At 66.9% G+C, this 56,352-nt stretch carries 50 protein-coding genes and 1 other RNA gene (1 of these 51 only partly in view); 17 read left to right on the top strand and 34 right to left on the bottom strand.

The annotated features are described in order from the left end of the window. Together rnpB and QPR87_RS15055 are read right to left on the bottom strand one after the other, a co-directional pair. Window positions 1-54: RNase P RNA component class A (rnpB, locus tag QPR87_RS15060), an RNA gene on the bottom strand; it reaches 314 nt to the left of the window's first position. Window positions 55-143: 89 nt separating this feature from the next. Then, window positions 144-509 carry a winged helix-turn-helix transcriptional regulator gene (locus QPR87_RS15055; RefSeq protein WP_011750519.1) on the bottom strand — a complete coding sequence of 122 codons (366 nt, stop codon included), beginning with the start codon at window positions 507-509 and terminating at the stop codon, window positions 144-146. Window positions 510-594: 85 nt separating this feature from the next. Here QPR87_RS15055 and QPR87_RS15050 point away from each other — a divergent pair, with 85 nt between their 5' ends. Then, on the top strand, window positions 595-1,437 hold the full coding sequence (locus QPR87_RS15050) for an SDR family oxidoreductase (protein ID WP_285050083.1): 843 nt from the start codon (window positions 595-597) through the stop codon (window positions 1,435-1,437). On the opposite strand, the gene QPR87_RS15045 is transcribed toward QPR87_RS15050, so the two are convergent. From QPR87_RS15045 to QPR87_RS15020, 6 genes are all read right to left on the bottom strand, one after another. Then, on the bottom strand, window positions 1,434-3,833 hold the full coding sequence (locus QPR87_RS15045; protein ID WP_285050081.1) for an ATP-dependent helicase: 2,400 nt from the start codon (window positions 3,831-3,833) through the stop codon (window positions 1,434-1,436). The genes QPR87_RS15050 and QPR87_RS15045 overlap by 4 nt on opposite strands. A 55-nt stretch (window positions 3,834-3,888) precedes the next feature. Further along, window positions 3,889-4,191, bottom strand: a complete 303-nt coding sequence (locus QPR87_RS15040) for a hypothetical protein (RefSeq protein WP_285050079.1) — start codon at window positions 4,189-4,191, stop codon at window positions 3,889-3,891. Further along, entirely contained in the window at window positions 4,191-5,156 is a 966-nt protein-coding gene (gene folE2 / locus QPR87_RS15035; protein WP_011750523.1) for a GTP cyclohydrolase FolE2, read from the bottom strand. The genes QPR87_RS15040 and folE2 overlap by 1 nt, the downstream gene beginning before the upstream one ends. An 87-nt stretch (window positions 5,157-5,243) precedes the next feature. Beyond that, a complete protein-coding gene (gene metZ / locus QPR87_RS15030; protein WP_011750524.1) occupies window positions 5,244-6,440 on the bottom strand; it encodes an O-succinylhomoserine sulfhydrylase in 1,197 nt (398 codons plus the stop codon). 69 nt (window positions 6,441-6,509) lie between these two features. Beyond that, on the bottom strand, window positions 6,510-7,115 hold the full coding sequence (locus QPR87_RS15025; protein WP_041530463.1) for an inner membrane-spanning protein YciB: 606 nt from the start codon (window positions 7,113-7,115) through the stop codon (window positions 6,510-6,512). A 97-nt stretch (window positions 7,116-7,212) separates the two neighbouring features. After that, window positions 7,213-8,304 (bottom strand): DUF1223 domain-containing protein, encoded by a 1,092-nt coding sequence (locus QPR87_RS15020; RefSeq protein ID WP_285050077.1) that lies wholly within the window; start codon window positions 8,302-8,304, stop codon window positions 7,213-7,215. 266 nt (window positions 8,305-8,570) lie between these two features. On the opposite strand from QPR87_RS15020, the gene acnA reads away from it, so the two are divergent. Next, window positions 8,571-11,330 (top strand): aconitate hydratase AcnA, encoded by a 2,760-nt coding sequence (gene acnA, locus QPR87_RS15015; protein WP_285050075.1) that lies wholly within the window; start codon window positions 8,571-8,573, stop codon window positions 11,328-11,330. Between the two features lie 126 nt (window positions 11,331-11,456). On the opposite strand, the gene QPR87_RS15010 is transcribed toward acnA, so the two are convergent. Continuing rightward, on the bottom strand, window positions 11,457-12,071 hold the full coding sequence (locus QPR87_RS15010; protein ID WP_285050073.1) for a hypothetical protein: 615 nt from the start codon (window positions 12,069-12,071) through the stop codon (window positions 11,457-11,459). Between the two features lie 192 nt (window positions 12,072-12,263). After that, window positions 12,264-12,884: a 30S ribosomal protein S4 gene (rpsD, locus tag QPR87_RS15005; protein ID WP_011750529.1), complete on the bottom strand. Its 621-nt coding sequence runs from the start codon at window positions 12,882-12,884 to the stop codon at window positions 12,264-12,266. Between the two features lie 198 nt (window positions 12,885-13,082). Here rpsD and QPR87_RS15000 point away from each other — a divergent pair, with 198 nt between their 5' ends. From QPR87_RS15000 to QPR87_RS14980, 5 genes are all read left to right on the top strand, one after another. Beyond that, window positions 13,083-13,454, top strand: coding sequence for a HesB/IscA family protein (locus tag QPR87_RS15000; protein WP_011750530.1), 372 nt, complete (start codon window positions 13,083-13,085; stop codon window positions 13,452-13,454). A 100-nt stretch (window positions 13,455-13,554) separates the two neighbouring features. Continuing rightward, window positions 13,555-14,298 (top strand): triose-phosphate isomerase, encoded by a 744-nt coding sequence (tpiA, locus tag QPR87_RS14995; protein ID WP_285050072.1) that lies wholly within the window; start codon window positions 13,555-13,557, stop codon window positions 14,296-14,298. A 132-nt stretch (window positions 14,299-14,430) separates the two neighbouring features. Beyond that, window positions 14,431-15,477 (top strand): methionine ABC transporter ATP-binding protein, encoded by a 1,047-nt coding sequence (locus QPR87_RS14990; RefSeq protein ID WP_041530464.1) that lies wholly within the window; start codon window positions 14,431-14,433, stop codon window positions 15,475-15,477. Then, a complete protein-coding gene (locus tag QPR87_RS14985) occupies window positions 15,467-16,141 on the top strand; it encodes a methionine ABC transporter permease (RefSeq protein WP_011750533.1) in 675 nt (224 codons plus the stop codon). The genes QPR87_RS14990 and QPR87_RS14985 overlap by 11 nt, the downstream gene beginning before the upstream one ends. Window positions 16,142-16,157: 16 nt before the next feature. After that, on the top strand, window positions 16,158-16,952 hold the full coding sequence (locus QPR87_RS14980; RefSeq protein ID WP_011750534.1) for a MetQ/NlpA family ABC transporter substrate-binding protein: 795 nt from the start codon (window positions 16,158-16,160) through the stop codon (window positions 16,950-16,952). A 250-nt stretch (window positions 16,953-17,202) separates the two neighbouring features. Here the strand turns inward: QPR87_RS14980 and QPR87_RS14975 are convergent, their stop codons facing one another. Continuing rightward, on the bottom strand, window positions 17,203-17,754 hold the full coding sequence (locus QPR87_RS14975) for a helix-turn-helix domain-containing protein (RefSeq protein WP_285050070.1): 552 nt from the start codon (window positions 17,752-17,754) through the stop codon (window positions 17,203-17,205). Between the two features lie 397 nt (window positions 17,755-18,151). Between QPR87_RS14975 and QPR87_RS14970 the strand changes: the two genes are divergently transcribed. The 3 genes from QPR87_RS14970 (at window position 18,152) to QPR87_RS14960 (ending at window position 19,994) form a co-directional block, all read left to right on the top strand. Then, window positions 18,152-19,228 (top strand): DNA-binding domain-containing protein, encoded by a 1,077-nt coding sequence (locus QPR87_RS14970; protein ID WP_285050068.1) that lies wholly within the window; start codon window positions 18,152-18,154, stop codon window positions 19,226-19,228. Window positions 19,229-19,353: 125 nt separating this feature from the next. Continuing rightward, entirely contained in the window at window positions 19,354-19,599 is a 246-nt protein-coding gene (locus QPR87_RS14965; protein ID WP_147278012.1) for a hypothetical protein, read from the top strand. Next, window positions 19,596-19,994, top strand: a complete 399-nt coding sequence (locus tag QPR87_RS14960) for a helix-turn-helix domain-containing protein (protein WP_285050066.1) — start codon at window positions 19,596-19,598, stop codon at window positions 19,992-19,994. The genes QPR87_RS14965 and QPR87_RS14960 overlap by 4 nt, the downstream gene beginning before the upstream one ends. Before the next feature lie 317 nt (window positions 19,995-20,311). Here the strand turns inward: QPR87_RS14960 and scpC are convergent, their stop codons facing one another. Both scpC and QPR87_RS14950 read right to left on the bottom strand, forming a co-directional pair. Further along, window positions 20,312-21,814 carry a succinyl-CoA:acetate CoA-transferase ScpC gene (gene scpC, locus QPR87_RS14955; protein ID WP_285050064.1) on the bottom strand — a complete coding sequence of 501 codons (1,503 nt, stop codon included), beginning with the start codon at window positions 21,812-21,814 and terminating at the stop codon, window positions 20,312-20,314. A 138-nt stretch (window positions 21,815-21,952) separates the two neighbouring features. Next, on the bottom strand, window positions 21,953-22,396 hold the full coding sequence (locus QPR87_RS14950) for a DoxX family protein (protein ID WP_285050063.1): 444 nt from the start codon (window positions 22,394-22,396) through the stop codon (window positions 21,953-21,955). A gap of 104 nt (window positions 22,397-22,500) precedes the next feature. Between QPR87_RS14950 and QPR87_RS14945 the strand changes: the two genes are divergently transcribed. Beyond that, the gene (locus QPR87_RS14945; RefSeq protein WP_285050061.1) at window positions 22,501-23,412 is read left to right on the top strand and encodes a LysR family transcriptional regulator; all 912 of its coding nucleotides are present in this window, start codon (window positions 22,501-22,503) and stop codon (window positions 23,410-23,412) included. Here QPR87_RS14945 and QPR87_RS14940 read toward each other — a convergent pair. The 10 genes from QPR87_RS14940 to coxB form a co-directional block, all read right to left on the bottom strand. Next, on the bottom strand, window positions 23,375-24,775 hold the full coding sequence (locus QPR87_RS14940; RefSeq protein WP_285050060.1) for an FAD-binding oxidoreductase: 1,401 nt from the start codon (window positions 24,773-24,775) through the stop codon (window positions 23,375-23,377). The genes QPR87_RS14945 and QPR87_RS14940 overlap by 38 nt on opposite strands. After that, window positions 24,775-25,356, bottom strand: coding sequence for a GNAT family N-acetyltransferase (locus QPR87_RS14935; RefSeq protein WP_011750539.1), 582 nt, complete (start codon window positions 25,354-25,356; stop codon window positions 24,775-24,777). Before QPR87_RS14935 ends, QPR87_RS14940 begins: the two co-directional genes overlap by 1 nt. Then, the gene (locus tag QPR87_RS14930; protein WP_011750540.1) at window positions 25,356-26,621 is read right to left on the bottom strand and encodes a M16 family metallopeptidase; all 1,266 of its coding nucleotides are present in this window, start codon (window positions 26,619-26,621) and stop codon (window positions 25,356-25,358) included. The genes QPR87_RS14935 and QPR87_RS14930 overlap by 1 nt, the downstream gene beginning before the upstream one ends. Continuing rightward, window positions 26,618-28,006, bottom strand: a complete 1,389-nt coding sequence (thrC, locus tag QPR87_RS14925) for a threonine synthase (protein ID WP_285050058.1) — start codon at window positions 28,004-28,006, stop codon at window positions 26,618-26,620. The genes QPR87_RS14930 and thrC overlap by 4 nt, the downstream gene beginning before the upstream one ends. 9 nt (window positions 28,007-28,015) lie before the next feature. Then, window positions 28,016-28,687: an SURF1 family protein gene (locus QPR87_RS14920; RefSeq protein ID WP_230999972.1), complete on the bottom strand. Its 672-nt coding sequence runs from the start codon at window positions 28,685-28,687 to the stop codon at window positions 28,016-28,018. A gap of 65 nt (window positions 28,688-28,752) precedes the next feature. Then, window positions 28,753-29,577 (bottom strand): cytochrome c oxidase subunit 3, encoded by an 825-nt coding sequence (locus QPR87_RS14915; protein ID WP_011750543.1) that lies wholly within the window; start codon window positions 29,575-29,577, stop codon window positions 28,753-28,755. Window positions 29,578-29,611: 34 nt separating this feature from the next. After that, entirely contained in the window at window positions 29,612-30,202 is a 591-nt protein-coding gene (locus QPR87_RS14910; RefSeq protein WP_285050056.1) for a cytochrome c oxidase assembly protein, read from the bottom strand. Continuing rightward, the gene (locus QPR87_RS14905; protein ID WP_285050055.1) at window positions 30,199-30,468 is read right to left on the bottom strand and encodes a cytochrome c oxidase system small membrane protein; all 270 of its coding nucleotides are present in this window, start codon (window positions 30,466-30,468) and stop codon (window positions 30,199-30,201) included. Before QPR87_RS14905 ends, QPR87_RS14910 begins: the two co-directional genes overlap by 4 nt. After that, complete coding sequence (gene cyoE / locus QPR87_RS14900) at window positions 30,468-31,385, bottom strand: heme o synthase (protein WP_285050054.1); 918 nt, start codon at window positions 31,383-31,385, stop codon at window positions 30,468-30,470. The genes QPR87_RS14905 and cyoE overlap by 1 nt, the downstream gene beginning before the upstream one ends. Window positions 31,386-31,394: 9 nt before the next feature. Further along, window positions 31,395-32,291 carry a cytochrome c oxidase subunit II gene (gene coxB / locus QPR87_RS14895; protein WP_011750547.1) on the bottom strand — a complete coding sequence of 299 codons (897 nt, stop codon included), beginning with the start codon at window positions 32,289-32,291 and terminating at the stop codon, window positions 31,395-31,397. A gap of 160 nt (window positions 32,292-32,451) precedes the next feature. Between coxB and tldD the strand changes: the two genes are divergently transcribed. From tldD to QPR87_RS14880, 3 genes are all read left to right on the top strand, one after another. Continuing rightward, entirely contained in the window at window positions 32,452-33,873 is a 1,422-nt protein-coding gene (tldD, locus tag QPR87_RS14890; protein WP_285050050.1) for a metalloprotease TldD, read from the top strand. A gap of 97 nt (window positions 33,874-33,970) precedes the next feature. Continuing rightward, entirely contained in the window at window positions 33,971-35,227 is a 1,257-nt protein-coding gene (gene dprA, locus QPR87_RS14885) for a DNA-processing protein DprA (protein WP_285050049.1), read from the top strand. A 291-nt stretch (window positions 35,228-35,518) separates the two neighbouring features. Then, window positions 35,519-37,654: an OmpA family protein gene (locus QPR87_RS14880; RefSeq protein ID WP_285050048.1), complete on the top strand. Its 2,136-nt coding sequence runs from the start codon at window positions 35,519-35,521 to the stop codon at window positions 37,652-37,654. A gap of 92 nt (window positions 37,655-37,746) precedes the next feature. Here QPR87_RS14880 and phoB read toward each other — a convergent pair whose 3' ends face one another. The 7 genes from phoB to aroC all read right to left on the bottom strand — a co-directional run bounded on the left by phoB (window position 37,747) and on the right by aroC (window position 44,956). Continuing rightward, entirely contained in the window at window positions 37,747-38,436 is a 690-nt protein-coding gene (phoB, locus tag QPR87_RS14875) for a phosphate regulon transcriptional regulator PhoB (protein WP_011750551.1), read from the bottom strand. A gap of 3 nt (window positions 38,437-38,439) precedes the next feature. Further along, a complete protein-coding gene (phoU, locus tag QPR87_RS14870) occupies window positions 38,440-39,150 on the bottom strand; it encodes a phosphate signaling complex protein PhoU (RefSeq protein ID WP_011750552.1) in 711 nt (236 codons plus the stop codon). Window positions 39,151-39,167: 17 nt separating this feature from the next. Further along, entirely contained in the window at window positions 39,168-39,965 is a 798-nt protein-coding gene (gene pstB, locus QPR87_RS14865; protein WP_011750553.1) for a phosphate ABC transporter ATP-binding protein PstB, read from the bottom strand. A 20-nt stretch (window positions 39,966-39,985) separates the two neighbouring features. Next, on the bottom strand, window positions 39,986-41,329 hold the full coding sequence (gene pstA, locus QPR87_RS14860) for a phosphate ABC transporter permease PstA (protein WP_011750554.1): 1,344 nt from the start codon (window positions 41,327-41,329) through the stop codon (window positions 39,986-39,988). Further along, window positions 41,326-42,516 (bottom strand): phosphate ABC transporter permease subunit PstC, encoded by a 1,191-nt coding sequence (gene pstC, locus QPR87_RS14855; protein WP_011750555.1) that lies wholly within the window; start codon window positions 42,514-42,516, stop codon window positions 41,326-41,328. Before pstC ends, pstA begins: the two co-directional genes overlap by 4 nt. Before the next feature lie 60 nt (window positions 42,517-42,576). Next, entirely contained in the window at window positions 42,577-43,605 is a 1,029-nt protein-coding gene (locus QPR87_RS14850) for a substrate-binding domain-containing protein (RefSeq protein ID WP_104492834.1), read from the bottom strand. A gap of 250 nt (window positions 43,606-43,855) precedes the next feature. Continuing rightward, complete coding sequence (gene aroC / locus QPR87_RS14845) at window positions 43,856-44,956, bottom strand: chorismate synthase (RefSeq protein ID WP_230999978.1); 1,101 nt, start codon at window positions 44,954-44,956, stop codon at window positions 43,856-43,858. 772 nt (window positions 44,957-45,728) lie between these two features. Here aroC and QPR87_RS14840 point away from each other — a divergent pair. Further along, a complete protein-coding gene (locus tag QPR87_RS14840) occupies window positions 45,729-47,192 on the top strand; it encodes an APC family permease (RefSeq protein ID WP_285050046.1) in 1,464 nt (487 codons plus the stop codon). A 27-nt stretch (window positions 47,193-47,219) separates the two neighbouring features. Here the strand turns inward: QPR87_RS14840 and QPR87_RS14835 are convergent, their stop codons facing one another. The 4 genes from QPR87_RS14835 to QPR87_RS14820 all read right to left on the bottom strand — a co-directional run bounded on the left by QPR87_RS14835 (window position 47,220) and on the right by QPR87_RS14820 (window position 54,477). After that, the gene (locus QPR87_RS14835) at window positions 47,220-48,551 is read right to left on the bottom strand and encodes an HlyD family type I secretion periplasmic adaptor subunit (RefSeq protein ID WP_011750561.1); all 1,332 of its coding nucleotides are present in this window, start codon (window positions 48,549-48,551) and stop codon (window positions 47,220-47,222) included. Next, on the bottom strand, window positions 48,535-50,526 hold the full coding sequence (locus tag QPR87_RS14830; RefSeq protein WP_285050045.1) for a type I secretion system permease/ATPase: 1,992 nt from the start codon (window positions 50,524-50,526) through the stop codon (window positions 48,535-48,537). The genes QPR87_RS14835 and QPR87_RS14830 overlap by 17 nt, the downstream gene beginning before the upstream one ends. Then, window positions 50,523-52,556 (bottom strand): hypothetical protein, encoded by a 2,034-nt coding sequence (locus QPR87_RS14825; RefSeq protein ID WP_285050044.1) that lies wholly within the window; start codon window positions 52,554-52,556, stop codon window positions 50,523-50,525. Before QPR87_RS14825 ends, QPR87_RS14830 begins: the two co-directional genes overlap by 4 nt. 109 nt (window positions 52,557-52,665) lie before the next feature. Beyond that, entirely contained in the window at window positions 52,666-54,477 is a 1,812-nt protein-coding gene (locus QPR87_RS14820; protein ID WP_285050043.1) for a hypothetical protein, read from the bottom strand. A 613-nt stretch (window positions 54,478-55,090) separates the two neighbouring features. Here QPR87_RS14820 and QPR87_RS14815 point away from each other — a divergent pair. Then, the gene (locus tag QPR87_RS14815; protein ID WP_011750565.1) at window positions 55,091-55,792 is read left to right on the top strand and encodes a helix-turn-helix transcriptional regulator; all 702 of its coding nucleotides are present in this window, start codon (window positions 55,091-55,093) and stop codon (window positions 55,790-55,792) included. Next, the gene (locus QPR87_RS14810; protein ID WP_011750566.1) at window positions 55,789-56,310 is read left to right on the top strand and encodes a hypothetical protein; all 522 of its coding nucleotides are present in this window, start codon (window positions 55,789-55,791) and stop codon (window positions 56,308-56,310) included. The genes QPR87_RS14815 and QPR87_RS14810 overlap by 4 nt, the downstream gene beginning before the upstream one ends. Window positions 56,311-56,352: the final 42 nt, after the last annotated feature.

Raw genomic sequence — 56,352 nt, 5'->3', positions numbered from 1 at the left:
TCATGGAGTCCGGACTTTCCTCGACGTTGCCGCCGCGGTCATCCGGCCATCCGCGCAGAAAGGCAGATAGGACCGACGGAGGCCAAGGTCAAGCGCCGCGCCGGTTGCGCCGCCGCATGCGTATTTGGGAAACGGTGAAGGGGTCAGGCCCGCGTCCAGCCGCGCGCGATCTGGGGCAGCGCATCCTCGATCCAGCCCAACAGCGCGCCGACCCGCAGCGCCGCTTCGTGCCCCAGCGGCGTCAGCGCATATTCCACATGCGGCGGCACGGTCTGGAAATCGCGGCGCAGCACCATGCCGTCCGCCTCCAACCCCTGAAGCGTCTGCGCCAGCATCCGCTCGCTGACGCCGCCGATGCGCTTGCGCAACGCGGAAAAGCGGTGCGGCCCCTCGGCCAGCACGCGCAGCACCAGCATGCCCCAGCGCCCGGTCAGCCGCCGCAGCACATCGCGCGAGGGGCATTCCGCCGCCATCAGATCACCCCTGCCGGCGGCATCGGATTTTTTCATACTAACATTCCTGTATGTTCTTACGATCCGTAAGTTAGGGGCCTATCTTTCGCCGCACAAGACATTCAAGGAAAGGAAACGAGAGATGACCGTCGCCGTCACCGGAGCCACCGGCCAGCTTGGCCGCCTGACCATCGCCCGGCTGAAAACCCTGCTGCCCGCAGGCGAAATCGTCGCGCTGGCCCGCAATCCCGAAAAGGCCGCCGACCTGGGCGTCGAGGCCCGCGCCTTCGACTACGACCGGCCCGAAACGCTGGCCGCCGCCCTGCAGGGCGTGGACCGGCTGCTGCTGATCTCGTCGAGCGAGGTCGGCAAGCGCGCCGCCCAGCATCGCGCCGTGATCGAGGCTGCCAAGGCCGCCGGTGTCGGGCAGATCGTCTATACCAGCCTGCTGCATGCCGACCGCTCGCCGCTGTCGCTGGCCGAGGAACATGTGGCGACCGAGGCCATGCTGGCCGCATCGGGCATTCCCCACGCCATCCTGCGCAATGGCTGGTATGCCGAGAACCATACCGGCGCGATCCCTGCGGCACTGGCGCATGGCACGCTGATCGGCGCGGCGGGCGAGGGTCGGATCTCGGCCGCCGCGCGCGCGGATTACGCCAAGGCGGCTGCATCGGTGCTGGCGGATGGTGGCCATGCCGGCCAGACCTACGAACTGGCCGGCGATGACGGCTGGACCCTGGCCGAGCTTGCCGCCGAGCTTTCGGCGCAAAGCGGCAAGGCGATCCCCTATCGCAACCTGTCGCAACAGGATTACGCGGCTGCGCTGACGGGCGCGGGCCTGCCCGAGGGGCTGGCCGGGGCGATCGCAAGCTGGGATGCCGGTGCCGCGCAAGGCGCGCTGTTCGACGACAGCCGCACGCTGTCGCGCCTGATCGGCCGTCCGACCGCGACCCTGGCCGAAGTGGTGCGCGCCGCGCTCTAGAACGGCACGTCGTCCAGCGAGCCGGCCCCACCGGCCTGCGAGGCGGGCTGCACATAGCCCGCCTTGATGGTCTTGAAGCCGGTCGGGAATTCGACGGTCAGCGTATCCTCGGCGATGCCCATGACAGTGCCGTTGCCGAATTTCTGGTGGAACACCCGGTCGCCGACCGAAAACCGCGCCGCCGGCTCGGCATCGATGACGACCGGCGTGCGGTGGATGGGCTGCGCACGCTGGGCGGACCGTTCCTGCATGCGTTTCCAGCCCGGCGAGTTATAGACATCCGCCCGCGCCGCGCGTTCGTGCATCACCGATTGCGCAAAGGGCTGGGCCGCCGCGCCATAGCCGCCGCCGTAAAGGCCCGGTGGGGTCAGCACCTCGACATGATCCTCGGGCAGTTCGTCGATGAAGCGCGAAGGCAGCGACGATTGCCATTGCCCATACATGCGGCGATTGCCGGCAAAGCTGATCGTCACCAGTTCCTCGCCGCGCGTGATGCCGACATAGGCCAGGCGCCGCTCTTCCTCCAACCCTTTCATGCCGCTTTCGTCCATGCTGCGCTGGCTGGGGAACAGCCCGTCCTCCCAGCCCGGCAGGAAGACGATGGGATATTCCAGCCCCTTGGCGGCATGCAGCGTCATGATCGAGACCTCCTCGGACTGCTCGCCCTTGTCATTGTCCATGACCAGCGCGACATGTTCGAGGAAACCTTGAAGGTTTTCAAATTCTTCCAGCGCCTTTATCAATTCTTTCAAGTTGTCGAGCCGCCCCGGCGCGTCGGGCGACTTGTCGTTCTGCCACATGGCGGTATAGCCGGATTCGTCCAGTATCCGCTCGGCCAGCTCGACATGGTTCATGCGACTGTCCAGCGCATCGGCATGCCAGCGGCCCATGGCCTCGGTGAACTGCCGCAGCGCCCCCGCCCCCTTGCCGCCAAGCGCGCCGCTGGCCACGGCCGAGGCCGCGCCCTCCAGAAGCGACAGCCCGCGTTCCCGCGCCTCGACCTGGATCTTCTGCACCGCCTTGTCGCCCAGGCCGCGCTTGGGCACGTTCACGATACGCTCGAAGGCCAGGTCGTCGGTGGGGCTGACCGCCAGCCGGAAATAGGCCATGGCGTCGCGGATTTCCTGCCGCTCGTAGAAGCGCGGGCCGCCGATCACCCGGTAAGGCAGGCCGATGGTCATGAAGCGGTCCTCGAAGGCCCGCATCTGGTGGCTGGCGCGCACGAGGATGGCAATGTCGTTCAGACTGCGCCGGCCGATGGAGTGGCGATGACCGCCCTGGAACGCCTCGATCTCCTCGCCGATCCAGCGCGCCTCGGCTTCGCTGTCCCAATGGCCGATCAGGCGCACGCGTTCGCCCTCCTCAGCCTCGGTCCACAGCGTCTTGCCCAGCCGCCCCTTGTTCGCCGCGATCAGCCCCGAGGCGGCGGCAAGGATATGCGGGGTCGAGCGATAGTTCTGCTCCAACCGGATCACCTGCGCGCCGGGGAAATCGCTTTCAAACCGCAGGATGTTGCCGACCTCGGCGCCGCGCCAGCCATAGATCGACTGGTCGTCGTCGCCCACGCAGCAGATGTTGCGATGCGCCTGCGCCAACAGCCGCAGCCACATGTATTGCGCGACGTTGGTGTCCTGATACTCGTCCACCAGGATATAGCGGAAACGGTCCTGCCAAGTCCGCAGCACGTCGGGATGCGCCTGGAACAGGTTGACGCAATGCATCAGCAGGTCGCCGAAATCGACCGCGTTCAGTTCCAGCAGCCGGCGCTGATAGGCGGCGTAAAGCCGCCCGCCCCAACCGTCGAAAGCGCGTTCCTCGCCCTTGGGCAGCTTGGCCGGGGAAAGGCAGCGGTTCTTCCAGCCGTCGATCAGATGCGCGAGTTGCCGCGCCGGCCAACGCTTTTCGTCGATATTCTCGGCCTGGATCAGCTGCTTGAGCAGCCGGATCTGGTCGTCGGTGTCCAGGATGGTGAAGCTGGGCTTCAGGTGCAGCTCGCCATCGCCGATCAGTTCGGCATGGCGGCGCAGGATCTTGACGCTGATCGAGTGGAAGGTGCCAAGCCAGGGCATGCCCTCGACCATCTCGCCCAAGAGCCGGCCGATGCGGTCCTTCATCTCGCGCGCGGCCTTGTTGGTAAAGGTCACGGCCAGGATCTGCCCGGGCCGGGCGAGGCCCAGGTTCAGCAGGTGCGCGATGCGCGTGGTCAGGGCGCGGGTCTTGCCGGTGCCGGCACCGGCCAGCAGCAGGACCGGCCCGTCCAGCGCCTCGACCGCTGCGCGCTGCGCCGGGTTCAGCCCGTCCAGATAGGGCGTCGGCCGTGCGCCCATGGCACGCTGGGAAAGCGGCACCGGGGCGGCTGCGGCCTCGAAGGCGTCCGAGTCGTCGAAATTGCTCATGCCCGCACCATAGCCCTGCATCCGCCCTCGGGGAAGCCTGTCGTTCTCATTTCGTTCACAGGCCGCCTATCGCCGCCGCGAGGCCCCGGAAAACCAGAAGGGCCAGGGCGAGAAAAACCGCACCCACCGCGTAAAGCCGGACGCGTTCGCGGCGGTTGCGCGGGTGGTGCCAGTCCAGAAACCCCTGACCGTCGAACAGCGGATTGGCATGGAGCATCCCGAACGCGAGGGGACCGGAAGCCCGCCCCTCGGCCAGCCGCCGCAAGCGCCATTCAGGATAGCGATGGCCCAAACAAAGCCAGATTGCCGCCAGCCGGGCCGCCAGGAGACAGGCAATTCCGCTGGACAACCACAGCATTACGCCCTGAGGCCGGCGAAGATCGCGGGATCAAGGCTGGCATGGGCGAAGGTCTCGCCCTGGGTCAGCACCGAAACCGCATCATGCGAATGCAGCGATTCCTGATGGCTGGCGACGACGCGGAAATCGCCGATGCGCGGCTCGGCCATCAGTTCGGCGGCGAAGGCGCGCACCGCATCCTCGACGAAGATCGGATTGGCGGCGTTCAGCTCGGCAAAGGCCTGCTCGTCCTCGCGCTTGACCATGACCTGGGTTTCGGTCGCCACCGCCCGGCGGCACAGCGTCACCATGTCCTCGAACCACAGCGTATCGCCCTGCATCACCACCGAGATCCGCGCGATGCTGCGCTGCGAATGCGGCGTGGCCAGTTGCCCGCGCATCTGCCGGGCGTGCTCGGCCAGTTCCAGCGAACAGGGGCAGGTCGAGGAGTACACGTAATCGAAATGCATGATCCGCAGCCGCTGGCCGGCCCGCTCGGAAAGCTCCAGCGCGATGTCGTAATATTGCCAGCCGGACAGGCCCGAGCGCAGCGATTCGACCCGCATCGGATAGCTGAGCCGCATCATGATGCGGGCGTCAAAGCTGCCCAGGTCGGATTTGTAGTCCTCCAGCGCCGCCTCCAGCACGCCCATCGAGAACTGCTTTTCCGCATGAGCATAGAACGAGCGCATGATGCGGCTCATGTTGATGCCCTTGCGGTCGGCCTCCAGGCTGACCGTGCCGGTGACGCTAGTCTCCAGCGCGATCTCGCCGCCCTCCTGCGTCTGGTAGCGGATCGGCAGGCGGAAATTCGAGATGCCGACATGCTGGATCGGGGCCCGCGCACCGACGATCAGGCTGGCCGGCCCGTTCTGAAGGTCGGGCAGGCTGGCCTTGTAGCTGTCGTCCACGCGGAAATCGGCCGGATATTCGCGGCTCAGCGCCGGATAGGCGCGTTCGGTGGCGACGGGGCGGGCCTCGGTCATGGTCGTCTCCCTGGCAGGTCGGCAACTATTTGGGGGCTCGGAGCCGGAAAGGAAAGGGGCGCCCGGCAGGTTCCGGGCACCGGCATGTCAGGCCAGCGACTGGCGGATGTCCGCGATCAGGTCGCCGGCATCCTCGAGCCCGATGGACAGGCGCAAGAGACCCGGCGTGATGCCGAGGTCCAGCCGAACCTCTTCGGACAGGCGCTGATGCGTCGTGGTCGAGGGATGGGTGACGATGGATTTCGCATCGCCCAGGTTGTTCGAGATCTGGAAGATGCGCATGCGGTTCATCGCCGCGAAGGCCGCCTCCTTGCTGCCCAGGTCGATGGCGACCATGGTGCCGCCCGCGCCCATCTGGCGCTGCACCAGGTCGTGCTGCGGATGGTCGGGCAGGCCGGGATAGATGACGCGGGCAAGCCTGGGCTCGTCCTTCAGCGCGGTCGCCAGTTGCAGGGCGCTGTCGGTCTGGGCGCGCACGCGCAGCTCCATCGTCGCAAGCCCGCCCAGCATCATCCAGGCGTTGAAGGGGCTGATCGCGCCGCCGGTATGTTTCAGATAGGGCTCGGCCACCTCGCGCACGAACTGGCGCGTACCGCAGATCACCCCGCCCAGGCAGCGGCCCGAACCGTCGATATGCTTGGTCGCGGAATAGACCACCACGTCGGCGCCCTGTTCGACCGCGCGGGAATAGACCGGGGTGGCAAAGACGTTGTCCACCACGACCAGCGCCCCGACCGCGTGGGCCAGCTCCGCCACGCCGGCGATGTCCACCACCTCCAGCGTCGGGTTCGACACCGACTCGAAGAACACGGCCCTGGTATCCGGCCGGATCGCCGCGCGCCATTGTCCAAGGTCGGTGCCGTCGACGTAAGTGACCTCGACCCCGAAGCGGGCCAGCACGTCAAGCACGTAGAGGCAGGAGCCGAACAGCGCCCGCGACGAGACGATGTGATCGCCCGGCTTGACAAGGCACATCAGCGCGCCGTTGACCGCCGCCATGCCGCTGGCGGTGGCAAAGGCGTCCTCGGTCCCCTCCAGATCGGCGATGCGGTCCTCGAACATGCGCGAGGTCGGGTTGCCGTAGCGGGCATAGATGAACTCGTCCGGGCCGGTCTTGAGAAAACGGGCCTCGGCCTGTTCGGCGCTGTCATAGGAAAAGCCCTGGGTCATGAACAGGGCCTCGGCCATCTCGCCATACTGGCTGCGGCGAATGCCGTGATGGACGGCACGCGTGCGCGGATGCAGAGGCTGGTTCGACTCCTGGGACTTCGGCTCCTGAGACATGGCTCGCTCCTGATGGTCAGGGATTCCGGTTACCCCCGCCCGGCCAGCCATGCAAGGGTGCAGCGGGCGCTATTCGCCGTCGCGGGGCTGGGCGTGACGCTCGAAAAGCCGCGAATTGGCGATGAAGAACGCCACCATGATCGCCGGCAGGCCGAAGGTCTTGAAATTCACCCAGGCGGTTTCGGACATCAGCCGCCAGACCGCCTCGTTCGCCGCGGCAAGGCCCAGGAACAGCAATGCCATGCGCAGGGTCAGGATACGCCAGCCCTCGGCATTCATCGGCAGCGCCTCGGACATGACCAGTTCCAGCCAGTTGCGGCGCAGGGCCAGGCTGGTGCCCAGAAGCGCGGCGAAGATCAGGTAGATGATCGTCGGCTTCATCTTGAAGAATTTCGGGTCGTTCAGCCAGACCGACAACCCGCCGAAGACCACCACCAGCACCAGCGTGGCGACCTGCATGGGCGAAAGCCTGCCCGTCAGCCGCCACAGCGCCAGCGTGCTAAGCGCCAGGACCGGCACGAAGGCCAGCGTCGCCAGGATGAAGCCGGAATAGTCGCGGCCCGCCAGGCTGACGGTCTGGTCGCGAAAGCGCATGAAGACCAGAAAGAACAGGATCAGCGGGCCGAATTCCAGCGCGGCCTTGAGCCAGGGGTTGATCTTGCGCGATTCGGTCAAGGCGGGCTCCTCTGTGCAACGATGCCGGGGTTCTGCCCCGGCCGGGGCGGCGGCGCAAGCGGCGGGCCTTGGGTCCGGCCGCATCGGTCCGGCCGCGTCAGTCCAGCCGGATCGCGGCCAGGATCGGACCGCTGGCCGAATGCGGGTCGCCGCGGCCCAGTTCCTGCGCCAGGATGGCATGGCGGGTATCGTCGGGGAAATCGGCGCTGTTCTGGCTGTCGCGCCTGACGGTCATGCGCAGGGGGGTGCGACCGTCCCATTCGGCGATGCGCTCGACCGCCAGCACCACGTTGCGGTATTCCAGCGCCATGCCGCGGTTCTCGCCCGCCTTGATCGCCACGTGCCGTTGCGGCGCATAGCGCACCAGGATGATCGCCACCCGGCCCGAGATGGCGCCGCGCGGCGTCAGCTCGATGCGATAGCCGTCCTTGCCCTGGCTGGACGAGACCATGACCGGCGCCGGCCGGGCCATCTGGGTCTGAAGCAGGCCCATCAACTCGGCCGGGCGCAGCGCGATCAGCGTATCGGTGCCGCCGACGATGATCTGCGGCGTATAGATGGCCCGCTCGCCCGTCTGGTGCGCATAGGTCTGTTGGCGGCGAGTGAACTCGGGGCGGGCGAATTCATCGGCCCAGCCCAGGTAATCCCAGTAATCCACATGCCAAGACAAGGCCAGCACGTCCTCGCGATCGGCCAGATCGGCCAGCAGCTCGTCGGCCGGCGGGCAGGACGAGCAGCCTTGCGAGGTGAAAAGCTCGACCACCACGGGCGGGTGGCCCACCGGACCCATCATGCGGGCGCGCGGCTGCACCTCGGCAAAGGAAACCATGCCCGAGGCCGCCAGCGCATCGGGGTCCATGGCCGGCGGCATCCCCTCGGCCGGGACGCCCGGCGCACCCTCGGGCGCCTCGATCAGGCCGATGACGCCGTCATCCTCGTCCTCTTCGGCAGGAAAGGCCGGCGCGGCGTCGGTCGCCTCGCCACCCTCGCGGGGCTGCGATCCCATCGGGGCAGCCGCCGGCGCTGTCGCGGGAGCCGCTTCCGGGGCCGGGCCGGGCGTGGCGTCCTGCGCCCATGCCGGCGCGGCAAATCCGCCCAGCAGCACCCACAGGGCGCAGGCCAGCCCCGGCAGGATCGCCGCCTTCCGCTCTTGCCCCCGGGCCGTCGTCTTGATGCGCCTTGCAGCCATATTGTCCGTTTTCCCGGCTCTTCCGATCCGCAACAGGTAAACCGCCCGGCAGGGGAACGACAAATCAATGCTTTGTTAGTGCGCCGTTCCCGCCGCGTGACCGTGATGCAAAACCCACATCTTGCAACCCTTGCAACCGCGGCAAAAATTTGGCATACCATTGTATACAAATCTTGCCCCGCCCCTTGATCCCCATGCCGAAAAGGGGCAAATGACAAGGCAGCACCGCCATTCAGCCACCTCTTCAAGGATAGGGAGCCGAGTCCATGCCCATCGAAACCGGAACAGATACCGCAAAGACGCGCCGCCAGCTTCAGGTGGGCTCGCAGAGCTATGCCTATTATTCCATCGATGCCGCGACCCAGGCCGGCCTGGGCGATTTCTCGAAGCTGCCGGCCTCGCTCAAGGTCGTGCTGGAGAACCTGCTGCGCTTCGAGGACGGCGGCCGCACGGTCAGCGTGGACGACATCAAGGCTTTCGCCGAATGGGCGCGGCAAGGCGGCCAGAACCCGCGCGAGATCGCCTATCGCCCGGCCCGCGTGCTGATGCAGGACTTCACCGGCGTTCCTGCCGTGGTCGACCTCGCCGCGATGCGCGACGGCATCAAGGCGCTTGGCGGCGATGCGCAAAAGATCAACCCGCTGAACCCGGTCGACCTGGTCATCGACCATTCGGTGATGATCGACGATTTCGGCAATCCCCGCGCCTTCCAGCGCAATGTCGAGCTGGAATATGAACGCAACATGGAGCGCTACACCTTCCTGAAATGGGGGCAGAACGCGTTCAACAACTTCCGCGTGGTGCCGCCCGGCACCGGCATCTGCCACCAGGTTAACCTGGAATACCTGGCCCAGACCGTCTGGACCGATACCGACCAGAAGGGCGAGACCGTCGCCTATCCCGACACGCTGGTCGGCACCGACAGCCACACCACCATGGTCAACGGCCTGGCCGTTCTGGGCTGGGGCGTCGGCGGGATCGAGGCCGAGGCGGCGATGCTGGGCCAGCCGGTCTCGATGCTGATCCCCGAGGTCGTCGGCTTCAAGCTGACCGGCAGGATGATGGAGGGCACCACGGCGACCGACCTGGTGCTGAAGGTCGTGGCCATGCTGCGCAAGAAGGGCGTCGTCGGCAAGTTCGTCGAATTCTACGGCGACGGGCTCGACCACCTGCCGCTGGCGGACCGCGCCACCATCGCCAACATGGCGCCCGAATACGGCGCGACCTGCGGCTTCTTCCCCATCGACAACGAGACGCTGCGCTATCTGCGCAATACCGGCCGCGACGAGGACCGCATCGCGCTGGTCGAGGCCTATGCCAAGCAGAACGGCTTCTGGCGTGGCGCGGATTACGCGCCGGTCTATACCGACACGCTGCACCTGGACATGAGCGACATCGTCCCGGCGATCTCGGGTCCCAAACGTCCGCAGGACTATACGCCGCTGAACCTGGCCGCCCGCGCCTTCTACAAGACCGTGGCCGAATATCGCGGCGTGGACATGTCGGCCGCGGCCGAGGAGATGGTCGAGGAAGGCGGCGGCGTGGTCGCCACCTCGGGCACCGACGTGCGCAAGACCGTGGCGGTCGAGGGCAAGGACTATGCCATCCGCGACGGTTCGGTGGTGATCGCGGCGATCACCTCCTGCACCAACACCTCGAACCCCTATGTGATGATCGGCGCCGGCCTGGTGGCCCGCAAGGCGCGCGCGCTCGGCCTGACCCGCAAGCCCTGGGTCAAGACCTCGCTGGCGCCCGGCTCGCAGGTCGTGGGCGAATACCTGGAGGCCGCAGGTCTGCAGGAGGATCTGGACGCCATCGGCTTCAACCTGGTCGGCTATGGCTGCACGACCTGCATCGGCAACTCGGGCCCCCTGGGCGATGCGGCAATCTCCAAGGCGATCAACGACAACGACCTGGTCGCCACCGCCGTGCTGTCGGGCAACCGCAACTTCGAGGGCCGCATCTCGCCCGACGTGCGGGCGAACTACCTGGCCTCGCCGCCGCTGGTCGTGGCCTATGCCATCGCGGGCGACGTGAACATCAACCTGACCCGGGACCCGATCGGCCAGACGCCCAAAGGCAAGGACGTCTACCTCAAGGACATCTGGCCAACCTCGCAGGAGGTCGCCGAACTGGTCGAGGCCACCGTCACCCGCGAGGCGTTCCAGAAGAAATACGCCGACGTGTTCAAGGGCGACGAACGCTGGCAGGCGGTCGAGGTCACCGACAGCGAGACCTATGACTGGCCTCCGACCTCGACCTATATCCAGAACCCGCCCTATTTCCGCGGCATGTCCAAGGAACCGGGCCGGATCGACAACATCGACGGCGCCCGCATCCTGGCGATCCTGGGCGACATGATCACCACCGACCACATCTCGCCCGCCGGTTCGTTCAAGCCGACCACCCCGGCCGGCAAATACCTGACCGAGCGCCAGGTCGCGCCCAAGGACTTCAACAGCTACGGCTCGCGCCGCGGCAACCACGAAGTGATGATGCGCGGCACCTTCGCCAACATCCGCATCAAGAACGAGATGCTGGAGGGGGTTGAGGGCGGCTATACCCTGGGTCCGGACGGGCAGCAGACCTCGATCTTCGACGCCTCGATGGCCTATCAGGCTCAGGGCACGCCGCTGGTCATCTTCGGCGGCGTTGAATACGGCGCCGGCTCGTCGCGCGACTGGGCAGCCAAGGGCACCAACCTGCTGGGCGTCAAGGCGGTCATCGCCGAAAGCTTCGAGCGTATCCACCGCTCGAACCTGGTCGGCATGGGCGTGATCCCCTTCGAATTCACCGGCGGCGAGAACCGCAAGACGCTGAACCTCAAGGGCGACGAGGTGATCTCGATCGACGGGCTGGCGGGCGAGTTCAAGCCGCTGTCGCTGGTGCCCTGCACCATCCGCTATGCCGATGGCAGCGAGAAGGTGATCCAGCTCAAGGCCCGCGTCGATACCGAGGTCGAGATCGAATATCTCGAGAACGGCGGCGTGCTGCATTACGTGCTGCGCAACCTGGCCAGGGCCTGATCCGCATCACAGGGCGAGTTTAGCAGGCCGTCCCTTCGGGGGCGGCCTTTTCGCTTGTGGGACCGTTGCGGTGAGTATTTGAGGAACGAAGAAGCGCCATGGGGCAGCAAGCATGGCTGCGCGGCACTATTCCTCGGCGCAATACCACATGGTTCCGCCCACGGCGGCCGAGCCGATCACCAGCGAGCCGACCGCCACCGGCGAGGCCGCCACGCCCATGGCCGCCGCCCCTGCCGCCTCCAGCGTGCCCACCATCTGCCCCGAGGTCGCGGCCAGGATCGTGGCGCCGGGCCGCTGCGTCACCGCGTCATAGCCGGCCAGCGCCAGCGCATTGGCGTTGCGGAAGGTCGCCTGCCGCGCCGAGTTCACCCGCTCGCACAGGGTCTTGCGGCACAGCGCATTACCTTTGCGCGCGCCCTTCTGCGCGCCGATATAGGTGTCGTTCTGCTTGTCCCAGAGCAGGCAATAGCTGCCGTCGTCGCCCATCTCGTTGCGCCGCAGGATTTCGCGCAGGGTGACATAGCCCGGACAGGTGATCCGCCCCCAGCCAGAGAAGTTCTTTTCCATCCTCCCGACATTCTGGCGAAACTCGGCATCGCGGACATAGTTGATCTCGGTCTTCTCACCCGCGATCGAGGTCTCGCAAGTCCAGAGCCGCTCGTCCTTCGCCGGCTTCTCCTGCGCCGCCACGGGCAGCGAAAATCCCATCATCCCGATCAAAGCGGCAACCAGCGCCCGCATCGCCTTCCCCATGTGCTTCCTGCGGGCCGGTTTTCCCGAATATGCCGCCGCCATGCAAGCCGCTCGCCCCGCGCTTGCCGGATTGTGAACGGCACCCGGCTTCTTCGTTCCCCAAATACTCACCGCAACGGCCCCACAAGCGAAAAGGCCGCCCCCGAAGGGACGGCCCTGAAACCTGCGATCCCGAAAGGATCAGTTCTTCGCGTAGAATTCGACGACCAGGTTCGGCTCCATCTGCACGGCATAGGGCACGTCGCCCAGGGCCGGAGTGCGCACGAAGGTCGCGGTCATCTTGTTGTGGTCCACTTCCAGGTAGTCCGGCACGTCACGCTCGGCCAGGCCCACCGATTCCAGCACGATGGCCAACTGGCGCGACCGCTCGCGGATCGAGACCACGTCGCCTTCCTTGACGCGATACGAGGCGATGTTCACGCGCTTGCCGTTCACCTCGACATGGCCGTGGTTCACGAACTGGCGGGCGGCGAAGATGGTCGGCACGAACTTGGCGCGATAGATCACGGCGTCCAGGCGGCGCTCCAGGAGGCCGATCAGGTTCTCGCCGGTGTCGCCCTTGACGCGCTCGGCCTCGGCATAGATGCGACGGAACTGCTTCTCGGTCAGGTCGCCGTAATAGCCTTTCAGCTTCTGCTTGGCGCGCAGCTGGGTGCCGAAATCCGACAGCTTGCCCTTGCGACGCTGGCCGTGCTGGCCGGGGCCGTATTCGCGGCGGTTGAGCGGCGACTTGGCGCGGCCCCAGATGTTTTCGCCCATGCGGCGGTCGATCTTGTACTTGGCAGCGGTGCGTTTGGTCATCGCTGATCTCCTTCTTTTACGTTGTCGAAGGGCGTTGTCCTCTGGCAAGATGCCTGACAGGGTTCCCCTTGCGGGGTCCACCAACACCAATGAAGCGGCGCTTATAGCCGCATCGGCACCCGAGTCAAGCGCCCCTGGCCCTTGAGCGGCAGCTTCGATGCCCCTAAATGAGAGACAGCGAACATAAAAAGGCCCGAGATGTTTTCGATCCCCGGCAAATCCCCCGTGACCATCACCCAGGCGGCCGAGCGGCAGATCGCCAGGCTCATGGCCCAGAAATCCGCCAGCGGGCTGCGCATCGGCCTGAAGAAGGGCGGCTGCGCCGGCATGGAATACACCATGGAACTAGCCGAAACCCCCGCCCCGGGCGACGAGGTGGTCGAACAGGGCGAGGCGCGGGTGCTGATCGCCCCTACCGCGCAGATGTTCCTGTTCGGGACCGAGATCGACTATGAATCCGGCCTCTTGGAATCCGGCTTCAAGTTCCGCAACCCGAATGTCACCGACAGCTGCGGCTGCGGCGAATCGGTCAACTTCGCCCCGCTGGAAGGCTCGCGCGCGAAAGCCTGAGCCTTTTTGCCGCAAGTTAGCGCCCACATCGCGCCAGCCGTCTTGATCGCGGGGACCCCCCGGCCTAATCCCTGTCAGACCAAGACAGAGGGAGAGGCAGATGGCCCCGCGCAAGCTCGCCGCCGGCAACTGGAAGATGAACGGAACCCTGGCCGCACTGGCCGAGATCGACCGGCTGCTGGCCGATCACCCGGCACCCGGCTGCGAGGTGCTGATCTGCCCGCCCGCCACGCTGATCCACCCCATGGCCGCCCGCAGCCAGGGCAGGATCGCTGTCGGCGGCCAGGATTGCCACGCCAAGACCTCGGGCGCCCATACCGGCGACATCGCCGCCGCCCAGCTTCGCGATGCGGGCTCGAGCCACGTCATCCTCGGCCATTCCGAGCGTCGCACCGACCATGCCGAGACCGACGAGCAGGTGCGCGCCAAGGCCACCGCCGCGCATGAGGCGGGGCTTGTCGCGGTGATCTGCGTCGGCGAGACCGAGGTGCAGCGGGACGCCGGCCAGACGCTCGACGTAATCTCGGCCCAGCTTGCCGGCTCGGTCCCGGATGGCGCGACGGCCGCGAACACGGTGATCGCCTATGAGCCGGTCTGGGCCATCGGCACCGGCCGCACGCCCACCTCCGACCAGATCGCCGAGGTGCATGCCCTGATGCGCGAGCGCCTGTCGGCCCGTCTGGGCGACGGCGCCGACTTCGCCCTGCTCTACGGCGGTTCGGTCAAGCCGGGCAACGCGGCCGAGATCTTTGCCATCCCGCATGTGAACGGCGCGCTGGTCGGCGGCGCCAGCCTCAAGGCCGAGGATTTCGGCCCGATCATCGCCGCGCTTTCCGCAGCGTAACGCCCCCGAAAAGAACGCCATTCCATCCGGCCGGCCCGGTTTGGAATGGCATTGCCCTTTTGCGGGGTGCCAGCCCCTTGCAAAGCCCGGCCCGGCGGGCATAGGTCTCGCCTGACATTCAAGGCAAGGGCGATGACAGGGCCGGCAATCTCATTTCAGGGCGTGACGCGCCGCTATCCGCAAAAGGGCGACAGCGATGTCGTGGCGCTGCACGACATCTGGCTGGACGTGCCGCAGGGCGCGATCACCGGCATCATCGGCCGTTCCGGCGCCGGCAAGTCGACGCTTCTGCGCATGGTGAACGGGCTGGAACGTCCCAGCGCCGGCAAGGTGATCGTGAACGAGCGTGACGTGGGCGCCGCCTCGGATGCCAGCCTGCGCCGCATCCGGCGCGAGGTCGGCATGATCTTCCAGCATTTCAACCTGCTGGCCAGCCGCACCGTTGCCGAGAACATCGCCCTGCCGCTGGAGATCGCCGGCGAGGACCGCGCCAGGATCGCCCCCCGCATCGCGGAACTGATCGAGCGCGTCGGCCTGACCGCGCAAGCCGGCCGCTATCCGGCCGAGCTTTCCGGCGGCCAGAAACAACGCGTCGGCATCGCCCGCGCGCTTGCCACCGGGCCGCGCGTGCTCTTGTCGGACGAGGCGACCTCGGCGCTCGACCCCGACACCACGCGGCAGGTGCTGGAACTCTTGCAGCGCATCAACCGCGAACTGGGCCTGACCATCCTGCTCATCACCCATGAAATGGCGGTGGTGCGCGACATCTGCAGCCATGTGGCGGTGATCGAGGGCGGCCGCATCGTCGAGACCGGCGAAACCTACGAAGTATTCTCGAAACCCGCCCATCCCACCACGCGCTCGTTCCTGACCGGCGTCACCGGCGTCGCCGTGCCGCAATTCGTCGCCGGCCAGATGCAGGACACGCCGCAGGGTCCCGAGGCACAGGCGGTCACACAGATCACCTTCATCGGCAGCCATGCCACCGACCCGATGCTGGCGCGGCTGACGGCCGAGCGCGGCATCAGCATCAACATCCTGGCCGGCGCCATCGAAGAGATCGGGACCAAGCCCTTCGGCAGCCTGATCGTCGCCCTGCCTGCCGCGCGGCTGGAGGAATCGCGCCGCTTCCTGGAAGAACACGGGCTTCTGACCGAGGTGCTTGGCTATGTCGGCTAACCTGATCCCGATCCTGTGGCAGGCGACGCTGCAAACGCTCTACATGGTCGCCATGTCCACCCTGATCGGCACGCTGATCGGCGGGCCGCTGGGCGTATTCCTGGCCACCTCGCGCCGGGGCGAACTGCTCTCGGCGCCCTGGCTGAACACCACCCTCGGCCTGGTGGTGAATGCGGCGCGCTCGACGCCCTTCATCATCCTGGTGGTGGCGATCATCCCGTTCACGCGGCTGATCGCCGGTACCTCGATCGGCACCACCGCCGCCATCGTGCCGCTGACCATCGCCGCGGCGCCCTTCATCGCCCGCCTCATCGAGACCGCCATCCGCGAAGTCGATGCCGGCCTGATCGAGGCCGCCCGCGCCATGGGCGCCACCCCCGGCCAGATCGTCCGCAAGGTGCTGATCCCCGAGGCGATGCCCGGCATCATCCTGGGCCTGACGCTCGCCGTGGTCAGCCTGATCGGCTATTCCGCCATGGTCGGCGCGGTCGGCGGCGAGGGGCTGGGCGATCTCGGCATCCGCTACGGCTACCAGCGCTTCATGCCCGAGGTGATGCTGGCCGTGGTCGTGATCCTGATCGTGCTGGTGCAACTGGTGCAGTCGGCCGGCGAATGGATCGCCGCCCGTTTCGACAAGCGCGCGCCCCGCAACCGGGGCCGATAAGCAGAAAGGACCAATCATGCGCACATTCAGCCTTGCCGCCCTGACCTCGGCACTCGCCATCTCTGCCACCATGGCCGCCACCATGGTCTCGGCCGAGGAAATCAAGGTCGGCGTCTCGCCGGGGGAACATGGCGAGATCATGGAAGAGGTCGCCAAGGTCGCCAAGGACAAGGGCCTGACCATCGACATCGTCGAGTTCACCGATTACGTGGTGCCGAACCAGGCGCTGGCCGATGGCGACCTGCAAGCCAACAGCTTCCAGCACCAGCCCTATCTGGACAACCAGATCAAGGACCGCGGCTTCGACCTGGTCGCCATCGCCAGGACCATCACCACGCCGATGGGCGTCTATTCGGACAAGCTGAAATCGCTGGACGAACTGCCCGATGGTGCCAAGGTCGCGATCCCGAACGACCCGACCAATGGCGGCCGCGCGCTGCTGCTCCTGCAGGACAAGGGCGCGATCACGCTGGCCGAGAACACCGGCCTCACCCCTTCGCCGCTCGACGTGACCGGGAACCCCAAGAACTTCAGGTTCCTGGAACTCGACGCCGCGCAACTGCCCCGCGCGCTGGCCGATGCCGACATCGCCATCATCAACACCAACTATGCGCTGGATGCCGGCCTCAACCCGAACGAGGACGCCATCGCCATGGAAAAACCCGACAGCCCCTATGCCAACATCATCGTGGTGCGCAATGGCGACGAGGACGCGGCCTGGGCCAAGCAACTGGTCGAGGCCTATCACGACCCGGCGGTGAAGCAGTTCATCGAGGAAAAATACCAGGGCGCCGTCATCCCGGCCTGGTGATCCTTTCCGTTTTCCAAATACCCCGGGGGTCCGGGGGCAGCGCCCCCGTGACGGGTGTCAAAAGGTTTGAGCCTCTGTGATTTTCTGGGTGTGTAAAATCAATGGGTTACATGGGCGAGTGTCAAAAGGTTTGAGCCTTTCGGCACGAAAGTCGCCATTTTCGCGGAAGCGCGGAAATTCTGGCGACGAAAAATCAATAGGTTAGCTGGGGTGCCGTGCGCAGTTTTGCGCACACCGTAAACCTTTTTGTTTACGGTTTACGCTGTCCAAGATCGTCGGCCGAAGTGGGCAACCCTTCCTCTACAGCCATCCGAGACCAAGATTCGAAGCTCCGCTTAAAATAGCCTCGGGGACGAGCTGGATGAGTGCTCTGCAACTCAACCTGCCGCATAAAGTCAAACATCGCGGCAGCCGCAACCTCATGGACTTCATAACCCATGATCGTGCCGTGCTCCGGATCGATGGCTTGCTCGGGGTCTGCCTTGACGGCTGAGAGAACCTTAACGAGTAGATGCACTACCGTAGACTGGCAAAAAATCGCATAGTCTTCTCTCCCGAACTCGCCTGTCTCCGCCGGGTCACTCCTTCCGACCAGCCAGTCTATTGACACGTCAAAGCCATCCGCAATGCCGATGAGCGCATCCAGTCCAGGTCGCTGGGGAGACTTCAGATTCATATAGTTTTCAAGAGAGCGTTTCGGCAGGCCGCATCGTTCCGCCATCTCTTGAATGGTCAGCTTGTGCTTCGTCTGAAGCACCCGCAGTCGTTCGGCTACGTCCGTAGCCTTTGCATCAACGCTCATTGGCACACCTTATCAAGTGTGATTTACACCTTATTAGGTTCTAACATGCACCTGATGAGGGCGCTTTGTCAGCTTCTAACACCTATCATGACGATCTTCCCGCGCGCTATCTCAAAATCCGCGTGGCTTTTGCTGCTCGTGGCACATCGCTGCACGCTTGGTGTCAGGAATCGGGCGTAAAAATGCAAAACGCCCGGGCCGCGCTGTTGGGGCAATGGCGGGGTCCAAAGGCTCAACAGCTGATCGAACGCATACTGGAAGCAGCGGAGTGGCCTCGGGAATGATTGTGCCGCTCTCGAATCTTGTGGGTGTAGGCCCACTGCCTGCGACGCGCATGGGTATCCATAAATGGGCGAAAGCGCGCAACATACCTCGCAAGTATCATGGCAACCGGCTGATGGTTGAGGTCACCGACCTTCCCGCAGATGTTCGCCGGGCCTACGAACTGCGCGAGATTGAGGCGACCGGCCTTCCGGCTGGCGACTATGACGATGCGGCCCACGAGCGTTTTGCCGAGGCCACGCCCGCCATGCAAGCTATCGCCCTGCGCAAAGCCGAGATTGCCCGGTTCCTCGTGAAGGCCGGAGCGGGCGCCACGTTTGGACTGTCGGCCAGCCTGGTGCAGGCGGTGCGGCAAGAATTTGGTCCGGAGGGCACCGACCGCATGACCCTGCGGCGCATCCTTCGCACTGTTGAGGGTGTCGACCCTATCAATTTCGCCCCGGCCCTGATGCCCGACTTTTCGCGCGGCGGACGACCGCAAGACAAGGTTTCGGCCGAGGCATGGTCCTTCTTCATGACCACGATCCGCGATGCCGGGCCGCAATTCCCGTTCAAGCAGGCTTGGCGCGACGTCCGGGACGTAGCGCGCAAGCGGGGCTGGCAATGGCCTGCCTACAGGACCGTTCTGCGGCGTTGGAATGACCTGCCCGAGGCGCTGGGGCTTGCGCCCGATGCCAGCGAAGCCGACATTCTGGACCTACTGCAACGCCTGCGCGACATGCTCGGCCGGGTGACGGGCGCCAAAGGCGCCGTCGCGCAGCTGGCCGAGCTGGCCGTGATCGCGCGCGACCTCGGGCAAGAAAACCGGATACCGCGCTATGCGGAGGGTGAACCGGACCCGGCCCGCTTCGTGCCGGCGGAGACCTTGCAAGCGGTTCTGACCGAGCGCAACGAGGCGCAAGCAGTGTTGCGCGAGCAGAACGCCAAGGCGAGGGTCGATGACGCTTTCGCGCGGGGCTATCTCTCGCCCGCCATGCGCGATTGGGCGATGGCCCTTTGCATGTCCGACCCGCCGAGCTTCGATCTGTTCATCGAAAAGGCGGTTCCGCCTTATGCGCATCTGTTCAAGCCCGCGACGACCTCGGCCATGCCGCCCGGCTTCGCCTCAGATGGCGGCGCGGCGATCCGTTCGGCCGAGGAAATCGCGATCTGCGAGCAGCTGGGCCTCAAGCCCGGATCGCTTCTGGATTGACCGGATCGGGCCGTGACGGGCGGCCCATGCCTTCGGCGGTGTGCCTGATGCGCCGCCGAAACCCTGCGCTCCGGTCGCGCCCCTTCTGGGCGGCCGGAGCGCAGATCCACCGCAAGAGAACGGACATGACGCAAAACGCCAGTTCAACGCCTGATGAAGCCCTATTGCAGCACGTGGCGGCGCATCGTCCAGGCCGTCCCGGAAAGATCGCCCTGGACCCGGAATTGCGAGCCTTCGTCGAGGCGCGGCTTTCGCGCATGACCTTTGCCGAGATCGAAGCCGAGGTGGCGGCACATTTCCCGCCCGACCGCCGCACCAGCCTTAGCGCGATCCATCGCTGGTGGCGGCGGATGCAGCGGGGCGAAACGTGATCCCGAACAGCCGCCCGCCCTCGCCAGTGCCCACGGCACAGGTCGCGCCTTTCGTCCAGGTTCTCGGGCTTGAGGGCGCGATTCGCTTCATCCTCGCCTTCGGTGGTGCCGAGCTTTACATCGGCAAGAACCCTCGCGACACCAACGAACTGGTGCAGATGTTCGGGCGCGAGGCCGTCGAGGCGCTGGCGAACCTCGCCACGCTGCCAAGGCGCATTCCCCTGGCGAAGCCATGGCTTGCCGCACACTTCTATGCGCAGGGCCTGTCCATCGCCCAGATCGCCCGCAAGCTGCGCATCTCGGATATCACGGTTCGCACCTATCTACGCCGCGAAGCCGAGAACCGCGAGCGACTGCGCGCCGATGCGGAGCTCCGCGCCAGAAAGAGGCCGTGATTGCTGTTGCCGCCGCTTCAGGCTATGGCTGCCGTGACCGCGATTGGCTACTGCGCCAACGCCACTGCCTCACGGCTGCGGGATCGGTCAGGGCCAGCAGCCTGCGAGAGGGCGAAGGCCGGCCTCGTTCCGGCGCAGAGCAATCGCAGCAGGTCGCCGGCAATCGCCTGTCATCGGCTATTGTCAGCTGATCCCACAAATTGCGGCTCAAACCTTTTGACACCGTAGATCAAAGGTTTTGACACATGACAACGGGGGCAGAGCCCCCACCCCCGGGTCACGCAGGAAACGCCCCGCCGACGAAGCGGGGCGTTTTCTCATTCCGGCTTCATGCTGCCGCCGCGGCGCAGGCGGTCGTGCCAGCTCAGCGCCTCCTCGATCAGGTGCGGCGTATGCCCGCCCCGTGCCAGCGCCCGGCCATGGTAGTCCTCCAGCGCGTCGCGCCATTCCGGCGCCACGCAGTTTCGCAAGACCACCTGCGCCCGCTCGCGCGGGGACAGGCCGCGCAGGTCCGCCAGCCCCTGCTCGGTGACCAGGATGTCCACGTCGTGCTCGGTATGATCGACATGGCTGACCATCGGCACCGCCGAGGAAATCCGCCCGTCCTTGGCCATGGACTTGGTGACGAAGACCGACAGATAGGCGTTGCGCGCGAAATCGCCCGAGCCGCCGATGCCGTTCATCATCTGCGTGCCCATGACATGGGTCGAGTTCACGTTGCCGTAAAGGTCGAATTCCAGCGCCGTGTTGATGCAGATCAGCCCCAGCCGCCGCACCACCTCGGGGTGGTTGGAAATCTCTTGCGGGCGCAGCACCAGCTTGGGCTTGAACTCGGCAAAGCGCGCCATCACGTCGCGGTATTTCGGCGCCGAAAGCGTGATCGAGGAGCCCGAGGCAAAGACCATCTTGCCCGCATCCATCAGGTCGAAGGTCGAATCCTGCAAGACCTCGCTATACATGGTCAGGTCGTGGAACGGGCTGTCGACAAAGCCGTGCAGCACCGCGTTCGCAATGGTGCCGATGCCGGCCTGCAACGGGTGCAGGTGGCTGGGCAGGCGGGACTGCGCGACCTCGTGCTTCAGGAATTCGGTCAGGTGGCCGGCGATGGCGCGGGTCTCGGCATCCGGGTCGTGGATGGTCGAGGACGAGTCGAGCTTGGTCGAGATCACGATGGCCGCGATGCGCTCGGGCGGCACCGGGATGAAGGGAAAGCCGACGCGGCTTTCCGGCGTCACCACCGGGATCGGCGTGCGGGTCGGGCGATAGGTCGGGATATAGATGTCGTGCAGCCCCTCCAGCGCCTCTGGCTGGCTCAGGTTGATCTCGACGATCACCTTCTCGGCCAGAAGCGCGAAGCTGGCGGAATTGCCGACCGAGGTGGTGGGGACGATGCCCCCGGTCTCGGTGATCGCCACCGCCTCGATGATGGCGATGTCCACCGGCGGCAACTGGCAGGTGCGCAACTGCTCGACCGTCTCGGACAGGTGCTGGTCGATATACATCACCTCGCCCGCGTTGATCGCCCGGCGCAGCGCCGGATCGGACATGAAGGGGATACGGCGCGACAGCACCTTGGCCTCGGCCAGCGTCTTGTCCAGATCGTTGCCCAGCGACGCCCCGGTCATCAGCGTGACCTTCAGCGGCGCGGCCTTGGCGCGCTCGGCCAGCGCCATGGGCACGGCCTTGGCCTCGCCGGCGCGGGTAAAGCCGCTCATGCCCAGCACCATGCCGTCGCGGATCAGGCTTGCGGCCTGATCGGCACCGACCACGCGCTCGCGCAGAGCCTTGTGGCGGATGCGGTGAAGGTAATTCTCGGTCATGGCGTCCTCGCTGATCTTGGCGGGATGATTAGGCGCAAAGCCGGGAACTGACAAATCAACCCAGCCATGCGCGCAAGGAAAAGCCGGCCCGAAGGCCGGCTTGCGCAACATCGTTTCCCACTCGTTACCGACAGATTGTCAGCGGCGCTTGCCCAGCGACCAGGCCCCGTCGCCCAGAAGCGCCAGCGCGACCATGGTGATGGCCCAGAGCACGGGGTATTCCCAGCCGCCGCCCGGATTGCTGAAGGTGAAGCCCGAACCGCCATGCCCGAACCAGGCGGCGCCCAGCAGCACGGCAACCATCGCCAGCGCGACCTGGCGGGTAAAGAGCCCGGCGATCAGCGCCAGGCCGCCCAGGACCTCGGCCAGGATGGTCAGGTAGCCCAGGACACCGGGCAGGCCGATGGACTGGAAATAGCCCGCCGTGCCCGCGGGAGTGAAGACCACGAGCTTGATCAGCCCGTGGACGAGGAACCAGGCGCCGGTCGAGACCCGCAGGATGAAGGCGGCGATGTCGGCATTGCGCTCGGCCAGGGTCGGGGTCGGTGCCAGGGTCGGGGCACTTTGGCTCAGGTCGGTCATGGTGCGTTTCCTTGCAACTGTTCGTTGCGCATCAGATAGCCCTTGGCCATTGCCGCGAAAATTGCCATATTCGTGGAAACATTGTCGCCACTTTGGGGATGCAGATGGACAGGATCGACGGCATCCGCGCCTTTGTCGCCGTGGTCGATGCAGGATCGTTCACCCGCGCGGGCGAGCGGCTGGGGATCTCGAACAAGCTGGTTAGCAAATATGTCGCGGCGCTGGAGGGGCAGCAGGGCGTCACGCTGCTTAACCGCACCACCCGCGCGCTGTCGCTGACCCCGGCGGGCGAGCGCTACCTGACCGCCGCCCGCCGCGTGCTGGCGGCGGTCGAGGAACTGGATGCGCAGGCCCATGCCGAGGAGGGTGCGCTGACGGGCCGGCTGCGCATCACCGCACCCGTCGCCTTTGGCGAGATGTTCGCGACCACCCTGACCCGCGATTTTGCCCGTGCGCATCCGGGCATCGATATCGACCTGAACCTGTCGGACCGCTATGTCGACCTGGCGGCCGAGGGCTTCGACCTGGCGCTGCGCATCGGCCAGCTTCCCGATTCCAGCCTGATCGCCCGCCGCATCGGCCAGACCGAGACCTGGGTGGTGGCCAGCCCCGCCTATCTGGCCGCGCATCCACGCCCGGACCGGCCCGAGGATCTGCGCGACCATGTGAACATCCGCGACAGCAATGCCCAGAATCCGGGCCGGGCCGTCTTTCTGATCGAGGGCAAGGCGGTCAGCGTCCCCTTGCCCGGCCGCATCACGGTCAACAGCGCCCAAGCCGTGCGGCGGTTGGTGCTGGAGGGCGAGGGCGTCGCGCTGATCCCCAGCTTCGTCGTCGCCCGCGACGTGGCCGAGGGCCGGCTGGAACGACTGCTGCCCGGTTTCGTCCGCCCGCAACTGGACATCCAGGCGCTGTATCTGCCGCGACCCTTCCTGCCGCCACGGCTGACGGCCTATCTGGACCACCTGCGGATGGGGCTCAGCCCGCTGCTGAAAGCACCGCGCCCGGATTCATGATGCCCAGCGGATCGAGCGCCGCCTTGATCGCTCGCATCGCCGCCAGCCGCGCCGGATCGCCCCAGCGGGCCAGATCGCCGGTCTTCAGCCGCCCCACGCCATGCTCGGCCGAGAACGAGCCGCCGCGCGCGACCACCATGCCATGCACCCGTTCCGACAGCGCCTTGCGCCGGTCGTCATAATCCGCGCGATGGCGTCCCGGCGCCGGGAACAGGTTGTAATGCAGGTTGCCGTCGCCCAGATGGCCGAAGCAGTTGATCCGCACCCCCTCACCCGACAACGCCGCGCCGGCATCGCGGATGAAGCCGGCGATTTCCGACAGCGGCAGGCTGATGTCATGGCTGGCGACGGCGCCGATGCGGCGGTTCGCCTCGGGGATATGTTCGCGCAGGTGCCAGAAGCCCGCCGCCTGCGCCCCCGATTGCGCGATCACCCCATCGGTGACAAGGCCGCGCTCCATGGCATCCATGAGCAGCCCCTCCAGCGCCGCCTCGGGGGCCATCCCTTCGGGCAGGCCGACCTCGACCAGCACCGACCATTCCACGCCGGGCAGGGGCTGGCGGATCTCGGGCAGCACCTCGGCCAGAAAGGCCAGCCCCTGCCCGCCGATCAGCTCGAAGGCGGTGACGCCGCCGGCCATGCGCCCCTCGGCCAGCGCAAGAAGCGTCAGCGCCGCCTCGGGCGAGGGCACCTGCAGCATGGCGGTGCCGATATTCGGCGGCGGCACCACCAGCTTGAGGCTGGCGGCGGTGATGACGCCCAGCGTGCCCTCGGCCCCGATCAGCAGGTCGCGCAGGTCGTAGCCGGTATTGTCCTTGCGCAGCCGCTTCAGGTCGTGGACGACCGAGCCGTCGGGCAGCACCGCCTCGATGCCCAGGCACAGCGCGCGGGCCGTGCCATAGCGCAGCGCGGTGACGCCGCCGGCATTGGTCGCAAGGCAGCCGCCGATGGCCGCGGTGCCCTGGCTCGCCAGCGACAGCGGGAACAGCCGGCCCGCGCCCTCGGCCGCGTCGCGCACGGCTTGCAGGGTCATGCCGGCCTCGGCCACCAGCACGTTCTCTTCGGGCCAGACGCCGCGCAGCGCGGTCATCCGCTCCAGCGACAGGATCAGCGGCGCCGGACCGTCGGGCATCACCTGGCCCGCGACCAGCCCGGTGCCGCCGCCGCGCGGCACGATGGCGACGCGGGCCTCGGCGCAGGCGCGGACCACAGAGGCGACCTCATCGGTATTGCGCGGTGCGGCGACCAGCCCGGCATGGCCCCGCCAGCGGCCGCGCGGCTCCTCCAGATAGGCGGGCGTCACCTCGCGCAGCACACCGGCGGGCAGGCGCGCGGCCAGGGCGTCGTCGGCGGGATTCAGCATCAGCGCACCTCGGTCTTGCCGCGCCGGTCGTGGCGCAGGTTGGAATAAAGCACATGATTGCGCCAGCGGCCGTTGATCTGCAGATAGCTTTGCGCGACGCCCTCATACTTGAAGCCCGAGCGTTCCAGCACCCCGCGCGAAGGGGTGTTCTCGGGCAGGCAGGCGGCCTCGATGCGGCTCAGGTCCATCTCGCTGAACGCATGCTGCACCAGCGCGCCGATGGCCTCGCGCATGTAGCCCTGCCGGGCGAAGGGCTGGCCGATCCAATAGCCGATGGTCGCCGATTGCGCCGGGCCGCGGCGGATATTGTCCAGCGTGATCGCCCCCAGCAGCGTGCCGTCGCGCCGGATCAGGAACAACGGCAGCGCCGTGCCGTTGCGGCTGGCGCGCTGCGCCCAATAGACCCGGTTGGTGAAGCTGCGCTTCGACAGGTGATCGGGCGCCCAGACCGGCTCCCACGGGGTCAGGAAGGCGCGGCTTTCGACCCGCAGCGCCACCCATGGCCCGAAATCCGCATGCGCCGGCAGGCGCAGCACCATCCGCTCGGTTTCCAGGCGCGGCGGACGGCGGCGGGAGAACATCAGGCGGCAAGCCTTTCGGCAAGCACCTCGCGCGAGGGCGCGCCCTCGACCGGCCCGTAAAGCGCCAGCGCCGGACGGGCATGGGCGATCAGCCGCTCGGCATGGGCGCGGATAGCGGCGACGGTCACGGCGTCGATGCGCTCGGCCACCTCGGCGGGATCGGGCACCCGGCCCCAGATCGAGAGCGAGCGCGCCATGCGCTCGGCCTGGCCGGTCGGGCTTTCCAGGCCCATCAGCAGCCCGGCCTTGAGCTGCGCCCGCGCGCGGGCCACCTCGGTCTCGGTCATGTCCTCGGCCGAGCGTTTCAACTCGTCCACGGTCAGCGTGGCCAGGTCGGCGATCTGCTCGCCCGAAGTGCCGGCATAGATCGTCACCATGCCGGTATCGTCATGAAAGCCGCTTTGCGCAAAGATCGAATAGCACAGGCCCTTTTCCTCGCGCAGCTTCTGGAACAGGCGCGAGGACATGCCGCCCCCCAGCGCCGAGGTCCAGATCTGCGCGGCATAGAAATCGGGCGCCTGATAGCCCGGCCCCTCGAAGGCCAGCGCGAAATGCGCCTGCTCCAACCCCTTGACGCGACGGGCCTCGGCGCCCTGCCAGCGGGCGGGCTCGCGCTTGGTCAGGGCACGGGCCGGCAGATGACCGAAGATCGCCTCGACCTGGCGCAGGATGCGGTCGTGCTCGACCGCGCCGGCGGCGGAAACGATCATGCGCTCGGGGCCGTAATGTTCGCCGATGAAACCCGACAGGTCGTCGCGGCCAAAGCGGCTGACCCGCTCGGCCGGCCCCAGGATGGTGCGGCCCATGGGCTGGTCGGGATAGGCCGCCTCTTGCAGCCAGTCGAAGATCACGTCGTCGGGCGTGTCCAGCGCCTGGCCGATCTCTTGCAGGATCACGCCGCGCTCGACCTCGATCTCGCGCTGGTCGAAGACCGGATTCATGACGATGTCCGAGATGACGTCCAGCGCCAGCTCCACATCCCCCGCCAGCACCCGCGCGTAATAGGAGGTCACGTCGCGCGAGGTATAGGCGTTGATATAGCCGCCGACATTCTCGATCGACTCGACGATCTCCAGCGCGCTGCGCCGCGCCGTGCCCTTGAAGGCCATGTGTTCAAGGAAATGGGCGATGCCGTTCTGCTCGGCGCGCTCGTCGCGGCAGCCGGCATTGACCCAGATGCCGATGGCGGCGGAATGCAGGCCGGGCATGTCGCGGCTGACGACACGCAGGCCGTTGGGAAGGGTGCTGATGCGGATCTGGCTCACACTGTTCTCCGTTCAAGGATCAGCGATTTAATGGCATCGGCGTCATTTGCAATACGGGTGATGCGTTCGTCGCGCTGGAACAGGTCGGCCATGTGCGGCGGCAGAGGCGGGCGAATGCCGATGGCGGCCTCGACCGCATCGGGGAATTTCGCCGGATGCGCGGTCGACAGGCTGACCATCGGCACGCCGGGACGCATATGCTCGCGCGCCACCTTCACGGCGACGGCGGTATGCGGGCAGATCACCTCGCCCGTCTCCTCGCGGATGGTGGCGATCATCGCCGTCGTCTCCGCCTCCGAGGCGCGCCCCGAGACATAGGTCTCGCGCAACTGCTGCAACGCGCCCTGGCTGATGGCGAAGCCGCCGGATTTCAGCTCGTCCATCAGCCGCGACACGGCATTGCCGTCATGGTCATAGGCCAGCCACAGCGCGCGTTCGAAGTTCGAACTGACCTGGATGTCCATCGAAGGGCTGATCGAGGGACGGGCGGTGCCGACGCGGTATTCGCCGCTGGTCAGCGCCCGGTGCAGGATGTCGTTCTGGTTGGTGGCCACGATCAGCCTGCCGATGGACAGGCCCATGGTCCTGGCGATGGAGCCTGCGAAGATATCGCCGAAATTGCCGGTCGGCACGGTGAAGTCCACCTCGCGCCGCGGCGCGCCAAGGCTGACGGCGGCGGTGAAGTAATAGACGATCTGCGCCAGCACCCGCGCCCAGTTGATCGAATTGACGCCCGCAAGCCCGACCGCATTGCGGAAATCGTGGTCGTTGAACAGATCCTTCAGCCGCGCCTGGCAATCGTCGAAGGTGCCGTCGACCGCCAGCGCATGGACGTTGGCGTCGGCAGGCGTGGACATCTGCCGGCGCTGCACCTCGCTGACCCGGCCATGCGGATACATGATGAACACGTCGACGTTGGGCAGGCCCCGGAACGCCTCGATCGCGGCCGAGCCGGTATCGCCCGAGGTCGCGCCAAGGATCGTGACCCGCTGCCCCGAGCGCGCCAGCGCCAGCTGGAACAGCTGGCCGATCAGCTGCATGGCGAAGTCCTTGAAGGCCAGCGTGGGCCCGTGGAACAGCTCCAGCAGGTGATGGCCGGGCGCAAGCTGGACCAGCGGCGCACGGGCGATATGGTCGAAGCCCTGATAGGCCCGGGCGATGGCATCGCGCAACTCGGCATCGTCGAAGCTTTCGCCGACGAAGGGGCTGATGACGCGCCGCGCGACCTCTTCATAGGGCAGGCCCTCGAAGCGGGCGATCTCATCGGCCGAGAACATCGGGATCGCCTCGGGCAGGTAAAGCCCGCCATCCCGCGCCAGCCCGGTCATCATCGCCTGTTCGAAGTCCAGGACCGGAGCCCGCCCCCGTGTCGAAACGTAACGCATCGCGTCCCCCTAGAATTGCCGCTGCCTGATACGCCAGATCAGCGCCACTGTCATCCCTGCCCAAACCGCAGCGATCATGAACCATTGCGCGGCATAGCTCAGGTGGTTGTTCGGAATGCCCTCGACCGCGACCGGGATCGGCCGCACCCCCTGCGCATCGCCCCGCACCTCGGCCGCCACGACCAGCACCGGCTCGGTCCCCAGCTGCGCGGCCATGGCGGGCACGTCGCGGGCGAACCAGACGTTCTCGGTCAGGTTGGGCTCGGGCGTGGCGCTGCCCTTCTCGTCGGGCCAGTGCAGGTTGCCCGCCACCTCCAGCCGCACCGGCGGGCGCGGGGCACGCTTGTGGTCCTGATCGACGAAACCCCGATCCAGCAGGATCCTGCGCCCGTCATCGGTGACGAAACCCGAGACGACCTGATAGCCGCCGCCCGCCTCGCGCGTGCCCGACAGCACGTCGATCTCCTGACCCGTGGTCTGGCCCGAGACCAGCACCGGCATGTATTTCATCGACGGATCCACCGCTGCCGGCAGGGGCACGGGCCGGCCCTCGATCCTTTGCTGGATCTGGGCGATCAGCCCTTCTTTCCAGTCCAGCCGCTGAAGCTGCCACATGCCCAGCGAAATCAGGATGGCGCAGCCCACCACACCGACGATCAGCGGGAACAGGTAACGGCGCATGGGTGGGCCTCCAAAGCAAACGGCGCGGGAACATCTGCCCCGCGCCGTGGAAATCTCTGTCGGGATCAGCGGCCCCAGATATAGATCACGACAAAGAGGAACAGCCAGACCACATCGACGAAATGCCAATACCAGGCGGCGGCCTCGAAGCCGACATGCTGCTTCTGGGTCATCTGACCCTTGAGCAGGCGGATCAGGCAGACGAACAGGAAGATCGTGCCGATGATGACATGGGCACCGTGGAACCCGGTGGCCATGTAGAAGGCGCCGGCATAGACAGTATCAGCCAGGCCAAACGCCGCGTGGCTGTATTCATAGGCTTGCAAGCCGGTGAAGCAGACGCCCAGGATCACCGCGACGATCAGCCCGTTGATCGTGGTCTTGCGATCGCCTTCATGCACGAAGGCATGGTGCGCCCAGGTCACGGCAACGCCCGAAAGCAGCAGGATCAGCGTGTTGATCAGCGGCAGGTGCCAGGGGTCGAAGGTAACGATGCCCTCGGGCGGCCAGACGCCGTCCTTGATCGGGCTGTCCGGTCCCATCGGATACAGGGCGTTCTTGATGAAGGCCCAGAACCAGGCGACGAAGAACATCACCTCGGACATGATGAACAGGATGAAGCCGTATTGCAGGCCGATGCGCACCACCGGGGTATGTTCGCCCGTCTCGCCCTCGTTCACGACATCGGCCCACCAGCCGAACATGACGTAGAGCACGCCCACCAGACCGATCAGGAACATCCACGGCCCCTCGACAGGAAGCCCGAAGAAGGTGATGCCCTTCATCCAGGCGACCGCGCCGGTCAGCATCACGAAGGCGCCGATCGCGCCGAAGAACGGCCAGATCGATGGCGGCAGGATCTGATAGTCGTGGTTCTTTACATGGGCCATGGCTGCATTTCCGGCTGTTGCTGGTTCTTGTTGCTCAGTTTACGGTCGGTTCCGTTTTCGCGTCCAGCGCCGCCTGTTTGGGCGCGGGCGGATCGGTCCGATGGAAGGTATAGGACAGGGTGATGTCGCGGATGCGACCGGCGTCGCGGTCGTTCACCAGATCGGCATCGACGAAGAAGCTGACCGGCATCTCGACCCGCTCCCCCGGCTGCAGGGTCTGCTCGGTAAAGCAGAAGCATTCGATCTTGTTGAAGAAATAGCCGGCCGCATCGGGCGCCACGTTATAGCTCGCCGTGCCGGTCACCGGCTCGTCGGTGTTGTTGATCGCCTCGTAGAAGGCGATGGCGTTCTCGCCGATCTTCAGCTCCATCTCGCGCTGCATCGGGCGGAAGGTCCAGCCGAGATTGCTGTCCGCATTGGCGTCGAAGCGCACCCGGATCTTTTCGTCCAGCACCGTGTCCGACGCGGCCTCGGCCACGTTGGTGGTGCCGGCAAAGCCGGTTACCTTGCAGAACCAGGAATAGAACGGCACCGCCGCCCAGCTGAGCGCACCCATCAGCACCACGACGCCGGCCAGCATGGCCACGGTGCGGGTGTTCGACCTTGGCTTCTTCCCGCCGCTCATTGGTTCGCCTCCTGCATGACGCCCTGCGTGGCGGCAGGGGTGCCCGGCGCGGCCACGGGCGCGGCATTCGGCGCCGGCGGATCGGGATCGGGCGGCAGCATCGAGGCGCGCGGCCGGTGGTCATAACCCTGCATCATGTCGCCCTGGGTGATCTTGACCACCGAGAGCCCGAAGACCAGCGCGACGAAGGCCAGCAGCACGACCAGCAGGCCGATGTTCCGGCTGCGGCGGCGCTTGTGCAACTCATGCTCGACCTGGGGCAGCATCACCATCCTCCGACCCAATGCTGGACCAGCAGCGTCAGGAAATGCAGGAAGGTGTAATAGAGCGACAGGCGGAAATAACGCTTCTCGACCCGGTAGCCATCGGCCTGGGCCTGGTCCTCGCTGCGGCGCAGGATCTGCCAGCCCCCGGCGATGAACAGCGCATTCAGCACCACCGAGACCGCCAGGTAGAGCGGCCCGCCGACCGAGGTGAAGCCCAGCCAGAGCGCAAAGGGCGCCAGCACCAGCGTATAGGCGAAGATATGGCAACGCGTGACCTTGCGGCCATGGGTCACGGTCAGCATCGGCACGCCGGCCTTGGAATAGTCGTCCTTCATGAACAGCGCCAAGGCCCAGAAATGCGGCGGCGTCCAGAAGAAGATCAGCGCGAACATCAACAGCGACTCGATGCCGATGCCGCCGGTGGCGCAGGCCCAGCCGATCATGGGCGGGAAGGCCCCGGCCGCGCCGCCGATGACGATGTTCTGCGGCGTCGAGCGTTTCAGCCAGATCGTATAGACCACGGCATAGAAGAAGATGGTGAAGGCCAGGAACCCGGCCGCGAACCAGTTCGCCGCCAGCCCCAGCATCATCACCGACAGGCCCGACAGCGCGATGCCGACCGCCAGCGCCTCTTGCGAGGTGACGCGGCCCGAGGGCACGGGACGGCCCGCGGTGCGACGCATCACCGCATCGATGTCGGCGTCATACCACATGTTGAGGGCGCCCGAGGCCCCGCCCCCCAGCGCGATGAACAGCACCGCGCAGAAGGCGACGAAGGGGTTGACCGGCTGCGGCGCGATCCACAGCCCCACGAAGGCCGTGAACACCACCAGCGACATGACGCGCGGCTTCAGAAGCGCGACATAGTCCCCGAAGCCCGCCTCGGCAGGCCCCTCATATGCGTTGATATCGGCCACGGCCCGGCCTTACTCTGCCGAGGCCAGCTTGACGGGGCTGGCGGGCAGGTAGTCCGAGGCGTCGGCGGCGAATTCCTCTTTCGCGCCGGCAAGCCAGGCTTCGTATTTCTCCTGGCTGACCGCCTTGACGACGATGGGCATATAGGCGTGGTTGATGCCGCAAAGCTCGGAGCACTGGCCGAAATAGACGCCCTCCTGGTCGACCGAGAACCACAGCTGCGCGATGCGGCCCGGCACGGCGTCCTGCTTGACGGCGAAGGCGGGGATGGTCCAGGCGTGGATCACGTCGGTGGCGGTCACCTGGACCAGGACCTTCTTGCCGACCGGAACCACGACCGGGTTGTCGGTCGCCAGCAGATACTCGTCCTCGGAATAGCCGGCATCGGCCAGGGCCTCTTTCTCCAGCATCAGCGCATCGAAGGCGACGCCGTCATTGGGGTATTCATAGGACCAGTACCACTGGTGGCCGATGGCCTTGATCACCAGGTCGGGATCGTTCGGCATCTCCTGGCTGCGGAACAGGATCGGCAGCGAGAAGGCCCCGATCGCCACCAGGATCAGCACCGGGACCAGGGTCCAGATCACCTCGATCGGAGTGTTGTGGGTAAAGCGCGCCGGCACCGGATTCGCCCGGCGGTTGAAACGGACGATGCAGATCAGCAGCAGCAGGCAGACGAAGATCGTCACGGCCGTGATGATGTAGAGCACGAAATGATCCAGCCATTGCTGGTCATGCGCCAGCGGGCTCGACGCCGGTTGGAAGTTCATCCCGCCGTTCACCGGCTTGCCGATCACCGGCAGATCGCCCAGCACGTCCTGCGCCAAGGCCGGCACGGCCGTCATCGTCGCAACTCCCAGGCTCATCACCGCCGCCACCCCGCGGCGCTTGGTCGCAATTGCCATCATCCCATCCCGTTGCCTATCATGCCGCCGGCAGGCCCCTGTCCTGAGGCCGCCGGCATTCGGTCCTGCACCAGAACCATATCTTACCCCGGCGGGCAAGCCATACCTATCGACTTCTTGTCAAAAAAGCCCTAGGCGGGGCTTCATGACAAGGACCGGTTCCATGACAGACGCTTCGTTTTCACCCTTCCGGACGCATCTCGATCAGGACCGCGCGCTGCGCATCCTGCGCGACGCCCTGGCCGGCGCGGATGACGGCGAACTTTTCCTGGAACGCTCCCGTTCCGAGGCGCTGGTCTTCGACGACGGCCGGCTGCGCACCGCAAGCTATGATGCCGAGCAGGGCTTCGGCCTGCGTGCCGTGCGGGGCGAGGTCACCGGCTATGCCCATTCGACCGAGATCGACGAGGCTGCGCTGAAGAAGGCGGCCCAGACGGTGCGGCTGGCGGTCGGCGCCGGCGGCGGCACGCTGGCCCTGCCGCCCGAGGGCGAGATCCGGCCGCTCTATGCCGCCATCGACCCGGCCGAGGACGTTCCCTTCGCCGCCCGCGTGGCCCTCCTGCGGGAAATCGACGCCTTCGCACGCGGGCTGGACCCGCGCGTGGTGCAGGTCTCGGCCAGCATCGCCACCTCGGTGCAGGAGGTGGCGATCCTGCGCCCCGAGGGCGGGCTTGCCACCGACATCCGGCCGATGGCACGGCTCAACGTCTCGGTGATCGTCGAATCGAACGCACGGCGCGAGTCGGGCACCGCCGGCGGCGGCGGGCGCATCGGCCTTGCCGGCATGGACGCCCCCGAGCACTGGCAGGGGCTGGTGCGCGAGGCGCTGCGCATCGCGCTGGTCAACCTGCGCTCGGTCCCCGCGCCTGCCGGAGTGATGGATGTGGTGCTGGGTCCGGGCTGGCCCGGCATCCTGCTGCACGAGGCCGTGGGCCATGGGCTCGAGGGCGATTTCAACCGCAAGGGCCATTCCGCCTTTGCCGGGCTGATGGGCCGGCGCGTCGCGGCGCCCGGCGTGACCGTCGTCGACGACGGCACCATTCCCGACCGGCGCGGCTCGATCTCAGTCGATGACGAGGGCACGCCGCCCGGCCGCAACGTCTTGATCGAGGACGGGATTCTGGTCGGCTACATGCAGGACCGGCAGAACGCCCGGCTGATGGGGGTGGCACCCACCGGCAACGGCCGGCGGCAAAGCCACGCCCATGCCCCCATGCCGCGCATGACCAACACCTTCATGCTGGCGGGGTCCGAAGATCCGACCTCGATCCTTGCCGGGCTCGAGGACGGCATCTATGCGGTCGGCTTCGGCGGCGGGCAGGTGGACATCACCAACGGCAAGTTCGTGTTCTCGTGCACCGAAGCCTATCGGGTCAGGAACGGCCAGGTCGGCGACCCGATCCGCGGCGCAACGCTGATCGGCGACGGCGCCACCGCGCTGGAGCAGATTCGCGCCATCGGAAACGACCTGTCGCTGGACCCGGGAATCGGCAATTGCGGCAAGCAGGGCCAATGGGTTCCGGTCGGCGTCGGCTTGCCCACGCTGCGCATCGGCGGGCTGACCATCGGCGGGTCTGCGGCCTGAATCGCTTGTATTCCAATATCTTGAAGGATTCCTTGGGCCGCTAACCCATTCTTAACCATTGCCATGCCATGACTCGGCCTGCGGATGAGGCAAAGGCATGGACACGATGGCAAGGCTGCTTTCTTCGGATCCCCAGCATACCCCTCCCGGGCCTAAGGGGGACGGGCTTGCCATCCTGCGCCTCATCCGCTCGCGCAGGGTCGGGCCGGCGACCTTCCACCGGCTGCTGGACGAGCATGGCAGCGCCGAAGCGGCATTGGCCGCCCTGCCGGCCATCGCCCGCGCCGCAGGGGTCGAGGATTACGCCCCCTGCCCCATCGCCGCGGCCGAGGCCGAGATCGCGGCCGGCCATCGCGCCGGCGCCCGACTTCTGACCTGGGGCGACCCGGACTATCCCGCTCTGCTGCGCGAGGTGGCCGATGCGCCTGCGGTGCTGTGGCTGCGCGGCGACATATCGGTTCTGGCGCGCATGCCGGTGGCGGTGATCGGTGCGCGCAACGCCTCGTCGCTGGGCTTGCGCATGGCGCGCGGCATGGCCTCGGGCCTGTCGCAATCGGGCGCGGCGGTCGTCGCGGGCCTCGCGCGCGGCATCGACACCATCGCGCATGAAGCCGCGCTGCATGGCGGCACCATCGCGGTCATGGCCGGCGGCATCGACAAGATCTATCCCGGCGAGAATGCGGCCCTGGCCGAAGAAATCTGCGAAACCGGCCTGCTCGTTACCGAACAGCCGCCGGGAACCGAGCCCGTGGCCCGGCATTTCCCCGCCCGCAACCGCATCATCTCGGGCCTGTCGCGCGCCGTGGTGGTGGTCGAGGCTGCATATCGCTCCGGCAGCCTGATCACCGCGCGCTGCGCGCTGGACCAGGGGCGCGAGGTGATGGCAGTGCCGGGCCATCCGATGGATGCGCGGGCCGGCGGCTGCAACGCGCTGATCCGCGACGGCGCGACCCTGGTGCGCAATTCGGCCGATGTGCTGGCGGCACTGCAATCGAACGACCCCATAGCCGCGAAGCAGGCACCGGCGGAAAACCCGGTCGAGGCCACCCCCGCCGCGGTGGCAGCGATGCCCGTACAGGTCCGACAACCGGCTGCGGTCGCCCGCCGGCTTGCGGAACTGGGTCACGGCATCCACCACAGGCCGATGATGGGCAGGCCGCGCGACGCGGGCGGTCCGGTGAACCTGGAAGGACGGATCCTGGCCCGGCTGGGCCCCAGCCCGACCGAGGAAAACATGCTGATCCGCGATCTCGGGGTGCCGGCAGCCGTCCTCGCGCCTGCCATCCTGGCGCTGGAACTGTCCGGTCGGGTGCAGCGCATTGCCGGCGGCAAGCTGGCGCTGAACGGCGGTTAAGGGCCGAGTTGGGACCGATCCAGCCGCTTCTGCCCCCGAGCCGCGCGGGATGGACGACCGGCGCTATCGCCAACAGGGCTTTGCCGACCGCTTTTTCAGCACGCCGAAGCATTTGCGAAACGATACCGCCAGCCTCCAAGAAGGCCGCGAGGAATCAATGCGCATCACCGTCCCGCCGCGTGCCCACTGCTCCTGAACCCTAATCACGGCGCGGTCACGCGCTTGTTTGGGAACTGGGCCATCCGCCAAAGGTTGACGAACGATCCAGCGACCATCGGAAAGAGGACCGACATGCGCCGCATCTACAAGACAACGACAGCGATCGTGACCAGCCTGTCCCTGATCGCCCCGCAACTGGCGGTGGCGCAGGACCAGCAGGCCCCCGACACCGGCGAACAGGTCATCCTGCCGCAGGACCAGCCCGGCCAGCCCGAAACCGAGCAGGCGCAGGAGCCGCAATCCGCGCCCGAACCCGCTCCGGCAGAGGCGGAGGCAGAGGCCGAATCCCAGGCCGAGCCCGAGAGCCCCGGCGAGCCGCAGCCCCAAGCCGATGCGCCTGAAGCCGCAGAGCCGCCCCCCGAACAGCCGCAAGAAGGCGGCCAGCCATCCGACGAGCAGCAGGAACCGCAGCCTCGGAGCGAAGCGGCCCCCGAGGAGCAGGAGACCTCGCCCCCCGCAGCAAAGCCCGAGGTGACGCAGGCCGAAGAACCCCAGGCCAAGCCGCCCGTGGTCGAGGCCGCCGAGCCGCAGGCCAAGCCCCAGGCGGCCCAACCCGACCAGGCGGCGGATCAGGATGGGCTTCCCGCGCCCAAGCCCGACACGCCAGACGCGGTCACCACAACCGATCCGGCCCCGGCACAGAAGCCGCAGGCGGACGCTGCCGATCCGCAAGGCTCGCGCCCCGCCGCTCAGCCCGAAGCAGCCCCGGATGCCGAGACGCAGGCCACGACGGAAACCACGCCCGCAGAGCCGCGTCCCGAACAGTCCGACGAGCCGCCGACGGCTGCGCCCGACGCCCAGCAGGACAACGCCGCGCAACAGGCGCCCGGGGCGGAACCGCCCCAGCCGGCTGAGCAGCGGGCCGATGACGCTCCGGCCACGGAGACGCCGGATGCGCAGGAATTGGAGCGCCGCTTGCAGGAGCAATCGCAAGAGGCCGCGCCCCAGCCGGACCAGTCCGACGAACAGCGCGCCGAAGACGGCCAGCGCCCGGACGCGCAAGAGCTGGAAGGCCGCTTGCAGGAACAGGCCGACGGCCAAGCACAGCCTGAGTCAGAGCAGGCCACCGAAGTGCAGGCACCCGAAGTCCAGGCCCAGCCGAATGCCGTGGCGCAGCGCGCCGCCGAAGAGGCGGCCCCCGCAGCGGCAGCCGCACTGTCGGCCGGCGAGGAGCAGGAGGAGGGCCAGGGCGAGTTGAACGAGGTGCAGATCACCGACGAGAACGCGCGCAGTTCGGCCGAGGAATTTGCCACTTCGGTCGCGCAGGGCCTGCAACAGCAACAGCCTGCCGAGGCCCCGCAAGAGGAAGCCCGCCGCGACGACGGCGACGAGACGGTCAAGGACATCGCCAAGCTGCTCCTGGCCGGCGCGGCTGGCATGGCGGTCGGCAAGATGCTGTCGAACGACCGGCAGGTGGCGCTGAACACCGGCGACCGCGTCGTCGTCACGCTGCCCGACGGCAGCCAGCAGGTGATCAAGGACGACAACACCCTGCTCTATCGGCCCGGCTCGAACGTGCGGACCGAGACCTTCGACGACGGCTCGACCCGGACCACGGTGCTGCGCGAGGATGGCAGCCGCGTCGTCACCATCCGCGACGCGAACATGAACATCCTGCGCCGCACGCTCATGCGCGCCGACGGCACGGAAACCCGGCTCATCGACGATACCGAGGCGCAACCCGTGCAGATCTCGACCCTGCCCGCGCCGCCGCCGGTCCGCATCAACCGCGAACGGCTGGACGAGGCCGCGCTGCGCGAGGCGCTGCGCCGCGAGGCGGCGATCGATCGCCGCTTCAGCCTGGGCCAGATCCGCAACATTCCCGAGGTGCGTGCCCTGGTCGCGCCGGTGAACGTGCCCGAGATCACCTTCGACACCGGCTCCTCGGCCATCACCCCCGACCAGGCGCAAGAGCTCGCGACGCTGGGCAAGGTGATCCGCGACAGCATCGACCAGGACCCGCGCGAGATCTACATGATCGAGGGCTATACCGACGCCGTCGGCTCGGATGCCGCGAACCTGGCCCTGTCGGACCGCCGCGCGGAATCAGTGGCGCTGGCCTTGACGGAATATTTCCAGGTGCCGCCCGAGAACATGGTGGTGCAGGGCTATGGCGAGCAGTTCCTGCTGGTGCCGACCGACGGGCCCGAGCGGCAGAACCGCCGCGTCGCCGTGCGCCGGATCACCGACCTGCTGGCGCAGAACTGACTGCGCCGACCCGAAAAGGAAACCGCGGGGGGCGACCCCGCGGTTTTCGCTTGCCCGGCAAGCCCGGGCTTCGTCTGTCCGGCCGTGCCGGCTCAGCCCAGCGAATAGCCGGTGCCGCGCACCGTGCGCACCGGGTTGTTGCCGCCATTGGCCATCAGCGCCTTGCGCAGCCGCCCGACATGCACGTCGATGGTGCGGGTATCGACATAGATGTCGCGGCCCCAGACCCGGTCCAGCAATTGCTCGCGCGTCCAGACCCGGCCGGGCTTCTCCATCAGCGTGGAAAGCAGGCGGAACTCGGTCGGGCCCAGATGCACCGGCTGGCCGGCGCGGAACACCCGATGCTCGCCCGCATCCAGGATGATGTCGGCAAAGCTGAGCCTTTCGCCCATCGAGGCCGGGCGGGTGCGGCGCAATTGGGTGCGCAGCCGCGCCATCAACTCGACCACGGAATAGGGCTTGACCACATAGTCGTCCGCGCCCGTCTCCAGCCCGCGCACCCGGTCCACCTCTTCGGAGCGCGCCGACAGCATGATGATCGGGATCTGGCGCGTCGAGGGGTCGGCCTTGACCCGGCGGCAGATCTCGATACCGCTGACATTGGGCAGCATCCAGTCCAGCACGATCAGGTCGGGCTGCTCCTCGGCGACCAGCAGCATCGCCTCGTCGCCGTTCTCGGCCAGCACCACGTCAAAGCCCTCGGCCTCGAGGTTGTATTTCAGCACCTCGCGCTGTGCGCCTTCGTCCTCGACGACCAGGACACAGGGTTGGGTCTGCGCCATGGATCAGGCCCCCTCCATGCGCGGCACGCTTTCACCCTTGGGCCGCGGCTCGTCGGGCAGTTCGCCGGTGGCCAGATAGATCACCTGCTCGGCGATGCCGGTGGCATGGTCGCCCATGCGCTCGATGTTCTTGGCGATGAAATGCAGGTGCATGCAGGCGGTGATGTTGCGCGGATCCTCCATCATATGGGTCAGGAACTCGCGAAACAGCGCGTTATACATCTGGTCCACTTCCAGGTCGCGCTTGCGCACGTCGGCGGCCAGCGCGGCGTCGCGCTGGATATAGCTGTCCAGGGCGTCCTTCATCATCGCCTCGACCGTGGCGGACATGCGGCGCAGCGCCATGCCGGCGCCCTCGATGGCGGGCATCTCGGCCAGAACGTCGCTGCGCTTGGCGATGTTCTTGGCGTAATCGCCCACGCGCTCGAGGATATGCGAGATCTTGATGACCGACAGCACCATGCGCAGGTCGGTCGCCCGCGGTGCGCGCAGCGCGATCAGGCGCGCGGCCTCCTCGTTGATCTGGTGCTCCAGCGCGTCGACGGCCTTGTCGCGGCGGCGGATGTCGTCGGCCAGTTCGCCGTCGCGGGTCTCCAGCGCGATGGCGGCGTCGTGGATGGCGCTTTCGACCATGCCGCCCATCTTGACGACCAGCGCCTGCACGGTTTCCAGGTCGCGGTCGAAGGCAGAGAGGATATGGCGTTCGTTGTTCATGTCAGCTCCTGTCCGGCCTAGCCGATGCGGCCCGAGATATAGCTTTCGGTGCGCGGATCGCGCGGATTGGTGAAAATGTCGTCGGTATTGCCGTATTCCACCAGATTGCCCAGGTGGAAGAAGGCGGTCTTCTGGCTGACGCGCGCCGCCTGCTGCATGGAGTGGGTCACGATCACCACCGAGAATTCGGCGCGCAGCTGGTCGATCAGTTCCTCGACCTGGCTGGTGGCGATCGGGTCCAGCGCCGAGCAGGGCTCGTCCATCAAGAGCACTTCGGGCTGGGTCGCCACAGCACGGGCGATGCAAAGCCGCTGCTGCTGGCCGCCCGACAGGCCGGTGCCGGGATCGGCGAGCCGGTCCTTGACCTCGTTCCACAGCGCGGCGCCGCGCAGCGATTTCTCGACGATCTCGTCCAGCTCGGCGCGGTTGCGCGCCAGGCCGTGGATGCGGGGACCGTAGGCCACGTTGTCATAGATCGATTTCGGGAAGGGGTTCGGTTTCTGGAACACCATGCCGACGCGGGCGCGCAGCTGCACCGGGTCCACGCGCTTGTCATAGATGTCCTCGCCGTCCAGCATGATCTTGCCCTCGACCCGGCTGATGTCGATGGTGTCGTTCATGCGGTTCAGGCAGCGCAGGAAGGTCGACTTCCCGCAACCCGAAGGACCGATGAAGGCGGTCACGGTCTTGTCCAGCAGGTCGACGTTCACGTCCCTGATCGCGTGCTTTTCGCCATACCAGACCTGCACGTCCCGCGCCGAGATCTTGATTTCCGTCTGGTCCACGCTGCGCTCCAGAAGTCTCATGTCGTTCATATCGGGTCTCCTTCCCGGGATTACCACCGGCGCTCGAACTTGCGGCGCAGGAGAATGGCAAGCAGGTTCATGCAGAGCAGGAACGCCAGCAGCACGATGATCGCCCCCGAGGCACGCTCGATGAAGGCGGGGTCGGCGCGTTGGGTCCAGTTATAGACCTGGACCGGCAGCGCCGATGCCGGCTCGAACAGCCCGTCCGGCGGCGCCGAGGGGAAGTTCTTGACGAAGGCCACCATGCCGATCAGCAGCAGCGGCGCGGTCTCGCCAAGCGCCTGCGCCAGGCCGATGATGGTGCCGGTCAGGATGCCCGGCATGGCCAGCGGCAGGACGTGGTGGAACACCGACTGCATCTTCGAGGCCCCGACCCCCAGCGCCGCGTCGCGGATCGAGGGCGGCACCGCCTTCAGCGCGGCGCGGGTGGCGATGATGATCGTCGGCAGCGTCATCAGCGTCAGCACCAGGCCGCCGACGATGGGCGCCGATTGCGGCAGGCCGGCGAAGTTGATGAAGGCGGCAAGGCCCAGGATGCCGAAGACGATGGAGGGCACCGCCGCGAGGTTCGAGATGTTGACCTCGATGATGTCGGTCCAGCGGTTCTTGGGTGCGAATTCCTCGAGATAGATCGAGGCGGCGACGCCGATCGGCACCGCGAGCGCCAGCACCACCAGCATCATGTAGAGCGAGCCGAGGATGGCGATGCCCACCCCCGCGGCCTCGGGGCGCTGGTCCGAGGCGTCGGGGCTGGTCAGGAAGGACCAGTTCCACTCCGTCGCCAGCATGCCCTGCGCCTTCAGCGCATCGGCAAGCTGCAACTGCGCCGGCGAGGTATTGGCGTCGCGCGCAGCACTCTCCATGCTGACGCGGCCCTTGTAATAGCCGTCCACCCGGCCGTTCACCAGCACGCGGGCCTCGACGGTCTGGCCGATCAGTTCGGGATCGGCCAACACGCGATTGCGCAGCTGCGCCGAAGCCTCCTTGGAGATCAGGTTCGAGACGTCCTTGGCCGACAGCTCGGCGACGGCGATGCCCTTGTCGGCGATGGCCTGTTGCAGCGACTGCTCCAGGATCTTGCCATAGGTCAGGGTCAGGACCTTGCGGATGTCCGCGGGGTCGCGATTGCCGTTCTTGTCCAGCTGCGCCGCATCCAGCGCCACCGGGATTTCCAGATAGGTCTGCCGAAAGGCGCCGACGCCGCCGGTGACGATGGTAAAGAGCAGGATCACCAGCATGATCATCGAGATCACGATGGCGCCCAGCCCATAGGCGCGGAACCGCGCCTCGGCGGCGTTGCGCTTGCGGGTGCGCGGATCGGCGACCAGCAGCGAGGACCGGGGCTGCGCGCCGTCGAGGGTTGCATCGCTCATTCGTATTGCTCCCGGTATTTGCGCACGACGTAGAGGGCGACGATGTTCAGCCCCAGCGTGATGACGAACAGGGTCAGGCCAAGCGCGAAGGCGACCAGCGTCTCGGGTGCGGCGAAGTCGTTGTCGCCGGTCAGCTGGCTGACGATCTTGACGGTGATCGTGGTCATCGCCTCGAACGGGTTCAGGTCCATGCGGGCGGCGGCGCCCGCGCCCAGGACGACGATCATCGTCTCGCCGATGGCGCGCGAGGCGGCCAGCAGGACGGCGCCCACGATGCCTGGCAGGGCGGCGGGCAGCACCACCTTGCGCACGGTTTCCGATTGCGTCGAGCCAAGCCCCAGCGCGCCGTCGCGCAAGGATTGCGGCACCGCGTTGATGATGTCGTCCGAAAGCGAGCTGACGAAGGGGATCAGCATGATGCCCATGACCAGCCCCGCCGTCATCACCGACGAGCCGGAATTGCCCAGGCCCAGCGGCTGGGCGAAATAGTCGCGCAGCATCGGGCCCACGGTGATCAGCGCGAAAAGGCCGTAGACGATGGTCGGGATGCCGGCCAGCACCTCGATCATCGGCTTGGCGACGCCGCGCAACCGGGGCGAGGCGTATTCGGACATGTAGATCGCCGCGAACAGCCCGATCGGCACCGAAACCGCCAGCGCGATCAGCGAGATGTAGAGCGTGCCCCACAGCAGCGGCAGGATGCCCAGCTGCGAGCCGCCGCCGAAGCGCGGCGACCATGTGGTGCCGAAGAAGAAGTCATGCCAGGGATACTGCCGGAAGAAATGCCCCGATTCGAACAGCATCGAAAAGACGATCCCGGCGGTGGTCAGGATGGCGATGCTGGAACACAGGATCAGCAGGCCCTTGACCATGCTTTCGACCGCATTGCGGGCCCGGAAGCCCGGCGCGCTGCGGACAAGCGCGAAGCCAAGCCCGGCAGCGGCCAGGACCAGCGCCAGGATCGCGACGGGCGTCGCATTCGCGGCCGGTTGCACAAAGCGCCAGATGGCGATCAGGAACAGCGCCGGCAGCGCCGTCAGCAGCGCCGCGTTCCAGCCGTGATAGCTGGGCCGCGAATGCAGCCGCCGCACGTCGCCCCCGGCCAGCGCGACGACGCGCGCGCGGGTGACGAAATAGCCCGCGCCGGCAAGGGCAAGGACGAGCAGCAAGGTCCATGAGACAGGCATGTGAGCCCTCGGAACAGGGAAGGGAAGCGGCGCGGGGAACACGCCCCCGCGCCGGGCGGATCACTGGGCGAGGGTCGCTTCGTCGGCGACGGCCGCCTGCGTCGTCGCCAGTTCCGGGTCCGCCACCAGGCCATAGGCGGCCAGCGGCCCGTCAGGCCCCGCGAGTTCGTCCGAGACGAAGAATTCCGCGAATTCCTTCAGCCCCGGCACGGTGTCGATATGCTGTTTCTTGACATAGAAGAACAGCGGGCGCGAAACCGGGTATTCGCCCGAGGCGATGCTCTCGGTCGAGGGCTGGACGCCGGCGATGGTCGCGACCTTCAGCTTGTCGGTGTTGTTTTCATAGAAGGACAGGCCGAAGACGCCGATGCCGTTCTTGGCCGACTGGATGCGGGCCAGGGTCTCGGTATAGTCGCCGTCGATGTCGATGGACTTGCCGTCGGTGCGCAGCGCCATGCAGGCCGATGCGCCCTCGTCCTCGCCCTTCTCGGCCTTCAGGACCTCGGCGGCGCCCGATTCCTCGCAGCCCGCGGCGATCACCTTTTCCTCGAAGACCTCGCGGGTGCCGTGCTTGGTGCCGGGCACGAAGGCCAGGATTTCCTGGTCGGGCAGGTCCGAGCGGATCTCGTTCCACTTGGTATGGGGGTTCGGGACGACCTTGCCGTCGACCACGATCTCGGCGGCCAGCGCGTTGAACCAGTCGGCCGGGGTAAAGGCGAAATCGTTGCCGCCGATATCGCTGGCAAAGACGATGCCGTCATAGCCGATGCGGACTTCCATGATGTCGGTCACGCCGGCGGCCTTGCAGGCCTCGATCTCGCTTTCCTTGATCGGGCGGCTGGCATTGGCGATGTCGATGGTGTTCTCGCCCACACCCTCGCAGAATTTCTTCAGGCCGGCCGAGGAGCCGCCCGATTCGACCACCGGGGTCGGGAAATCGGTGTTCTCGCCGAAGGCTTCGGCGACGATGGTGGAATAGGGCAGCACCGTGGACGAGCCCGAGACCTGGATCTGGTCGCGAGCGGCAGCCACCGTGGCCGAGGCAGCGATCACGGCCAGCGCCGACACGGTGAGTTTCGCGGATTTCATAGGATCACTCCTGACATTTCCATGGGGCCGGATTCGGCCTGTGCGTTCTCTAGAACGCCGGTGCGACGGTTATGCGAAAGGAATGTAACAGTTCCGCGACAATCGAGATGCGTCTGGAAAATGACGAAAAGCGCAGCCGGCCACGCTCCGTCCTTCTCTGTTCTCCAAATACTCCATGGGGTGAATTGGCCCGGCACGGGCCAAGAGGGGAACAGCGTTCCCCTCCCCTTTTCCCGCATCCGCGCCTTGCCTAGCCGATGGTGCCGCGCCGCCCGCCGGTCTGCGCCCGGTCCAGCAGCAGGTGGTCCAGGACCACGCAGGCGGCCATGGCCTCGGCGATGGGCACGGCGCGGATGCCGACGCAGGGATCGTGGCGGCCCTTGGTGATCAGCTCGATCTCCTCGCCCTTCCGGTTGATCGTCCGGCGCGAGGTCAGGATCGAACTGGTCGGCTTGACCGCGAAGCGGACCACGATGTCCTGCCCGGTCGAGATGCCGCCCAGAATCCCTCCGGCATGGTTGGACAGGAAGCGCGGCCCCTCGTTGCCCATGCGGATCTCGTCGGCATTCGCGGTCCCGGTCAGGGCGGCCGCCGCCATGCCCTCTCCGATCTCGACGCCCTTGACCGCGTTGATCGACATCATCGCGGCGGCCAGGTCGGTATCCAGCTTGGCATAGACCGGGGCGCCAAGGCCGGGCGGGCAGCCCTGGATCAGCACCTCGACGGCGGCCCCGACGCTGTCCTGCGCCTTGCGGATGGCGTTCAGATAGTCCTCCCATGCCGGCACGGCACCGGCATCGGGCAGGAAGAACGGGTTGTTGCCGATCTCGGCCAGATCGAAATTCGCGCGGTCCAGATGCAGATCGCCCATCTGCACCATGTAGCCGGCGATCTTCAGTCCCGGCACCAGGTCGCGCAGCACCGCCTGCGCGACGCCCCCCGCCGCGACCCGCGCCGCCGTCTCTCGCGCGCTGGAGCGCCCGCCGCCGCGATAGTCGCGAATGCCGTATTTCAGGTGATAGGCGATGTCGGCATGGCCGGGCCGAAACGCCTGGGCGATCTCGCCGTAATCCTTGCTGCGCTGGTCGGTGTTCTCGATCATCAGCTGGATCGGCGTGCCGGTGGTCTTGCCCTCGAATACCCCCGAGAGGATGCGCACCCGGTCCGGCTCCTGCCGCTGGGTGGTGAATTTCGAGCTGCCGGGGCGGCGGCGGTCCAGGAACTGCTGGATCCAGCCTTCGTCCAGCGCCACGCCCGGCGGGCAGCCGTCCACCGTCGCGCCAAGCGCCGGGCCGTGGCTTTCGCCCCAGGTGGTGAAGGTGAAGACGCGGCCGAAGGTGTTGAAGCTCATGGTTCCCGGATCCCCTTTTTGCCTGCGATAGCCGCAGGCAGGGCAAGGGGCAATCCCCAGCCCCGCCCGGCCGCGACTCGGCTGCGGACAAGGCCCGCCGCCGGGCGCATTACGAATCGAAAATTTCAAAGAAATTACCCTTTTTCTTCAAACCGCAACGGCGTTTCACACGACGATCACGCCCGCCGGCGCATTGTGGTTATCGCAAGGCAGGCCGGCCATCCGCGCCATCGGACGCCGGGGGAAAGGGACAGCCCCGGAACCGATGGCGATGACCCGGCACACTGACCACGAGGGCAGTGGACCATGTCTACGAAAGCTTTTCGGGACCCCGGGACCACCTCCTCGGGCTTGGGGAACACTATGCCTTATGGCGTCTGAAGCGCCGAGATCATGTTGAAACTGGTGTTAACGATTACGTCCATGAAGGTGCCGGCAACGGCTGTATTTCAGCCGAGGCCGGCACGATCACCCGCAACGATGACCCCATGCCGGGCCGGAACCGAAAGGATCCGGCCCGGCAACGCACGTAAGGTGTCTCGTCGGGGCCACGAAGATAGCGACCTGCGACCGCCCGAAAACCTGTCTGCGACGGCATCACGAAGATGCGGGGCAAGGGCAAGCTGCGCCCTGCCCCGCATCGGGCGGGAACCCGCCGGCCCCCGTGGCGATTGGGAAACAGGGCCATCGCATGCAATCGATGCGGGTTGCCCGGAAAGCGTGATGGGAGCACCCTTTCGGACATCAGCCCGGAAACCAGGGGGGATCACAAATGACGACCGCAACAGGGACCAGGACGGAACCGGAGCAGCACACGCTCAAGCGGGTCATCGGACCCAAGCTGCTTTTGCTTTTCATCGTGGGCGACATTCTCGGCACCGGGGTCTATGCGCTGACCGGCACCGTGGCGGGCGAGGTGGGCGGCGCGGCCTGGGCGCCGTTCCTGGTCGCCTTTCTCGTCGCCACCATCACCGCGCTGTCCTATCTGGAACTGGTCACGCGCTATCCGCAGGCGGCGGGTGCGGCACTTTATGCCCATCGCGCCTTCGGCATCCATTTCCTGACCTTCCTCGTGGCCTTCACCGTCATGTGCTCGGGGATCACTTCGGCCTCGACGGCGTCGAACGCCTTCGCGGGCTTCATGAACGACGGCTTCGGCCTGGGCTTTCGCAAGGACGGCAGCGGCATCCTGATCATCGCGCTGGGGTTCATGGCGCTGGTCGCCGCGATCAACTTCCGCGGCGTCGGCGAAAGCGTCAAGGCCAACGTGGTGCTGACCTGCGTCGAGCTTTCGGGCCTGCTGATGATCATCTTCATCGGCTTTTACGCCATGGGCCAGGGCCGGGCGGATTTCAGCGAGGTTATGATCTTCCGCTCGCCCGACGAAAAGGGCGCCTTCCTGGCGCTGACGGCCGCGACGGCGCTGGCCTTCTTCGCCATGGTCGGTTTCGAGGATTCGGTGAACATGGCCGAGGAGGTCACGGACCCGGTCCGCATCTTTCCCCGCATCATGCTGACCGGGCTGGGCATTACCGGGGTGATCTATGTGCTGGTGGCGATCTGCGCCGTGGCGCTGGTGCCGGTGGGCGACCTGTCGGACCCCGACAAGGGCTCGGCGCTGACGCAGGTGGTGCGGGCGGGGGCGCCGAACTTCCCCTTCGACAAGATCTTTCCCTTCATCGGCATGTTCGCGGTGGCGAACTCGGCGCTGATCAACATGCTGATGGCCAGCCGGCTGCTTTACGGCCTGGCGCGGCAGGGGGTGCTGCCGCACGGGCTGGGGCTTGTGCATCGCGAACGGCGCACGCCCTGGGTCGCGATCATCTTCACCACGCTGCTGGCCTTCGGGCTGATCTATTTCGTCGTCACCCGCTCGGACCTGCCGGCGGTCAGCCTGCTGGGCGGCACCACGGCCCTGCTGCTGCTGTGCGTCTTTACCGTGGTCAACATCTCGCTGCTGGTGCTGCGCAAGCGCCCGGTCGAGCGTCAGCATTTCAAGGCGCCGGGCTGGGTGCCCTGGGTCGGCGCGGCGACCTGCGCCTTTCTGGCCGGACCCTGGGCGCGCTCGGCCGCGCAGATGGACCAATACAAGGTGGCGAGCTGGCTGATCGGGATCGGCATCGTGCTGTGGGCCGCGACCTATCTGTGGAACCGCGCGACGCGGCACCATGTGCCGGGCGGGCTGGAGCATGTCGAGGATCTGGCCGAACATCACGGCGATTCGACCCGGAACTGATCTCCCGCGGGCCGGCGGCACCGTGGCCTAGTTCTCGCGGAAGGCGCGCGAGAGGCTGTCCTCGATCGGCTTGATCAGGTATTGCGCAAAGGTCCTGGCGGAGGTCTCGATCATCACCTCCGCCGGCATCCCCGGCGTCGGCCTGAAGCCGTGGACCCGCTCCAGTTCCGCAGCCGGCAGGTCGATCCGAACCACATAGACCTCGCGCGCGATGCCGTCGGTTTCCGTCGTCAGCGCATCGGCCGAGACATAGACCAGATGCCCCTGAAGCACCGGCGTCGTGCGCTGGTTCAGCGAGGTCAGCCGCACCGACGCCTTCTGGCCGATCTCGATCTCGTCGATATCGGTGCGCGCGACATGGGTCTCGATGATCAGCGGCGCATCCAGCGGCAGGATTTCAAGGATCGGCTTGCCGGCCTCGATCACGCCGCCGGGCGTGTGGTAATGCATGCGCACGATGGTGCCCGCCACGGGCGAGGTGATATAGGCGCGCTCCAGCACGTCCTGCGCCTTCAGCGACTGCTCGCGGACGCTGTCCAGCTCGGCCTCGATGCCCTGGCCTTCGTCCAGCGCGGTCTGCCTGTGCTGGGTCAGGACCTGCTCGATCTCGCTTTCGGCCTTGCGCACGGCCTCTTCGGTTTCGGCGATCAGCGATCTTATGCGGCCGGCCTCGCCCTCGGCATCGGCGATGGCGCGCGCCAGCATGTTGACGTCGCTGCGCCGCACCAGCCCGCGCTGAAGCAGCGTGTCGCGGGCGCCGTGATCCTCGCGCAGCAGGGCAAGCTGGGTCTCGACGGCGGCAAGCTGCCCCTCGTAGCCCTCGATGCGGGAGCGGCTGGCGGCGATATTGCTTTGCAGCAGGATGACCTCGCCGTCCAGCTTGGCGCGGGCGGCGCGAAAGGCGGCCTGCTGCTCGGCCATGATGGCGGCAAAGCTGGGCTCGTCCTCGTGCTCTTGCAGGAAGGCGCCGAAGGCCAGCGTCTCGACCCCCGCATATTCGGCCCGCAACCGGGCGCTGATCGCCTCCAGCCGGGCGCGGCGCAACTCCAGCTCGCGCCGGTTGGCGATGGCGGCGGTGCGGTCCAGCTGGACCAGCACCTGGCCCGCCGTCACCGCATCGCCCTCATCGACCAGGATCTCGCGGATGATGCCGCCCTCAAGGTGCTGGACGATCTTGTTGCGGCCGGTCGCCACGAAACTGCCCGGCGCCATCACCGCCGCCGCAAGCGGCGCCCGAAAGGCCCAGCTGCCGAACCCGCCCAGGGACAGGACCAGCAGGGCAAGGCCAAAGACCAGATGCGTCCTGACCGAGCGCGGCACCCGGTCATAAAGGCCGTCGGGATCACTCCTGCTGGTCATGGCCTGCCTCCGATGCGGGGGGTGTCATGGCTTGTCCGCCCGGCGCGGGCGGCTGCGCCGCAACGGGCGCCGCGTTGCCGGGCTGCTTTCTGTTGGCCAGCCGCTCCAGCATCTGGTCGCGCGCGCCGAAGGCGGCGATCTGACCGTCGGCCAGCAGCATGATGTTGTCCACATCCTGGAGAAGCTGGTATTTCTGGGTCACGACGATCATGGTGATCCCGTCCTTCTTGGCCAGCGCCATCGCCCGCGACAGCGCACGGTCCCCTGCGGTGTCCAGGTTCGAGTTCGGCTCGTCCAGCACCACCAGCCGGGGGCTGCCGAAAAACGCCCGCGCCAGGCCGATGCGCTGCTTCTGCCCGCCCGAAAGCGGCGATCCGTCGGCGGACACGACCGTCTCATAGCCCTCGGGCAGCTTGGCGATCATGTCGTGGACATCGGCCAGCACCGCGGCCTGATAGATCTCGTCGTCGCGGGCGTCGGGCCGCATCCGGGCGATGTTGTCCTTGATGGTGCCGGGGAACAGCTGCACGTCCTGCGGCAGATAGCCGATGCACTGGCCCAGCTGGCGCTGGTCCCAGTTGCGCAGGTCCATCAGGTCCAGCCGCACGCTGCCCGAGGTGGGCAGGATCGAGCCGACCAGCATCTTGCCCAGAGTCGTCTTGCCGGCGCCGGACTTGCCGACGATGGCCAGCGACGTGCCGGGGTTCAGCGAAAAGGTGATCGCGTTCAGCACCACCCGCTTGGTCCCGTTCGGAACGTAGAGCAGCCGCTCGACATCCAGCCGCCCCTCGGGATGGGGCAGTTTCAGGCGCTGCTGGTTCAGCGGCGAGGATTTCAGCAGCGCCGAGATGCGCCCATAGGCGGCGCGCGACAGAAGCACGCTGTTCCAGCCCTCGATGGCGCCCTCGATGGGTGCAAGCGCGCGCCCGGCGATGATCGAGGCGGCGATGACCATGCCCCCGGTGATCTCGCCGCGCAGCGCCAGATAGGCGCCCCAGCCCAGCAGTCCCACCTGCGTCAGTAGCCGCACCCCGCGCGAGGCGCCGGCGAACATGATGTTGCGGTCCTGCGCCCGCACCTGCGCCGCCATCGAGCTGGCGGCATCCCGGCCCCAGATGGTCACGGCCTCGGGGATCATCGCCAGCGCGTTGATGATCTGGGAATTGCGCATCATCGAATCCAGGTGCAGGTTCGCGCGGCTCAGGTGCCGGTTCGCCTCGGCAAAGGATTTCGCGGTGGCGCGCTGGTTCATCAGCGCGATGGCCAGAAGCACCCCCGCCGTGGCCAGCACGATCAGGCCCAGATGCGGATGGACCAGAAAGATCGCCAGGATGAACAGCGGCGCGAAGGGCAGGTCCAGGACCGACAGCAGCGTTCCCGATACCAGAAAGCTGCGCACCTGCTGCAAGTCGCCCAGCGTCTGGTATTCCTGCCCGTTGCTTTGCAGCGAGGCGCGTGCGGCGGCGGCCAGGATGGGCGAGCCGAGCCGGGCCGAGATGTCGACCGAACTGCGCAGAAGCATGCCGCGCCGGATGGCGTCGAAGACCACCTGCAGCAGCACGGCGCCGACGATCACCACCGTCAGCATGACCAGCGTGTCGATCGAGCGGCTGGTCAGCACCCGGTCCGAGATCTGGAACAGATAGACCGGGATCGCCAGCACCAGCAGGTTGGTCACGCCGCTGAACAGCAGCACGCCCAGGATATTGGCCCAGATCCGGCGGATCGTGTCCCCCAGCGCCCCGGCGATATCGGGCTCCGAGACGCGCTTGTGAAAGGCCGCGCCGTCCTTCGAGGGCACCACGGCCGGCTCGGCGGGAAGGCGTCCGGCCTGCCGGTCGATGGTCGGGCCGGTGCCCAGGGGCTTAGAGACCGGCGCACGGGGCCGGTCACCCTGCCAGCCGACGCTCATCTCGGGCTCCAGCAAGAGGCGTCCGCCCGCCTGCGGGTCTCGGGTCGTCCGGTCGCGCTTCATGCCAGCACCGTCTGCATGATGTCGGCGGGCACATCGGCATTCGCGCCTATCGGCACGAAGCCTGCGTCGGCATCGTCCTCGCCCAGCATGCCCTCGGCCAGAAACAGCACCGCCTCGCTGGCCAGGCCGGATGGCGGGGCGGGCATCAGCGGATCGTCGGTCATCACCAGTTCGGCCTGATGCAGCAGGGCGTCGGAATAGACCTCTCCGCCCGAATGGATCGTGGCATCGACGCCGAACTCGGCGATCACCGCCGCGTTGACCAGCAGGTTGGAGCCCGAGACCACGCCGATCTCGCCGCCGCCGGCCAGAAGGTCGTCGCGATAAACCTCGATCTGGTCGGCATCGCCCAGCACGTTCGTCTGCCGGATGACGTTGACCGAGACCATGTCGCCCTTGACATGCAGCACCCGCACCACGTCCAGCCCCTGAAATGCGGGGTCGTCCAGCACCGATTGCGGCAAGGCGACCTCGCCCGCCGCCGCCCCGGCCAGCATCGCGTCATGGCCGGGGCTCGTCGCGACGGTACCGGACAGGCCGACCTGGACGATGGTCGCATCGTTGATCAGCAGATTGTCGCCCGAACTGATCCGGGCCCCCAGGCCGTCGCTGACCGTGATGCGGTCGTCGTCCAGCAGCACGTTGGTTTGCAGGATGGCGTTCAGGTTGATGATCTGGCCGTCGATGATGATCAGGTCATAGCTCATGCCCAGTTCCAGCAGCGAAACTTGGTTCAGCGCGCCGTTCTGGCCCATCAGCAGCAATGTCTGGTTCGCGTGAACGGTGACCGAGGCGATGTCGTTGTCGGACATCAGGTTGTATTGCTCGATCCAGTTCATGCTGATCAGGCTGCCCTCCAGCGTCGCCGTCACCCAGTATTGCGGCGCCTCGCCGTCGCCCTGGGCCACCGGCATCGGGTTCGAGAACGAGGCATAGCTCGCATAGTTGAGCGCCTGGGTCGGGGCTCCGGCAGGCTGGCCATGCGCCGCGCCGAACAGGCCGGCCAGCACGTCGGAATCGCTCCAGACATTGGTCTGGCTGACGATGTTGTAGCTGTAGACGCCGGCCGCCACGACGATGACCGGCGCGGTCGGCGCGGCGGAATTGATCGTGACCTGATTGACCAGCATGTTGTTGCCCAGGATCAGGTCATGGCCCTGCCCGCCCTCGCCCGGGCCGGTGGCGAATGCCGACCCGGCCGACGAAGGCCCCTCATGCCTTGGGGGCGCGGCGTTCTCTTGGGCCTCGCGCGCCTGTTCGGCCGCCTGTTCCTTGCGGTATGCGGGCATGAGCGCGTCGATATCGGGACGGGCATCGACCGCGGCGCCGTTCAGATACTGGCCCTCGACATCGGCGCCCTGCCGGGCGTAGACTTCCGCGGCCTCGGCCTCGGCCTGGGGCAGTCCGGCTTGCCGGAAGGTCTCGGCGGTCAGGCGAAAGGCCGGCTCGTCCGCAGGCATCGCGACCGGCAGGGCGATGCCAAGCTGGCCGGCCTGCGCCGCCAGCGCCTCCAGCCGGCCCGCGAGCAGGTGCGCATCGACCAGGCCGCCCCGGATGCCGTCGGCATTCATCTGGTCGTCGTCGGCCAGCCGGGTCTTCTGGATCACGATCACGGCGACCGATCCCGGCACGGGCAAGGTCCAGTTGGGATCCTCGGGCGTCAGGAAACGGCCCGGCGGCGTGGCCGACCATGGAATGCCACCGGACAGCGTTGCGAGAAACGCCACCTCGGGCGAGACCGAGAAGCGCGGGAAATAGGTCTCCAGCTCCATCAGGGGCGGCCTGGGGTCGGCCGCCAGCCCCTCGACCGGGCGATGGGGCGGCACATAGGGAATGTCGGGCAGGTGATCGAGCGGGCGATAGGGATGCTGGCCCGACAGGTCCAGCGGCTCGACCGGGCCCAGATCGGGATCGGCCTTCTTCGGCGTCAGCCGGTCGTATTCGATCCGCATCCGGCCGCGTTCTTCCCCGATGTGAAAAAGCCCGATGAAGTGCCAGATCGCTTCGTCCGCTGCGTCGATCGTAAACATGGCTGCCACCTTCCTCGATAAAGCACTTTCGGCGGGGCGCCGAAGGGAAATGACCTAAAGTGAAACCTGCGCGGGATGGCCCCGCGCAGGGTGTTCGCTTGCGCGCCTCTCAGGAGAGGTCGTCCTGGCCGACCACGGTCGAGCTGAGATCGCCGCCGACCACCGTCATGTCGACGGTGTTGCCCAGGATGTTCGCACCCATCACGATGCTCTGGTTGAAGGCCGTCGTATCCAGGATCGCATCGGCCGAGGCGGTCGAATAGCCGGTGACATAGCCGTCGTCGCCGTTGTTCGACCCCCAGGTTCCGGCATGCGCATAACCACCGTCGCCGGACATCACCTGGCCGCCATCGCCGCCATTGCCGCTGTTGGTGTTCATGCCGTTGCCGCCGGTGGCATAGCCGCCCGTCGCGCTGGCAGCGCCGCCATAGCCGCCGGTGATGCCGCTGACCGCACCGCCGATGCCGTTGCCGGCAGCGGCATCACCATAGCCCGCGCCCGAGCCGTCCGCGCTGCCGCCATTGCCGGCCGCAGCCCAGACGGCGCCAAGGCCGGCACCGCCCGCATCGCCCGAGGTGGCATCGCCGGCCATCGCCGCCGCGGCCGAAAGGGCTGCGCCGATCCCGGCACCGATGCCGCCATCGCCGCCCGCAGCGCCCGCGCCGCCGTCACCGCCGTCGCCGGTGGTGCCGCCATTGCCGCTGTCGCTGTTGACGCCCACGCCGATAAGGCCAAGGCCAAGCGCACCGGTCGGGCCGGCATCGGCCGCGCCGCTGTCGCCGCCCGCACCGCCCGAGCCGCCGGAGCCGCCAGGGCCGCCAGGGCCGGCGCCAAGCGCGCCCGCCAGGCTGCCGGCACCCGCATCGCCGCCATTGGCGTCGCCGCTCAGGCCGGCCCCGATGCCTGCCGCAAGGCCGCCCGCGTCGCCGCCATTGGCCGTGCCGCCCAGGCCGACGCCCAGGCCGACCCCCAGCGCATCGCCGCCGGAGCCGGAACCGCCGGTCGCCGCGGCACCGCCGCCCGAGCCGCCATGGGCGTCGCTGCCGGTCGCAAACGCCTTGCCGCCATCGGCATCCGCATCGCCCGAACCACCGTCGGCGCTGCCGCCGGCACCGCCTCCGCCGCCCTCACCGCCGGCATCGATGCCGCGCTCGGCCGTGGCCGTGCCGCCATAGACGCTGCCGTTCTGGTTGAAGTCGGCATTGTTGGTGACGGTGGGATCGCTCAGGTCGTCCTGATCGTTCATCGTCGCCGATTGCGGAATGATGATGCCGGTATCGTTGCCGCCACCGTTCAGGGCATTGTTCAGCACATTGCTGATATTGATGTCATCGGTGCCGATGCTGATATTGCCGTCACGGTTGACCAGCAGGTCGCCCATGCTGCCATGCATGTTGTCCAGGTCGATGTCGGCATAGTCGTTGTCGGTCGGCTCCCATCCGTTCAGATCGAGGCCCACGCTGACATTGGTCGAGACGTTGGTCTCGACATCGGTGTTGTTATAGGCCGTGTTCACCGCCTTGTTGTAGGCATCGTTCGTCGCATCGTTATGCGCCGCGTTGCTGGCGTCGTTGTCGGCCGCGTTCTTGGCGGCATTGCCGGCAAGGTTGCCCGCCACATTGCCCGCAGCGTTATAGGCAAGCGTCTCGGACGAGCTGCTGTTCGCATTGGCATTCGCATTCGCGTTGTCGTTCGCGTTGCTCTGGCTTTGATGCTGGCCCTGACCCTGGTCTTGGCCCTGTCCCTGGCCCTGATCCTGGTCTTGGCCCTGGTCCTGACCCTGGGCCTGCTTGTTCAGCTGGCCCTGGCCTTGCCCTTGGCCCTGTCCTTGACCCTGGCCCTGTCCTTGGCCCTGCTCTTGATCCTGGTCCTGACTGTCGATCGGCCAGGCAAAGAGGTTCATGTTACGGCTGGCAACCATCGTCGTTTCCTCCTGTCAGAGGCGGGTGAGATGCGGCCAGATCATTCGCAAGCCCGCTTGCCCGCCCGGTTCCGGTGGATGAAAGGCAAGCCGGTCCCGGTCGCCGGGCCAACGCCCACCGTCACGACGGCACGACCGTCCTCGACCTGCTGCGGATACGGAATGGCGCACGCCACCTCGCGCGGCACCCGTCCGGCCGGCGCGGGAATGCCCCGTCCAGCCTGCAAGAAGGCTACGCCCCGCCGACCGATTCGGCCTAGCCGCACGAAAAGGCTAAGCCGGGACAGTTCGAATTCAGGGGAAAGCCACCCCCGGGGGTCTAGCCAGGCGGCCCTGTCCGCACCGCGCATCGCCCGAATGGATTAATCCGTTTCGCCAGGGGAAGCGGCTTTGCCCCGGCCGTGGCGCCCGGCAGGGACAGGTTCCGCCGCGATCACTCTACCCTGGATGGAAAAGCTTGGCGGCCTTACAACTAACTCCCTGCAATTCCTGCATTTATGATGCGCTCTCGCTTTCGGGAACGGCGGCGATTTGCTATGGTGAACAGATCGGTCCGCTTGGGAGAGCCGACCGATACGGGGGAAAAGACCATACGCAAGAAGGTAGGAATGACATGAACATGGCATCTTGCGATGGCGTATCCAGTACAATTCATACGCTGTCTGACCAGCCTGCGCGTGGAACGGCGGAGATTCTCTTCGTCGGGACGCAATGCAATTTTTCACATAGCCTGATTTCGGTAACCAGCCAGGAACTGGGACATATCACCGTCGCCGCTGCATCATCCTTCAACGATTTCCGCAGCCTGTCCGAACTGACCCATGAAAGGCCCACGCTGCTGGTCCTGGACGAGCCGACGATGCGCGGCCTGACAAGGGAGGATCGCACCTATCTGCTGGGCCTGACCGACATGGCGCTGGCCGTCGCCTTCTGCACCGGCGCCTTCGGGCGCGCCTGTTATGAGGATGAAGAGCTGCGGCGGCACGCAACCAGCATCTTCCCGCTGAATGTCCGGCTGGACGTATGGCTTTCCGTCATCAAGCTGGTCGCGCATGGCGGCAACTACATCTTTCCCGAGATCATCTCGCCGGTCGGGGTCGCGATGCCGGTCCCGGCCACGGACGAGCTTGGCCTGACCCGGCGCCAGCAGGACGTGCTGCGCCTGGTCGCCGACGGCCAGTCGAACAAGCGGATAGCCCTGAGCCTGGGGCTGTCGGTCCATACGGTCAAGCTGCACCTTCGCAATGCCAGCCTGCGGCTTGGCGCGCATAACCGCACCGAGGCCGCCATGCGCTATCGCGCCTTGCGATCGTGACCGCGCCGCCGCCGATACCGGGGGCCGCGGCGGCCGAAACCGACCTGGATGCGGTGCTGCTGCGCGTCGGGCGGCTGAACTATGCCTGGAGCAATACGGAAAGCCTGCTGATCCACATGCTGGCCGGGCTGACCGGCATGGACAAGGGCGCCGCCGTCGTGGTCTTCCTGTCGGTCTCCTCGACGCGCGGCCGGATCGAGATGGTCGAGCGGCTCGCGAAACTGCGCCGGCCGGCCGGAGAGGAACAGCGCGAACTGCTGGAACTGACGGCGCGCTTCGCCAGGCTCTCCGCCGTCCGGCATCGCTACAACCACAGCATCTGGTCCTTTCAGGAGGACGGCTCGGTCTCGACGATCCTGATGCGGATCGCCGACCGACGCGACCGCATCCACATGGGCAGGAAACAGGCCCTTGGCAACGACGAGATGCTGCGGCTGGACCGGGACCTTGAAATGCTGTCCCAACTCAACCGCAACATCTGGCGCTTCCTGCTGAAACACGGATACCCGGTCGACTGAAGGGGCGGCCATGCCTTCCGGCCGCCCTGCACCGTCCGGCGC

Origin of the sequence: Paracoccus sp. SSJ (assembly GCF_030234105.1) — a bacterium.
GTDB lineage: Bacteria > Pseudomonadota > Alphaproteobacteria > Rhodobacterales > Rhodobacteraceae > Paracoccus > Paracoccus denitrificans.
This window is presented reverse-complemented; position numbering and strand designations above follow the sequence as displayed.

Excerpts from the sequence above, each read along its gene's own strand:
- QPR87_RS14980 (WP_011750534.1), top strand. The coding sequence starts at position 16,158 with ATGCGCACATTCAGCCTTGCCGCCCTGACCTCGGCACTCGCCATCTCT.
- QPR87_RS14905 (WP_285050055.1), bottom strand. The coding sequence starts at position 30,468 with ATGCTGCCCCAGGTCGAGCATGAGTTGCACAAGCGCCGCCGCAGCCGG.
- QPR87_RS14840 (WP_285050046.1), top strand. The coding sequence starts at position 45,729 with ATGACGACCGCAACAGGGACCAGGACGGAACCGGAGCAGCACACGCTC.
- QPR87_RS14935 (WP_011750539.1), bottom strand. The coding sequence starts at position 25,356 with ATGTTCTCCCGCCGCCGTCCGCCGCGCCTGGAAACCGAGCGGATGGTG.
- dprA (WP_285050049.1), top strand. The coding sequence starts at position 33,971 with ATGGACACGATGGCAAGGCTGCTTTCTTCGGATCCCCAGCATACCCCT.
- folE2 (WP_011750523.1), bottom strand. The coding sequence starts at position 5,156 with ATGACCGAGGCCCGCCCCGTCGCCACCGAACGCGCCTATCCGGCGCTG.
- acnA (WP_285050075.1), top strand. The coding sequence starts at position 8,571 with ATGCCCATCGAAACCGGAACAGATACCGCAAAGACGCGCCGCCAGCTT.
- QPR87_RS14965 (WP_147278012.1), top strand. The coding sequence starts at position 19,354 with ATGACGCAAAACGCCAGTTCAACGCCTGATGAAGCCCTATTGCAGCAC.
- QPR87_RS14910 (WP_285050056.1), bottom strand. The coding sequence starts at position 30,202 with ATGAGCGGCGGGAAGAAGCCAAGGTCGAACACCCGCACCGTGGCCATG.
- QPR87_RS14915 (WP_011750543.1), bottom strand. The coding sequence starts at position 29,577 with ATGGCCCATGTAAAGAACCACGACTATCAGATCCTGCCGCCATCGATC.
- aroC (WP_230999978.1), bottom strand. The coding sequence starts at position 44,956 with ATGAGCTTCAACACCTTCGGCCGCGTCTTCACCTTCACCACCTGGGGC.
- QPR87_RS15010 (WP_285050073.1), bottom strand. The coding sequence starts at position 12,071 with ATGCGGGCGCTGGTTGCCGCTTTGATCGGGATGATGGGATTTTCGCTG.
- QPR87_RS14920 (WP_230999972.1), bottom strand. The coding sequence starts at position 28,687 with ATGCGCCGTTACCTGTTCCCGCTGATCGTCGGTGTGGTGGGCTGCGCC.
- QPR87_RS14940 (WP_285050060.1), bottom strand. The coding sequence starts at position 24,775 with ATGCTGAATCCCGCCGACGACGCCCTGGCCGCGCGCCTGCCCGCCGGT.
- QPR87_RS15050 (WP_285050083.1), top strand. The coding sequence starts at position 595 with ATGACCGTCGCCGTCACCGGAGCCACCGGCCAGCTTGGCCGCCTGACC.
- tpiA (WP_285050072.1), top strand. The coding sequence starts at position 13,555 with ATGGCCCCGCGCAAGCTCGCCGCCGGCAACTGGAAGATGAACGGAACC.
- metZ (WP_011750524.1), bottom strand. The coding sequence starts at position 6,440 with ATGTCTCAGGAGCCGAAGTCCCAGGAGTCGAACCAGCCTCTGCATCCG.
- QPR87_RS15040 (WP_285050079.1), bottom strand. The coding sequence starts at position 4,191 with ATGCTGTGGTTGTCCAGCGGAATTGCCTGTCTCCTGGCGGCCCGGCTG.
- QPR87_RS14825 (WP_285050044.1), bottom strand. The coding sequence starts at position 52,556 with ATGTTTACGATCGACGCAGCGGACGAAGCGATCTGGCACTTCATCGGG.
- QPR87_RS15000 (WP_011750530.1), top strand. The coding sequence starts at position 13,083 with ATGTTTTCGATCCCCGGCAAATCCCCCGTGACCATCACCCAGGCGGCC.
- phoB (WP_011750551.1), bottom strand. The coding sequence starts at position 38,436 with ATGGCGCAGACCCAACCCTGTGTCCTGGTCGTCGAGGACGAAGGCGCA.
- QPR87_RS15055 (WP_011750519.1), bottom strand. The coding sequence starts at position 509 with ATGAAAAAATCCGATGCCGCCGGCAGGGGTGATCTGATGGCGGCGGAA.
- QPR87_RS15020 (WP_285050077.1), bottom strand. The coding sequence starts at position 8,304 with ATGGCTGCAAGGCGCATCAAGACGACGGCCCGGGGGCAAGAGCGGAAG.
- coxB (WP_011750547.1), bottom strand. The coding sequence starts at position 32,291 with ATGATGGCAATTGCGACCAAGCGCCGCGGGGTGGCGGCGGTGATGAGC.
- thrC (WP_285050058.1), bottom strand. The coding sequence starts at position 28,006 with ATGCGTTACGTTTCGACACGGGGGCGGGCTCCGGTCCTGGACTTCGAA.
- tldD (WP_285050050.1), top strand. The coding sequence starts at position 32,452 with ATGACAGACGCTTCGTTTTCACCCTTCCGGACGCATCTCGATCAGGAC.
- QPR87_RS14950 (WP_285050063.1), bottom strand. The coding sequence starts at position 22,396 with ATGACCGACCTGAGCCAAAGTGCCCCGACCCTGGCACCGACCCCGACC.
- phoU (WP_011750552.1), bottom strand. The coding sequence starts at position 39,150 with ATGAACAACGAACGCCATATCCTCTCTGCCTTCGACCGCGACCTGGAA.
- QPR87_RS15045 (WP_285050081.1), bottom strand. The coding sequence starts at position 3,833 with ATGAGCAATTTCGACGACTCGGACGCCTTCGAGGCCGCAGCCGCCCCG.
- QPR87_RS14945 (WP_285050061.1), top strand. The coding sequence starts at position 22,501 with ATGGACAGGATCGACGGCATCCGCGCCTTTGTCGCCGTGGTCGATGCA.
- QPR87_RS14880 (WP_285050048.1), top strand. The coding sequence starts at position 35,519 with ATGCGCCGCATCTACAAGACAACGACAGCGATCGTGACCAGCCTGTCC.
- QPR87_RS14975 (WP_285050070.1), bottom strand. The coding sequence starts at position 17,754 with ATGAGCGTTGATGCAAAGGCTACGGACGTAGCCGAACGACTGCGGGTG.
- QPR87_RS14830 (WP_285050045.1), bottom strand. The coding sequence starts at position 50,526 with ATGAAGCGCGACCGGACGACCCGAGACCCGCAGGCGGGCGGACGCCTC.
- QPR87_RS14850 (WP_104492834.1), bottom strand. The coding sequence starts at position 43,605 with ATGAAATCCGCGAAACTCACCGTGTCGGCGCTGGCCGTGATCGCTGCC.
- pstC (WP_011750555.1), bottom strand. The coding sequence starts at position 42,516 with ATGCCTGTCTCATGGACCTTGCTGCTCGTCCTTGCCCTTGCCGGCGCG.
- scpC (WP_285050064.1), bottom strand. The coding sequence starts at position 21,814 with ATGACCGAGAATTACCTTCACCGCATCCGCCACAAGGCTCTGCGCGAG.
- QPR87_RS14970 (WP_285050068.1), top strand. The coding sequence starts at position 18,152 with ATGGTTGAGGTCACCGACCTTCCCGCAGATGTTCGCCGGGCCTACGAA.
- QPR87_RS14820 (WP_285050043.1), bottom strand. The coding sequence starts at position 54,477 with ATGGTTGCCAGCCGTAACATGAACCTCTTTGCCTGGCCGATCGACAGT.
- pstB (WP_011750553.1), bottom strand. The coding sequence starts at position 39,965 with ATGAACGACATGAGACTTCTGGAGCGCAGCGTGGACCAGACGGAAATC.
- QPR87_RS14835 (WP_011750561.1), bottom strand. The coding sequence starts at position 48,551 with ATGACCAGCAGGAGTGATCCCGACGGCCTTTATGACCGGGTGCCGCGC.
- pstA (WP_011750554.1), bottom strand. The coding sequence starts at position 41,329 with ATGAGCGATGCAACCCTCGACGGCGCGCAGCCCCGGTCCTCGCTGCTG.
- rpsD (WP_011750529.1), bottom strand. The coding sequence starts at position 12,884 with ATGACCAAACGCACCGCTGCCAAGTACAAGATCGACCGCCGCATGGGC.
- QPR87_RS14990 (WP_041530464.1), top strand. The coding sequence starts at position 14,431 with ATGACAGGGCCGGCAATCTCATTTCAGGGCGTGACGCGCCGCTATCCG.
- QPR87_RS14985 (WP_011750533.1), top strand. The coding sequence starts at position 15,467 with ATGTCGGCTAACCTGATCCCGATCCTGTGGCAGGCGACGCTGCAAACG.
- QPR87_RS14815 (WP_011750565.1), top strand. The coding sequence starts at position 55,091 with ATGAACATGGCATCTTGCGATGGCGTATCCAGTACAATTCATACGCTG.